General features: G+C 35.6%; 59 protein-coding genes and 1 pseudogene. 35 read left to right on the forward strand and 25 right to left on the reverse strand.

Features of this window, described 5'->3' with window-relative positions; genetic code table 11:
* The coding region (locus KA828_RS09135) for an LPXTG cell wall anchor domain-containing protein (RefSeq protein WP_210126089.1) at positions 1–253 on the forward strand (253 nt) is incomplete at its 5' end.
* Positions 254–379: 126 nt separating this feature from the next.
* On the opposite strand, the gene KA828_RS09140 is transcribed toward KA828_RS09135, so the two are convergent.
* Positions 380–760: a hypothetical protein gene (locus KA828_RS09140; RefSeq protein WP_193838817.1), complete on the reverse strand. Its 381-nt coding sequence runs from the start codon at positions 758–760 to the stop codon at positions 380–382.
* Positions 761–993: 233 nt separating this feature from the next.
* On the opposite strand from KA828_RS09140, the gene KA828_RS09145 reads away from it, so the two are divergent.
* Positions 994–1,368, forward strand: a complete 375-nt coding sequence (locus tag KA828_RS09145; RefSeq protein WP_053030010.1) for a transcriptional regulator, SarA/Rot family — start codon at positions 994–996, stop codon at positions 1,366–1,368.
* 80 nt (positions 1,369–1,448) lie between these two features.
* Here KA828_RS09145 and KA828_RS09150 read toward each other — a convergent pair whose 3' ends face one another.
* From KA828_RS09150 to KA828_RS09170, 5 genes are all read right to left on the reverse strand, one after another.
* Positions 1,449–2,099: an SDR family oxidoreductase gene (locus KA828_RS09150; RefSeq protein WP_210126090.1), complete on the reverse strand. Its 651-nt coding sequence runs from the start codon at positions 2,097–2,099 to the stop codon at positions 1,449–1,451.
* A gap of 158 nt (positions 2,100–2,257) precedes the next feature.
* Positions 2,258–3,085: a phosphonate ABC transporter, permease protein PhnE gene (gene phnE / locus KA828_RS09155; protein ID WP_210126091.1), complete on the reverse strand. Its 828-nt coding sequence runs from the start codon at positions 3,083–3,085 to the stop codon at positions 2,258–2,260.
* Positions 3,082–3,882: a phosphonate ABC transporter, permease protein PhnE gene (gene phnE, locus KA828_RS09160; RefSeq protein WP_053030013.1), complete on the reverse strand. Its 801-nt coding sequence runs from the start codon at positions 3,880–3,882 to the stop codon at positions 3,082–3,084. Before phnE (KA828_RS09160) ends, phnE (KA828_RS09155) begins: the two co-directional genes overlap by 4 nt.
* 1 nt (position 3,883) lies before the next feature.
* Positions 3,884–4,657 (reverse strand): phosphonate ABC transporter ATP-binding protein, encoded by a 774-nt coding sequence (gene phnC / locus KA828_RS09165; protein ID WP_053030014.1) that lies wholly within the window; start codon positions 4,655–4,657, stop codon positions 3,884–3,886.
* Between the two features lie 326 nt (positions 4,658–4,983).
* Positions 4,984–5,943: a phosphate/phosphite/phosphonate ABC transporter substrate-binding protein gene (locus KA828_RS09170; protein ID WP_210126092.1), complete on the reverse strand. Its 960-nt coding sequence runs from the start codon at positions 5,941–5,943 to the stop codon at positions 4,984–4,986.
* A gap of 293 nt (positions 5,944–6,236) precedes the next feature.
* On the opposite strand from KA828_RS09170, the gene KA828_RS09175 reads away from it, so the two are divergent.
* A complete protein-coding gene (locus KA828_RS09175) occupies positions 6,237–7,778 on the forward strand; it encodes a bifunctional metallophosphatase/5'-nucleotidase (protein ID WP_210126093.1) in 1,542 nt (513 codons plus the stop codon).
* A gap of 74 nt (positions 7,779–7,852) precedes the next feature.
* Positions 7,853–8,416, forward strand: a complete 564-nt coding sequence (locus KA828_RS09180; protein WP_053030017.1) for a hypothetical protein — start codon at positions 7,853–7,855, stop codon at positions 8,414–8,416.
* A gap of 70 nt (positions 8,417–8,486) precedes the next feature.
* Here KA828_RS09180 and KA828_RS09185 read toward each other — a convergent pair whose 3' ends face one another.
* Positions 8,487–9,656 carry an MFS transporter gene (locus KA828_RS09185; RefSeq protein ID WP_210126094.1) on the reverse strand — a complete coding sequence of 390 codons (1,170 nt, stop codon included), beginning with the start codon at positions 9,654–9,656 and terminating at the stop codon, positions 8,487–8,489.
* A gap of 361 nt (positions 9,657–10,017) precedes the next feature.
* Complete coding sequence (locus KA828_RS09190) at positions 10,018–10,938, reverse strand: DMT family transporter (protein ID WP_210126095.1); 921 nt, start codon at positions 10,936–10,938, stop codon at positions 10,018–10,020.
* Between the two features lie 155 nt (positions 10,939–11,093).
* Between KA828_RS09190 and KA828_RS09195 the strand changes: the two genes are divergently transcribed.
* The 7 genes from KA828_RS09195 (at position 11,094) to KA828_RS09225 (ending at position 17,453) form a co-directional block, all read left to right on the forward strand.
* Positions 11,094–11,576: an RrF2 family transcriptional regulator gene (locus KA828_RS09195; protein ID WP_210126096.1), complete on the forward strand. Its 483-nt coding sequence runs from the start codon at positions 11,094–11,096 to the stop codon at positions 11,574–11,576.
* Between the two features lie 143 nt (positions 11,577–11,719).
* Entirely contained in the window at positions 11,720–11,923 is a 204-nt protein-coding gene (locus KA828_RS09200; protein ID WP_053030021.1) for a helix-turn-helix transcriptional regulator, read from the forward strand.
* Positions 11,920–12,639 (forward strand): DUF3169 family protein, encoded by a 720-nt coding sequence (locus KA828_RS09205; RefSeq protein ID WP_210126097.1) that lies wholly within the window; start codon positions 11,920–11,922, stop codon positions 12,637–12,639. The genes KA828_RS09200 and KA828_RS09205 overlap by 4 nt, the downstream gene beginning before the upstream one ends.
* A 91-nt stretch (positions 12,640–12,730) precedes the next feature.
* Positions 12,731–13,576, forward strand: coding sequence for an ABC transporter ATP-binding protein (locus KA828_RS09210; RefSeq protein WP_210126098.1), 846 nt, complete (start codon positions 12,731–12,733; stop codon positions 13,574–13,576).
* Positions 13,576–14,211 carry an ABC-2 transporter permease gene (locus tag KA828_RS09215; protein WP_210126099.1) on the forward strand — a complete coding sequence of 212 codons (636 nt, stop codon included), beginning with the start codon at positions 13,576–13,578 and terminating at the stop codon, positions 14,209–14,211. Before KA828_RS09210 ends, KA828_RS09215 begins: the two co-directional genes overlap by 1 nt.
* Positions 14,212–14,378: 167 nt before the next feature.
* Positions 14,379–15,164 (forward strand): arylamine N-acetyltransferase family protein, encoded by a 786-nt coding sequence (locus KA828_RS09220; RefSeq protein ID WP_210126100.1) that lies wholly within the window; start codon positions 14,379–14,381, stop codon positions 15,162–15,164.
* Between the two features lie 30 nt (positions 15,165–15,194).
* Positions 15,195–17,453, forward strand: a complete 2,259-nt coding sequence (locus tag KA828_RS09225; protein ID WP_210126101.1) for an ATP-binding cassette domain-containing protein — start codon at positions 15,195–15,197, stop codon at positions 17,451–17,453.
* Between the two features lie 78 nt (positions 17,454–17,531).
* On the opposite strand, the gene KA828_RS09230 is transcribed toward KA828_RS09225, so the two are convergent.
* The gene (locus tag KA828_RS09230) at positions 17,532–19,307 is read right to left on the reverse strand and encodes an oleate hydratase (protein ID WP_210126102.1); all 1,776 of its coding nucleotides are present in this window, start codon (positions 19,305–19,307) and stop codon (positions 17,532–17,534) included.
* A gap of 196 nt (positions 19,308–19,503) precedes the next feature.
* On the opposite strand from KA828_RS09230, the gene KA828_RS09235 reads away from it, so the two are divergent.
* Positions 19,504–20,091, forward strand: coding sequence for a TetR/AcrR family transcriptional regulator (locus KA828_RS09235; protein ID WP_210126103.1), 588 nt, complete (start codon positions 19,504–19,506; stop codon positions 20,089–20,091).
* Between the two features lie 88 nt (positions 20,092–20,179).
* Here the strand turns inward: KA828_RS09235 and pbp4 are convergent, their stop codons facing one another.
* The 3 genes from pbp4 to KA828_RS09250 form a co-directional block, all read right to left on the reverse strand.
* A complete protein-coding gene (pbp4, locus tag KA828_RS09240) occupies positions 20,180–21,331 on the reverse strand; it encodes a penicillin-binding protein PBP4 (RefSeq protein ID WP_210126104.1) in 1,152 nt (383 codons plus the stop codon).
* Positions 21,332–21,741: 410 nt separating this feature from the next.
* Positions 21,742–22,881 (reverse strand): polysaccharide deacetylase family protein, encoded by a 1,140-nt coding sequence (locus KA828_RS09245; RefSeq protein WP_210126105.1) that lies wholly within the window; start codon positions 22,879–22,881, stop codon positions 21,742–21,744.
* A 135-nt stretch (positions 22,882–23,016) separates the two neighbouring features.
* Positions 23,017–23,187, reverse strand: a complete 171-nt coding sequence (locus tag KA828_RS09250; RefSeq protein WP_154392021.1) for a hypothetical protein — start codon at positions 23,185–23,187, stop codon at positions 23,017–23,019.
* A 71-nt stretch (positions 23,188–23,258) separates the two neighbouring features.
* Between KA828_RS09250 and KA828_RS09255 the strand changes: the two genes are divergently transcribed.
* Complete coding sequence (locus KA828_RS09255) at positions 23,259–24,182, forward strand: ABC transporter substrate-binding protein (protein ID WP_210126106.1); 924 nt, start codon at positions 23,259–23,261, stop codon at positions 24,180–24,182.
* A 71-nt stretch (positions 24,183–24,253) separates the two neighbouring features.
* Here the strand turns inward: KA828_RS09255 and yut are convergent, their stop codons facing one another.
* Entirely contained in the window at positions 24,254–25,156 is a 903-nt protein-coding gene (gene yut / locus KA828_RS09260) for an urea transporter (RefSeq protein ID WP_070854564.1), read from the reverse strand.
* Positions 25,157–25,373: 217 nt separating this feature from the next.
* Between yut and KA828_RS09265 the strand changes: the two genes are divergently transcribed.
* Genes KA828_RS09265 through KA828_RS09295 form a run of 7 tightly spaced genes read left to right on the forward strand, consistent with a single transcriptional unit; the run spans position 25,374 to position 30,442 of the window.
* On the forward strand, positions 25,374–25,676 hold the full coding sequence (locus KA828_RS09265) for an urease subunit gamma (RefSeq protein WP_053030032.1): 303 nt from the start codon (positions 25,374–25,376) through the stop codon (positions 25,674–25,676).
* Between the two features lie 12 nt (positions 25,677–25,688).
* Positions 25,689–26,096, forward strand: a complete 408-nt coding sequence (locus KA828_RS09270) for an urease subunit beta (protein WP_053030033.1) — start codon at positions 25,689–25,691, stop codon at positions 26,094–26,096.
* Entirely contained in the window at positions 26,096–27,811 is a 1,716-nt protein-coding gene (ureC, locus tag KA828_RS09275; protein ID WP_210126107.1) for an urease subunit alpha, read from the forward strand. The genes KA828_RS09270 and ureC overlap by 1 nt, the downstream gene beginning before the upstream one ends.
* 12 nt (positions 27,812–27,823) lie before the next feature.
* Positions 27,824–28,276: an urease accessory protein UreE gene (gene ureE / locus KA828_RS09280; RefSeq protein WP_107629269.1), complete on the forward strand. Its 453-nt coding sequence runs from the start codon at positions 27,824–27,826 to the stop codon at positions 28,274–28,276.
* Positions 28,269–28,958, forward strand: coding sequence for an urease accessory protein UreF (locus tag KA828_RS09285; RefSeq protein WP_210126108.1), 690 nt, complete (start codon positions 28,269–28,271; stop codon positions 28,956–28,958). The genes ureE and KA828_RS09285 overlap by 8 nt, the downstream gene beginning before the upstream one ends.
* Before the next feature lie 12 nt (positions 28,959–28,970).
* Positions 28,971–29,585 (forward strand): urease accessory protein UreG, encoded by a 615-nt coding sequence (gene ureG / locus KA828_RS09290; RefSeq protein ID WP_193838796.1) that lies wholly within the window; start codon positions 28,971–28,973, stop codon positions 29,583–29,585.
* Positions 29,585–30,442 carry an urease accessory protein UreD gene (locus KA828_RS09295; protein WP_210126109.1) on the forward strand — a complete coding sequence of 286 codons (858 nt, stop codon included), beginning with the start codon at positions 29,585–29,587 and terminating at the stop codon, positions 30,440–30,442. The genes ureG and KA828_RS09295 overlap by 1 nt, the downstream gene beginning before the upstream one ends.
* Before the next feature lie 224 nt (positions 30,443–30,666).
* Here the strand turns inward: KA828_RS09295 and KA828_RS09300 are convergent, their stop codons facing one another.
* The 3 genes from KA828_RS09300 to KA828_RS09310 form a co-directional block, all read right to left on the reverse strand.
* Positions 30,667–32,313: a phospho-sugar mutase gene (locus KA828_RS09300; protein ID WP_210126110.1), complete on the reverse strand. Its 1,647-nt coding sequence runs from the start codon at positions 32,311–32,313 to the stop codon at positions 30,667–30,669.
* Between the two features lie 243 nt (positions 32,314–32,556).
* Positions 32,557–32,658 carry a type I toxin-antitoxin system Fst family toxin gene (locus tag KA828_RS09305; RefSeq protein ID WP_275126180.1) on the reverse strand — a complete coding sequence of 34 codons (102 nt, stop codon included), beginning with the start codon at positions 32,656–32,658 and terminating at the stop codon, positions 32,557–32,559.
* A gap of 207 nt (positions 32,659–32,865) precedes the next feature.
* Positions 32,866–33,843, reverse strand: coding sequence for an SMP-30/gluconolactonase/LRE family protein (locus KA828_RS09310; protein ID WP_053030040.1), 978 nt, complete (start codon positions 33,841–33,843; stop codon positions 32,866–32,868).
* A gap of 278 nt (positions 33,844–34,121) precedes the next feature.
* Between KA828_RS09310 and trhO the strand changes: the two genes are divergently transcribed.
* The 9 genes from trhO (at position 34,122) to KA828_RS09360 (ending at position 42,720) form a co-directional block, all read left to right on the forward strand.
* Positions 34,122–35,084 (forward strand): oxygen-dependent tRNA uridine(34) hydroxylase TrhO, encoded by a 963-nt coding sequence (gene trhO / locus KA828_RS09315; protein WP_053030041.1) that lies wholly within the window; start codon positions 34,122–34,124, stop codon positions 35,082–35,084.
* 526 nt (positions 35,085–35,610) lie between these two features.
* Positions 35,611–36,315 (forward strand): DUF969 domain-containing protein, encoded by a 705-nt coding sequence (locus tag KA828_RS09325; RefSeq protein WP_053030049.1) that lies wholly within the window; start codon positions 35,611–35,613, stop codon positions 36,313–36,315.
* Positions 36,308–37,234, forward strand: coding sequence for a DUF979 domain-containing protein (locus KA828_RS09330; protein WP_210126111.1), 927 nt, complete (start codon positions 36,308–36,310; stop codon positions 37,232–37,234). Before KA828_RS09325 ends, KA828_RS09330 begins: the two co-directional genes overlap by 8 nt.
* Positions 37,235–37,258: 24 nt before the next feature.
* Entirely contained in the window at positions 37,259–37,897 is a 639-nt protein-coding gene (gene pcp / locus KA828_RS09335) for a pyroglutamyl-peptidase I (protein ID WP_210126112.1), read from the forward strand.
* A 192-nt stretch (positions 37,898–38,089) separates the two neighbouring features.
* On the forward strand, positions 38,090–39,652 hold the full coding sequence (locus tag KA828_RS09340; protein WP_210126113.1) for an ABC transporter substrate-binding protein: 1,563 nt from the start codon (positions 38,090–38,092) through the stop codon (positions 39,650–39,652).
* On the forward strand, positions 39,645–40,604 hold the full coding sequence (locus KA828_RS09345) for an ABC transporter permease (protein WP_193838785.1): 960 nt from the start codon (positions 39,645–39,647) through the stop codon (positions 40,602–40,604). Before KA828_RS09340 ends, KA828_RS09345 begins: the two co-directional genes overlap by 8 nt.
* Positions 40,594–41,361, forward strand: coding sequence for an ABC transporter permease (locus KA828_RS09350; protein WP_210126114.1), 768 nt, complete (start codon positions 40,594–40,596; stop codon positions 41,359–41,361). The genes KA828_RS09345 and KA828_RS09350 overlap by 11 nt, the downstream gene beginning before the upstream one ends.
* Positions 41,328–42,101, forward strand: coding sequence for an ATP-binding cassette domain-containing protein (locus KA828_RS09355; RefSeq protein ID WP_210126115.1), 774 nt, complete (start codon positions 41,328–41,330; stop codon positions 42,099–42,101). The genes KA828_RS09350 and KA828_RS09355 overlap by 34 nt, the downstream gene beginning before the upstream one ends.
* Positions 42,088–42,720 carry an ATP-binding cassette domain-containing protein gene (locus KA828_RS09360; protein WP_210126116.1) on the forward strand — a complete coding sequence of 211 codons (633 nt, stop codon included), beginning with the start codon at positions 42,088–42,090 and terminating at the stop codon, positions 42,718–42,720. The genes KA828_RS09355 and KA828_RS09360 overlap by 14 nt, the downstream gene beginning before the upstream one ends.
* 72 nt (positions 42,721–42,792) lie before the next feature.
* Here KA828_RS09360 and KA828_RS09365 read toward each other — a convergent pair whose 3' ends face one another.
* A complete protein-coding gene (locus KA828_RS09365) occupies positions 42,793–43,455 on the reverse strand; it encodes a CPBP family intramembrane glutamic endopeptidase (RefSeq protein ID WP_210126117.1) in 663 nt (220 codons plus the stop codon).
* A gap of 156 nt (positions 43,456–43,611) precedes the next feature.
* Here KA828_RS09365 and KA828_RS09370 point away from each other — a divergent pair, with 156 nt between their 5' ends.
* A complete protein-coding gene (locus KA828_RS09370; protein ID WP_210126118.1) occupies positions 43,612–44,430 on the forward strand; it encodes a CPBP family intramembrane glutamic endopeptidase in 819 nt (272 codons plus the stop codon).
* Positions 44,431–44,560: 130 nt separating this feature from the next.
* Here KA828_RS09370 and KA828_RS09375 read toward each other — a convergent pair whose 3' ends face one another.
* From KA828_RS09375 to KA828_RS09390, 4 genes are all read right to left on the reverse strand, one after another.
* On the reverse strand, positions 44,561–44,782 hold the full coding sequence (locus KA828_RS09375) for a hypothetical protein (RefSeq protein WP_228480654.1): 222 nt from the start codon (positions 44,780–44,782) through the stop codon (positions 44,561–44,563).
* A 27-nt stretch (positions 44,783–44,809) separates the two neighbouring features.
* On the reverse strand, positions 44,810–45,625 hold the full coding sequence (locus KA828_RS09380; protein WP_193838780.1) for a CPBP family intramembrane glutamic endopeptidase: 816 nt from the start codon (positions 45,623–45,625) through the stop codon (positions 44,810–44,812).
* 102 nt (positions 45,626–45,727) lie between these two features.
* Positions 45,728–47,260 (reverse strand): sodium:solute symporter family protein, encoded by a 1,533-nt coding sequence (locus tag KA828_RS09385; RefSeq protein ID WP_053030061.1) that lies wholly within the window; start codon positions 47,258–47,260, stop codon positions 45,728–45,730.
* Positions 47,261–47,311: 51 nt separating this feature from the next.
* Positions 47,312–48,193 (reverse strand): N-acetylneuraminate lyase, encoded by an 882-nt coding sequence (locus KA828_RS09390; protein ID WP_210126119.1) that lies wholly within the window; start codon positions 48,191–48,193, stop codon positions 47,312–47,314.
* Positions 48,194–48,435: 242 nt separating this feature from the next.
* On the opposite strand from KA828_RS09390, the gene KA828_RS09395 reads away from it, so the two are divergent.
* On the forward strand, positions 48,436–49,302 hold the full coding sequence (locus KA828_RS09395; RefSeq protein WP_210126120.1) for an ROK family protein: 867 nt from the start codon (positions 48,436–48,438) through the stop codon (positions 49,300–49,302).
* A 59-nt stretch (positions 49,303–49,361) separates the two neighbouring features.
* Here KA828_RS09395 and KA828_RS09400 read toward each other — a convergent pair whose 3' ends face one another.
* Positions 49,362–50,168 (reverse strand): MurR/RpiR family transcriptional regulator, encoded by an 807-nt coding sequence (locus KA828_RS09400; RefSeq protein ID WP_210126121.1) that lies wholly within the window; start codon positions 50,166–50,168, stop codon positions 49,362–49,364.
* 171 nt (positions 50,169–50,339) lie between these two features.
* On the opposite strand from KA828_RS09400, the gene KA828_RS09405 reads away from it, so the two are divergent.
* Together KA828_RS09405 and nagB are read left to right on the forward strand one after the other, a co-directional pair.
* Positions 50,340–51,011, forward strand: coding sequence for an N-acetylmannosamine-6-phosphate 2-epimerase (locus KA828_RS09405; RefSeq protein ID WP_193838775.1), 672 nt, complete (start codon positions 50,340–50,342; stop codon positions 51,009–51,011).
* A 24-nt stretch (positions 51,012–51,035) separates the two neighbouring features.
* Entirely contained in the window at positions 51,036–51,764 is a 729-nt protein-coding gene (nagB, locus tag KA828_RS09410) for a glucosamine-6-phosphate deaminase (RefSeq protein WP_193838774.1), read from the forward strand.
* Between the two features lie 58 nt (positions 51,765–51,822).
* Here nagB and KA828_RS09415 read toward each other — a convergent pair whose 3' ends face one another.
* Both KA828_RS09415 and nagA read right to left on the reverse strand, forming a co-directional pair.
* A complete protein-coding gene (locus tag KA828_RS09415; RefSeq protein ID WP_193838773.1) occupies positions 51,823–52,071 on the reverse strand; it encodes a hypothetical protein in 249 nt (82 codons plus the stop codon).
* A gap of 116 nt (positions 52,072–52,187) precedes the next feature.
* Positions 52,188–53,345 (reverse strand): N-acetylglucosamine-6-phosphate deacetylase, encoded by a 1,158-nt coding sequence (gene nagA, locus KA828_RS09420; protein WP_210126122.1) that lies wholly within the window; start codon positions 53,343–53,345, stop codon positions 52,188–52,190.
* A gap of 218 nt (positions 53,346–53,563) precedes the next feature.
* Between nagA and KA828_RS09425 the strand changes: the two genes are divergently transcribed.
* Together KA828_RS09425 and KA828_RS09430 are read left to right on the forward strand one after the other, a co-directional pair.
* Complete coding sequence (locus tag KA828_RS09425) at positions 53,564–55,186, forward strand: BCCT family transporter (RefSeq protein ID WP_210126123.1); 1,623 nt, start codon at positions 53,564–53,566, stop codon at positions 55,184–55,186.
* A 273-nt stretch (positions 55,187–55,459) separates the two neighbouring features.
* Positions 55,460–56,245, forward strand: a complete 786-nt coding sequence (locus KA828_RS09430) for a putative hydro-lyase (protein ID WP_204193863.1) — start codon at positions 55,460–55,462, stop codon at positions 56,243–56,245.
* Positions 56,246–56,303: 58 nt separating this feature from the next.
* Here the strand turns inward: KA828_RS09430 and KA828_RS09435 are convergent.
* Positions 56,304–57,503 (reverse strand): annotated as a pseudogene (locus KA828_RS09435) (DUF819 family protein).
* Positions 57,504–57,671 lie beyond the last annotated feature (168 nt).

A 57,671-nucleotide genomic window follows, 5' to 3' on the forward strand; every position in this document is an offset into this window, starting at 1 on the left:
TGACATGGGATTCAATGGTTACGCAGAAAAGCATCATTTAGTTAAACAACAAGCACAGTCACCACAATCACAAATGAATACACAACTTAGTAAACAAGCAACGCATTCTCAACAAGAAGCGAGTCAATCTTCATTACATCACGAATTACCTATGACGGGCGAACGCACTTCAACAACACCATTTGTTTACAGTATTTTAGCTTTTATATTAGGTGTAGGTGTAATTAGCCTTAGACGTCAACTTATGAAATAAACAATAACTATATTTTTCTAATTATCTGTTACTTTTATTACTAAAGCATTTCTTTTATGCATATGATAAGTAAAGAAGCTATCGCAATAGGTGGTCTCACCTAGCGATAGCTTCTTTTTTATAATTCTAAACTAATAAGAGTTTAATGCCTCTAACGATATTTTGAATGAATAAATAAACACCGACTAAACCTAGTATAACGGCAATTACCCATGAACCAAATACAACCCAACTATCCATATTTGTTGAAGCGTTGCCCATAAAGCTAGCAGATATCATCAATGCGAATGGCGCTAATGCAAAGCAAATCCAAGTTAAAATATGGTTAAACAACGCTTTACGTGCGTGGGTTGATACTGGTTGGTCAGCGATGATCCACATTACAATTGGTAATAGTACTGGTGCAAAAAATACGCTTAAATAACTAATAGACGATGCAATATTTTCATTTCTGCTACCGTAATCGTCGTCATGTCTGTAGTTATATTTGTCTTTTACATCTTCCATAATCACTCACCTCAATTATATGTAAACATATTTAACTTAAGATTTTTAGGGAGAAAGCCCAAAATTACAACTCTGTAAGTTTCGGGAGCGTTCAACTCATTTGTCTATCTAACGCTATTATGATTAACGCTACCAATGTTAAATTAATTATTTAGTTTATTATGTCGCTAGCTTATTTTATTTATTGTTATAATATTAAAAAACAGACTAAGAAATAAATGTGAGGCATAACTATGGCAAATGAATTAGTAAATGAATGGCTAGAATTTACATCCATATACAATAACGTTTCAAAGCAGTTAGAACACGATTTAATGTCTCACCATCATCTTGCATTAAAAGAATTCTATGTCTTAATGTATTTAGATTGTGCAGAACATCATCAATTACCGTTGAAAGTGTTACAAACGAAAGTTGGTTTGAGTCAAAGTGCAATGTCTAGATTAGCAACAAGAATGGAATCAAAAGATTGTGGTGTGATACGACGACAAGGTTGTAGTGAGGATAAACGTGATGTTTACGCTGCTATGACAGATAAAGGACGTCATTTCTATAACGAAGTTAAAGTCACTTTTGAAAATACCTTACGTGATGTGTTCAAATCATAACACGAAACCCATGGTAGCGAGATAACACTCATATCGCGTGCATTATCTCCCCCATGGGTTTCTCTATATTATAAACTATCTTATTTTAATTGTTCTAATGCTTCTCTAATAGTAGTATCACCTGATTGAATATAGACCACTTGTTTATCTAATTGCGTTATATCTAATGCGTTGATTAATGTTGTTGCAACATCATCTCGTGGAATTGTGTAACCATTTGGGTCTCCTTCAATTGAGAAAGAAGCATCGATTTTGCCAGTACCTTCATCATCTTGTAATGGTCCTGGACGTACGATGGTATAATTCAAGTCTGATTGTTCAATATAGTAATCAGACATATGTTTGGCAACAGCGTATGGTCTCATCACATCAGACTCATTATCTGGGTCTGGACTATCTGTTGCGCTTAATTGTACTAATTTTTTTACGCCATTTTCGCTTGCTGCATCGACCACTTTTTTAGAACCCCAAAGGTCCACAAGAAGTGTTTTATCTGCACCAGTACTACCACCAGATCCAGCTGCAAAGATAACAGCATCAACGCCATCAAAGGCATTAGAGATGTCACCTTCTAAGTCAGCAACTACGACTTTGTCTGCGCCTACACTTTCTAATTCAGATACTTGTTCGTCTTTACGTACCAAAGCTACGGATTTATGTTCAGTGTCTTTCAACTGTGCTACTACTTTACGTCCTACAGCACCGTTTGCACCTACAACTAATACATTCATTCTATATCTCCTTTCATTTTGAAAATGCACACCATATTCATGCATGTGCATGCATTTTATTAACTACTATATGTATTACCGACTCTCTATATTTTAAACATCTCTATATAAAAAGAGTCGAATAAATACGTTTTAATATTTACTCGACCCTATCCAATCTATACTATTCGTTTACGTATAGCACCTGAAATCAAATCAACAATGGCTACCATAATCACTAAACCGATTAAAATAATACCTACTCGATCCCAAGAACGTGTTTGAAGTGCAAAAATTAAAGGTGTACCGATACCGCCAGCACCAATCAAACCTAAAATGGATGCAGAACGTAAATTCAATTCAAAGCGATATAATACGAGTGATAAAAATGATGGTAATATTTGTGGTATGACTGCAAAAATAAGTGTCTTAGTCTTATTCGCACCACTCGCTTTCAGTGCTTCTACTGAAGTAAAATCTAATCTTTCAATATCTTCGACGAATAATTTTCCGAGCATCCCTACTGAATGAATACCTAAAGCTAATACACCTGAAAATGAGCCTGGACCAACTGCTTTAATGAAAATGAGCGCCATAACGATTTCTGGAAATACACGAATCACACTTAATATCAATTTAGTCATGCCTGTTACCGGGCGAACTTTGATGAAATTTCGTGCACCTAGAAAAGCAAATGGAATACATATGACCGCAGCAATAAATGTACCTATTACCGCAATTGCAAATGTTTCAAGTAATCCACGTAATAAATCCTCACCCGCAGGAATATACACATAATCCCAATCTGGATGGAATAAGCCGTTAAAGATAGATTTTAAAATTTCGATAGATTTTGATTTTAATTCTAAGGCGGGCATCCCTACAAAGCCCCACGCTATAATTCCTAAAACAACAATAGCTATAATCCAATTTTTAATTAATTTTTGTTTTTGTTGTTTTGATTTAACAGGATACTTTTGTTCTAGCTTGTTTGTACTCTGTGTCATGCGAGTTGTTCCCTCACTTTCGAACTTGCATAGTCAATAATTACAACAATAACAAGTGTAAACAGGATAATCATCGCAGTTTTAGGATATTGGAATAAGCCTAGTGTTGAATCGTAAAACAATCCGATACCACCAGCACCCACAAGGCCAAGTACAGCTGAAGCACGAATATTAATTTCAAATGCGAATAACACATATGAGAAGAAAGTTGACATAATTTGTGGCACAACGCCAAAGACAATCCACTTTATTTTATTTGCGCCGACTGCCGTCATAGCTTCCATCGGTCCTGGATCGATGGTTTCTAGTGATTCATATAGTAATTTGGCAATTACACAGATTGTTAAGATAAATAGCGCTAATACACCTGGGATTTGACCAATGCCGAAGACAGCTACAAAGATAGCAGCTAATAATAAATCAGGTATCGTACGCACAATATTTAGGATAAAGCGTGCGGGAATCGAAACCCATTTTGTTTTAATGATATTGCTTGCACAAATTAGCGCAATTGGTATAGACACAATCGCACCTAAAAATGTCCCAACAATAGCCATTCGAATGGTGTCTAACATCGGTTTCAATATTGTATGTATATATGCCCAGTCTGGTGGCACCATTTGTCCAAAGAATGAACCAATTTGAGGTAACCCTACCATTAAATCGGCAAAGCTAAAGCCCGTGTATACGAAACTCCATACAACTAAAGCAACAACGATAAGCACTGTAAAACTTGTTTTAAGTGACATTTTTTTATTTAAATATTGATCATATTTATGCGTAGTAGGCGTTGTCATTTTAATCCACCCCTAGCTTCTCGTCATCTTTAAGCTTACGGCCATATATATCATTAAAGACTGCTTCTGTTGCTTCTTCAACAGGTCCATCATAAACAAGTTCTCCAGCACGAAGACCTATGATACGCGTACCATATTCAAGCGCTAAATCTACAAAGTGTAAGTTAATTAGAATTGTAATTCCTAATTCTTCATTAATTTTCTTTAAATCATCCATAACTTGCTTTGTTGTAAGAGGATCCAATGACGCAACAGGTTCATCCGCTAAGATAATTGCAGGTTCTTGTGCTAATGCACGTGCAATTGAAATACGTTGTTGCTGACCACCAGACAATTCATCAGAACGCTGATCATATTTATCTAGAATATTTACGCGCTCTAGCGCATCCATTGCCTTCACTTTATCTTCTTTTGGGAAAAGACCTAACACCATCTTCCAAGTTGGATGATAACCAACACGGCCACTTAATACATTACGCAATACAGATGATCGTTTCACAAGATTAAAGTGTTGGAAAATCATGCCAATATTACGACGCATCATTAATAGCGATTTACCTTTCGCTTTAGTAATCGATTTACCTTCAATAAGAATATCTCCGGATGTAATATCATGCAGTCGATTGACGGATCTTAATAGCGTTGATTTACCTGCACCCGATAAGCCAACAATAACTGCAAAATCTCCCTTTTCGATATTCAAATTGATATCTTTTAATCCTACATGACCATTGGGATATACTTTATTGACATCTTTAAATTCAATTTGACTCATTTAAATAGCACCCTTTATTTTTTACAAAGAACTTCGTGAGACAGAATTCTTCACGAATTCGTCATCGACTCCCAGCTTGCTTTGCTTGTAAAATCACTTTCGCGATTTTTTATGCTGGGGCTCGTCCGCAAGAATGATTAGAACTGAGAAATGCTTGATATAAGCGATATCTCAGTTCAGTCAGCTACTGTGAATTTATTGCGTAGCTTCAAAAATATTATTTTTGACCTTGCACTTCTTTGTCCCTTGTTTATCTACAATGTTTATTAGACTAAATTTAAATACTTTTTAATCGTATTATAGCTTCTTTTAATATTATTCTACGCTTATTTCATATCTTGAACTTGTTTTTCATATTTTCTTACAATATCAAAGTCTGAATCTTTCGCGTCTGTATATCCTTCGTGAGAATATACTTCACTGATAATTTTGTGACCTTCTTTTGTTTTAGAGATATCTTTAAATGCTTTTTTAAGTTTATCTTGGAATTTCTTATCCATATCCGGACGTACTGAAATCGTGTCATTTGGAATAGGTTCTGTTAATTTAATAATCTTAGTATCTTTAAATACATTTGGTTGGTCCTTTTTAACGATGGTACGTGCGTCTTGGAATACTGCTGCCGCATCAACATCACCGTTAAGTAATGAAATGACTGCTTGGTCGTGTCCTTTAACATTAACAATCTTCATATCTTTCGTTGCATCAATCCCCGCTTCTTCTTTAAGTGTTGAGATAGGGAATGTGTATCCTGCTGTAGAAGTTACATCTTGTAATGCAATCTTTTTGCCTTTTAAGTCTTTTAAGCTATTAATACCAGAATCTTTTTTAACTAATATTTCTGATTTATAGTCATCTACTAATTTTTTCGAATTAGAACCATCTTCATTAACGCCATAACGTTGTGCTTTTAACAACAAGTCTGCTGCTTTTTGATCATGTGCTAACGTGTACGCTGTTGGTGGAAGAAATCCAACATCCACTTTTTTAGATTTCATCGCTTCAACGATTGTATTATAGTTTGTCGATACAGATACCTTTACTGGAATTCCTAATTCTTTAGATAACAATTTTTCAAGTGGCTTTGCTTTTGCTTCAAGTGTGTCTGCATTTTGTGATGGCACAAATTGTACCGTTAATTCCTTAGGTGTGTAACCATCTTTACTAGAATCTGATCCGCTGTCAGCGCTTTTATTCTTGCTGTCTAATGAGCTATTATTTCCACACGCCGCCGCAAAAATAATAACTGTTAAAGCAAGCACTAAAAGATACTTCATTTGCTTCATAACTGTAATGCCCCCGTTCGATATGTATAAAATCGTGTAATTTGTCAATTTATATGACAATATAAGATTAGCACAATATTACTTGAAATAATATTTAATTATCATGAATTTTATATAAAATATATTTATATCGTTAAATTATTGTAAATCATTTCTAAATTTTTTCTTTAAAATCTAATTTGCCTGACTTTTTTACTATAATTTCTTTATATAACATTTATTCAAGATGTGTGCTCATGCATATCATATAGTGATGACTATTATTTTATTGTTCTAATGAAAGGATGTTACATATGACGCAACTTGGTCTTTATATCGTGAGTGATGTTCACGGCTATATTTTCCCTACTGATTTTTCACATGCAAATCAACAGTTACCTATGGGGTTGTTATATGCGAATCAGTTAATTGAAACATCAAGCAAACATGACGATATTCATTTCAAAATTGATAATGGCGATTTCTTACAAGGCGCACCATTTTGTAATTATTTAGTGTCTAAATTACAGACTAGCGAACCATTAACAACTATTTACAATCGTTTAAATTTTGATTTTGGAACAATTGGAAACCATGAATTTAATTATGGCCTGACATACCTTAACGACACACTCCAAACCCTTAACTATCCAGTGTTATGCGCGAATATTTTAGATTCACAACATCAACCTTTTACAGGTGAAGGCGTGCATTATTTTGAAAAGGGAGACCTCGTCGTGGGCGTGATTGGTCTAACTACACAATATATTCCGAACTGGGAACAACCACATCATATCGAAGGCTTAACATTTAAAAGTGCGGTTGAAACACTCGCACAAGTATTACCGAATGTCCGTAATAAAGCTGACATCGTTGTCGTGTCATATCATGGTGGATTCGAGTGTGATGTAGATACAGATGTGCCGACTGAAGATTTAACTGGAGAAAATGAAGCGTCTGAAATTCTACGTCGTTTCCATAAAAGTATCGATGTCTTGATTACAGGTCATCAACACCGCGATATCGCAACAGTGAAGTATGACACCGCCGTTATACAACCTGGAACACGTGCCACACAAGTCGGTAAAGTGACGCTAACGATTGATGATCGTAACCGCATTAGTCATAAAGAAAGTACATTATTGCCTGTAATGCCTGATACAGATTTCAGCCTGTTACCCGAAGATGCTAAGCTATTAACACAATTAGAGGACTGGCTAGATACAGAAATTACGACCCTACCAGAACCTATGTTAGTAGAAGACAAGTTTAAGGCTCGAATGAAACCTCATCCACTCATTAATTTAATCAATGTTATGTTACTAGAGAACAGTGGTGCTGATATTGCAAGTACGGCGCTCTTTGACTCAGCAGCCGGATTTAATACACGTATTACAATGCGAGAAATCATCAATAATTATCCATTTCCAAATACGTTTCAAGTTTTGAAACTCACTGGTGCAGGTATTAAAGACGCTTTAGAAAAATCAGCAAGCTATTTCGCACTTAATGACGAAAACGAAATAACCATTAATGATGCTTTTTTATATCCAAAACCACAGCATTTTAACTATGACATGTATGGCGGTATCACTTATACCATTCATGTAGGAGAACCTATTGGTCAACGCGTAACTGATATTAAGGTTGGCAATGAACCACTTATCAGTGATAAAACTTATACCATTTGTGTCAACAACTATCGTGCTGTAGGTGGTGGCAATTACAACATGTTCGCCAACGCACCTGTTGTCAAAGACATTCAAAAAGAAGGCGCGCAACTTTTGATTGATTTCATTACCAATAACGATTTGTCTAACATTCCACAAGTCGTTAATTTTAAAGTTCAGCAATAATTTTTCTTCTCATACCGCCCGGATAATGTACAATATATGTGTAAATATCCACATCAGGAAGGGAGTTCATCTTTATGAGCGAATTTTTAGCAGCGATTGTCGGAGGTATCTTTGCGCTAATTGGGACATTTTGGGGCATTAAATATCAAATCACTAAAGAAAAAGAAGAAAAACGTGAAGATTATAAAAATGACATTTTGAGTATGATTGATTTAACTGCTTACAAAGCTTCTAAAATAAGTAAAATTCATTTAAGCGAAACGAATGCTTTAATCAATAAGCCGCAAACATTAGAGAAGTGTGATGATGTTAAAGAACTTTTTGTAAAATTAGACGATCAAATTCAAGAATTATTGGGTACTATGAGTCACCATGAAGAAGAATCCAATAAACCTATTCGCGATTTATTAAATTGCTATGAATCTTTGGAGAATTATATCTCTAAATTTTCTATAGCTGCAAGAATCTATGACGATAAATACGAAACAACTTCTGACGATAAACGTATTATCATCGTTAGAACGAAAGAGAAATTAGATCGTAATATCCATACATTTATCAATGATTTACGTCAATTTTCTAAACATCATTTCAACCACGAAATGTATGAACCCACATTAAAATTCGAATCGGATTAAATATAATGAAACACCTCTAATATCAGTATAATGACCAACTGAGCTTAGAGGTGTTACTTCGACTAAAGCATTATGTTTCAAATTCGATATGTTTCTTTTCATAGAAATAATTAACTGTATTAATTAAAATACCTAGAATAATAATGCCGCCTGACACGAAGGTAATCATTAAATAAGGTAAACCAACCGATAATAAAATAGACCCGATAATTGCGCCTAAGAAGTTCGCAACATTAAAGATAGATGCTGCTAATGTGCTTGCAAGTAGTGGTGCTTCCTTGGCACTTAATATAATCTTACTATTTAATAAGGGTGTCGTACCAAATGTACCAAATCCGAATAAGAAGCAAATTATAATTGCTAAAATCGTATGATGCACGAAAGTGACAAATAATACGATAGTTAAAAATAGTAATAAAAACGTATAGAATAAATATTTCGTCAATTTAGGTTCTGGCACATTCCCTGTAATTAAGTTCCCTAACACACCACCTAAACCAAACATAAATAAACAGATCGTTAGGCCGATGATTTTAAAAGGTGCGAAGTTATGAATCATTGGCTCCATAAAGGTATACGTTGTGAAGACACCTGAATAACCAAAGACGATAATAGACATCACAATTAAAATATGTGGATTTTTGAATACTTTCAATTCATTTTTCACATTAGATTCTGTGCTAAGTGATACATCTGGTACAAATTTCAACATACCTATCATTGTAATAATCGCTAAACCAATCATAACGCCAAAGACGACTCTCCAGTTTGCAAATCCACCTAAGAATGAACCAAATGGTACACCAATCATAACCGCGATAGTTAATCCTGCTTGCACAAGTGCAATCGCTTGTGGTTGTTTACCACGAGGTGCAACGGCTGCAGCGACACTCATACACACGCCAAAGAAGGGTGCATGCATTGACGCTGACAACAATCGTGATAACAGTAATATTTGAAAATTAGGTGCCAACATCCCTACCACGTTACTTCCGATAAATATGGCCACTAAAATCGGTAATAAGCGTTTGGCACGCACATTCATTGTGAATATACGCATGAACGGCCCAATTAGCGCAACACTTACGGCATATACACTAATTAATAATCCTGCACTTGAAATAGACACTTTCATATCACTTGCGATTTGAGTTAGTAATCCCGTTACAACATATTCTTCCATACCAACTGTAAATGTACCTAACATGAATAAGAAGAACATCATTCTGTTACCTTTCATCATTGCTACCTCCTTTTATATCGCGCTCAAAAATAATACGAGTGCTATCTTACAAAAAAATAGGTACCATGTGAAGAGGTTTATTCAGATTTTTTGATTTTCTTAAGTCTGTATTCGCAAGTTTTCATATATTTTCATTGTATTAATATTAAGACAATTTTAAGTATGTAGTATTTCGAAAACCTTCCATATATGCAACATTTTCAATCAAAATGTCGCTATGTTAATCTAACTAGCATAGGAGTGATATGATGTCTGAATCTAAAAAAGATAAATCCAAACAACCACTTTGGGAACTCATAATTAATATTATCCTAGAACTATTTAGTGCGATCATTCGATTTTTCAAACATTTATTATCTTAAATTCTTAGGTGATGTGGTGAATAATTAATCGCAATCAATGCGATTACAACACACAATCCGCCTAACATAATGTGTAATGTGAAAGGTTCACCTAACCCTATAATTGAAAAAATGGTTGAAAATAAGGGCACTAAAAATAAAAAGCTACTCGAAATCGTAGCGCCACGTAAATTCAAACTACTAAACCATAATCCAAATGATCCAATAGACGCTGGAAACACAAGCCACCAAAACCATAACCATCCCCAACCATTCAATTGTTCAATGTGATAACGTTCCCCTAACAATTGGCTAATCAAGAACATGATGATGCCGCCAAATAATAATTGCCATCCCGTTAATACCCATGCCCCTTTATCAAACTTAAATCGCTTAGTCACAACAGTATTACATGACCAACATAGTGAACCAAGTAATGCGACACACGCACCCCACCCTAACAATGTACGATCTAACCCTAGACATATCGTAACCCCAATCACGCCAATCACGAGTGCAACCATTTTAATCATTGTTAACCGCTCTTTCAGTATGAAATGCGCAAGAACAGCTAACCACAATGGATTAGTAAAGAGTAAAACGGCAGACATTGAAGAGGATACGCCTAATGACATTGCTATATTTAATAATCCCATTGTTCCAGCCGTTTGTAATAAACCGATTGTAGCGACAAATATAAAGCCCTTGTAACTATTATGATCAATTGTTGGTACTACGTTTTTGACTCCCCTTTTCAAAAATAAAACCAATAAGATAATGCATCCTGCGATGGTAAAACGCCATCCGCCTAATAACATAGGTGGCACGTGTTCAATTGAGATGAGATACTTCCCAGTTGGAAAAGAAGAGCCCATACATAGGGTCGTTAAAATAATACATATATAGAAATATAAGTACGAACGTTGATGTAAATTCATAGATGTCATCTCCTAGTCATTGATTAAAGATAATTAAGATATTCGTTGTCTTTAAATAGTATTATAATGCACGCTTTCTATTTTTCAATCATAATATATAAAATTTTTATAATATATTTTATAATGAAACAAATATCTATTACTGGAGGACTGTTATGAGATTATCTAAAGGATGGGAACAAGCTGTCTATGTTCTATTAATGCTGAACCTACTACCCAAACATAGCGTGATGACCTCTACCGCGTTAAGTGATCGTTTAAATGTTTCTGATTCTTATTTAAAGAAGATTATTAAAGCTCTTGTTAAAGAAGATCTCGTTAATTCTTCTACAGGCAAAAATGGCGGCTTTTCTTTAAATAAGCCTTTAAATCAAATCACATTTTATGATGTTTTTCTAGCAATAGAAGGTCGAGACGCGATCTTTTCTAGTCAGCAATTATTGAAACCCTTCTTAGGTGAAAAGGAAGGCCAAAAAGCAGAAATGTGTGTAGTTAGTCATGCTTTAAATACAATTGAACATACACTTATCTCCACTTTATCTTCGATTACATTGGATGAAGTAAATCAAACCATCGTCACAAAATATCATCTTAACGATTTAAATCAATGGGTTCTATCGAATCGTAAATTACGCTAAAACAAGCCTTCTGGGTGTCTAACTTCAGACAACTCGAAGGCTACCTTTTAGAATTTTATGACAAAAATATAGGTCTTTTTGACTAATATACTTGTCAAAATGACAAAGATAATGTAACGTTATAGACAAGGAGCTGATGAATATTGCGAAATCGTCTTAAAGAATTGCGTGCTCGCGATGGCTTCAATCAAACACAACTCGCTAAGAAAGCTGGTATCTCACGCCAAACAGTTTCTTTGATTGAACGGAATGATTTTATGCCGTCCATTTTAACAGCCGTTAAAATTGCACGTATATTCAATGAACCAGTTGAAAATGTCTTTATATTTGAGGAGGGAGATTTATGAAAGTAGGCAGGTATTTACTCTATTTATTGATAGGAGGTATTATTGGTGGAATGATAGGGGCCTCAATAGGAATGCTAAGTGATGGGAACATCTTTGGTATCTTACATTTCGCTTCATACAATTTCACGATTATCGTTACCATTATCGCTTCATCAATTAATATTGGACTTATCTTAGCGATTTGGAAGACCTCTCAGACATCTTTAAAATACAAACATAAAACTGAAAATGCCAGTGATGTCAACCTCGATCAATATGAACAAAAAGCTAATTTAACTTTCATGAAAACTGGCACATTATATTACATTACAGTATTAGTCGCTTTATTAAACATATTTATTATTGCCTTAGGTAATGGCCCATCATCTATTTTATTTTTAGTCATTGTGCCATTTATATTGACATTAATTCCGTCAACCTTACTTGGTTTCTTTTATAGAAAATTTGACACGCGTATGCCTAAACAAGGCGAAGCCAATTATACAGAACGTATTTTACAAAATATGGATGAAGGTGAGCGTCATATTACACTTGAATCAATGTTTAAAGTATATCACGTTAATATTTCCTTAATCATGGTAGGCGCTATTTTCTTAGGTATCTTTTCAATCGTTACAGGTATTAACCAAGCAGTTGGCGTTGGCATCTTAATCATTTTATTCGCTTACAACACATTTGGTTATATGTTAAAAGTACGTAAATTTTACAAATCCTAGTTATTTATTAATTAATCTATATTATGATAAACGTAACTAATCTTTAATTAAATTAAATCCAAAACCTAATCAACAGAAAGAGAGGATTATTATGGAACATCTACTACAAGTGCAACATCTCAACAAGTCGTATAGGAAATCGCAATTCCATTTGAAAGATATTTCTTTAACACTTCGACCTGGTGAAGTGATTGGTTTAATTGGTAAGAATGGTTCAGGTAAATCAACATTGATTAATACATTAGTTGGTAACCGTTTTAAAGATTCTGGAGAGATTTCATTTTTTGATCAAGTTGTCTCAGATAAGGATTATGCATACAAAGAGCATATTGGCGTTGTATTTGATGACTTACGTGTGCCTGATAAACTCGAAATTAAAGATATGGATAAGGTTTTTGCGAATATTTTCAAAATATGGAACAGTGATCGTTTCTTTGAAGTCATTCAGCGTTTCGAATTACCAACTAACGCGCAAATTAAGACGTTCTCAAGAGGGATGCGTATGAAAGCAGCCTTAGCTATGGCTTTAGCGCATGATACAAAGTTACTCATTCTGGATGAGGCTACTGCGGGTATGGACGTATCAGGACGTGAAGAAGTCATTGAAATGTTGGAAGACTATATTTCAGAAGGCAATGGTATTCTCATTTCATCTCATATTTCTGAAGATATTGAGCATCTCGCTACACAATTAGTGTTTATGCGTGATGGTGAAGTTGTCCTTCAAGAAAATAAGGAAGCATTGTTAAAACAATACGGTATTGTAGAAATTGAGGAACAAAATGATATAGACATTCCACAAGACATCATCATTGCATCAAGAGTGAGACAAGGTAAGCGTCAAATCTTAATTAATGATTGGTCACGCGTTACAAATGCGCACCCACTTAACACTATTGATGACGCAACAAAATTAATTATGAGAGGTGATAAATAATGAAAGGTCTAATATTAAGTAGTTTCTATGCATCTAAAAAGTCACTTATCACATATTTCATTGTAGCCGTTGTAGCAAGTTTCCTATTTGCCTTTATAAATCCAGCAATGGCATGTTTCTTACCAATGCTTTTCTTATTGTCACCAGTGACGGATAACTTGAAACGTGAAAAAGATTCTAAGTGGATGTATTATATCTCAACATTGCCATCACATCGTAGCGCTTATATTAAAAGCTACTTTGCATTTTACGGCATACTCATTTTCATCGGATTAATCATTGGTTTAATCGCAGTATTGGCAATACATCAAAATTTAATGTTAACACTTATTTCAGGTTTAGTCGGTATAGGTGCTGCAGGCACATACGCTATTATGTTCCCGTTAACATTTAAATTTGGTCCAGAGAATTCAAATGTCATCATGATTTCAACATCTGTTATCGTTCTCATTTTATTCTTTATTACTTACTTTGGTGTCATTATATCAGCTGTGGTACGTTCAGGATCATTCTCTGATTTAGGAACAAATCCTACAGATTTCCTTTTCATAGGATTATATGCACTACTTGGCATCATTTGCTTGGTGGCTTCTTATTTCCTTTCAATAGCCATTTTCAATAAACAAGAATTATAACCTTTAAGTTATTTACAATTTTAATTTAAACTCAAAGTGGTTCTAAGCACGCTACATTAGTGGCACTCAAGTGTTTAGAACCACTTTCTATTCATTGCTTATATGCGTCATTCAACTTTTTATAGGGTATGGATGACTAAACGCACTTAAAAAGGAGTCCTCATCTAATGAACATTCAAACTATCGAACGCTATTTAAATATTGATTCTTCAAAATATCATGAACCTACACTTGAAGCGCTCAATTATTACATTAAACGCTACATGCTTACGGTTCCTTTTGAAAATATTAATGTCCAAAATGGCATACCTATCTCCGTAGAAATTAATGATTTATATGATAAATTCATTATTCAACACCGTGGCGGTTTCTGTTACGAAATGAATCATTTCTTTGGGACTTACCTTGAAGCCAAAGGGTTTACCGTATATCGCATGTCTGCGACAGTCGAACAGCCGAATGGCAATCGTAGTCCAGAAGGTTCACATATGTCACTTGTAGTCCCAATTGATGGTGTCAGTTATGTTGCAGACGTAGGTTTTGGAGATTTACCTTTACAAGCTTTACCTATTACCAATATCGACCCTACTCATCCTGTGACAGATATTACAGGCGAATTTCGTGCGATTTCAGAACATGACGGTACCTATTGTATTCAAAAGCTTGAAAATGGCACATGGGTCACGCGTTACGAAGCGCGTTTCCAACCCAAACAAGTCGAAGATTTTGCGGATATGATTCAATATAATTCAGAACACCCAGATTCTATATTTGTGCAACAACTGATCGTTACGCAACCTCAGTCATTTGGTCGTGCTACGATGTCATTACAACATCTCACACTAAGTAAACAAGATCATAAAGATAAGTACGACGTAAATTCTGACAACTATCGCGCTTTGCTAAATGAATACTTTAATATAGATGTCAAAATTAAGCCTTTAGAACCTTAAAATATACATTGCTCATTAAGAGGTGAAATTATGTCTAACATAGAGATTGTTGGTGCTAAACAAAACAACTTAAAAAATATAAATGTAACCATTCCAAAGCATAAATTAACAGTATTTACAGGTCGTTCAGGTTCAGGGAAGTCTTCCCTCGTCTTCAATACTGTAGCTGCAGAATCCGAAAGATTGTTAAATGAAACGTATTCAAGTTATGTGCAACATCAACTCACACAATATGAGAAACCTGATGTTGACCAAATTAAACATCTTCCGGTTGCTATGATTATCAATCAAAAACGTCTTGGCGGTAACTCTCGTTCAACTGTAGGTACGATTTCTGATATTTACGCGTCCGTACGTCTTCTATGGTCACGTATTGGCGAACCCTTTGTAGGTTACTCTGATATCTTTTCTTTTAATAATCCTAAAGGAATGTGCGAAACATGTTCGGGCTTAGGCTACGTTGAAGATATAGATTTAAATGAACTGCTTGATTATGATAAATCACTGAATGAAGATGCAATTAAATTCCCTTCATTTAGACCAGACAGTTGGCGTGGTAAACGTTATTTATATACAGGTTTATTTGATAATGATAAGAAACTAAAGGATTACACGAAAGAAGAAATGGATACCTTTCTGTATACTGAACCAACCAAATTAAAGAACCCGCCCTCAAATTGGCCAAGGACTGCGAAATTTGAAGGATTAATCCATCGTTTTCGTCGTTCATTTCTACTCAATGATAATTTTGAAAAGAAACGTTTTAAAGAAGACATCGACCGTGTCGTATCGAAACATGACTGTCCTAGTTGCCATGGTCAACGTCTTAATGACACTGTGCTAAGTTGTAAAATTAATGGTTTAAATATTGCAGAATTCACAAACCTACAAATTGATGAGGCGTTAGCCTTTTTAAGGAAAATAAAATCCGACAAGGCACGTGTGATCATAGAGCCACTCAAAAAACAACTAGAAGCGTTAAGTTATATCGGATTGAACTATTTAACACTTGCACGGGAAACGACTTCCCTATCTGGCGGTGAATCACAACGTATCAAACTCATTCGTCATTTAAATAGTCCTCTAAGCGATCTTGTATATATTATTGACGAGCCAAGTGTTGGACTACATCCAGAAGACATTCAACGCATTAATGACATCATTCAATCCTTAAAAGATAAAGGTAATACGGTGCTTGTTGTGGAACATGACCCAGATGTGATTAAGACAGCTGACCACATTATTGATTTAGGTCCTTTAGCCGGTAAAAACGGCGGTGACATTACATTTACTGGCTCGTATAAAGCACTACTCGCTTCGGACACGAGTACTGGTCGCGCATTAAATCGTGAACATCAACTCAAAACGACACCACGTACGGCAAAAGACATGCTTCAAATTTCAAATATTAGTCGAAATAACTTACAAAATGTCTCAACTGAACTACCTAAACATGCGATGACTGTCGTTACAGGTGTTGCGGGTTCAGGTAAAAGTTCACTCATTTCTGCAGGATTTGAACGTAACTCAAATGCTATTTTTATTGATCAGAAACCTGTTCATGCATCTAATCGTTCTAATTTACTCACTTATCTAGGTATCTTTGACGATGTGCGCAGTTTCTTCAGCCAACACACTGGTCTTAAAAAAAGTATGTTTAGCTATAATTCAGAAGGTGCATGTCCAGAATGTCATGGCAAAGGCGTCTTAAAAACTGAACTTGCGTTTATGCCAGACTTTTCACAAATCTGCGAGTTATGTGGTGGAACAAGATATCGTCCAGAAGTGTTAGAAGCTAAAGTTGAAGGTTATTCTATTGCGGATATTTTAGCATTAACTGTGGATGAGGCCATTGAGAAATTTAGTGATAGTCCAAGTATCACGCGACCGCTTCAAGCATTAGCGGATACAGGGCTCAATTATATGACTTTAGGACAATCATTAGATACACTTTCAGGTGGTGAAATTCAACGTGTGAAACTGAGTCGTTACCTTACTCAAGACGTGACGAACAAGCTCTTTATCTTTGATGAGCCAACAACTGGATTACATGAAGATGATTTGCCAATCCTTATTGATTGTTTTAATCATCTTATTGACGAAGGTAATACAGTTATCTTGATTGAACATAATTTAACGATGATGACTCAGGCGGATTGGTTAATTGATATCGGCCCTTACGCTGGTGATAAAGGTGGTCAATTACTTTATGCGGGTGAACCCGATGGTATTTTCAATATCGACAATTCAGTAACCGCTAAACATTTAAAACGATATATAAATAATTAACATAACAATATAAACACCCCCACAAGCGTAACCGTCATGTGGGGGTTGAGTTCTGCCATTAAGCATTTGAATCTACACTTATAGTAACTTGTGTTGTTGCAACAATGCTTCGATATATGTGCCTTTAATCTTCTTCAAGAAAGTGTTGAGTGCGAGTTGCTGTATTTTGTTATGTTCGGTGAGTTCTAATAAATTTTTACGGTCGGTGAGTTCATATAAGGCATCCATCAATATCCGAAGGTCAAATTCTGTTGCAACCACTTCAGGGACACCTCTATCTATGCCCAACAATTGGTAGACTGCTTCCATAGCAGTTCTTACCGAATATTCAGTGGTAAAGACAGTATCTCTTTCTGTTTCTGCAAAATTACCAATAAAGGCTATGTTGCGAGCATTTTTAGGCACAACAAGTGGTCTGTCTCCAACAGCTCTAGGCATAAAATAAGAACAGATATATGGCATATAGACTGGTATCGTATTACATTGATTTTTAGCGAGGTCTTCAATTTGATTGATAGGTACGCCCATATGATATAACCATTCTTGGCAAATTTCATTTCCACTGCACTCGGTGATTGGTTTATTGATAAAGTCACCATTCACGTTTGAATATAACGCGTAAATCCAAACGCTCACCTCATCGTCGGGTTGGCTTTTAAATTGTTGTTGACGATTTACAGTAAAATTCAATTGCCATTTAGAATCATTCACAGTAACAATCCCACCTGTCACTGTCTTGCCGGCTAAAGGATCTCGTTTACAAATGTGCTCGATAGTATTAATAATTGTCTTGTTATTCGTCGTCGCAGTTGCTGATACAAACCAACTTTTGTCCGGTAAATGATGATAGAACTTTTCGGGACAACCAAACTCAGGACTCTGTTTGGCAAGATTACGCCACAATGTCCAACTACCGCCGATATCTTTTGTAGGGGGTGCGGGGGTGTTGTTATCTCCATATGTTGAACTTTCAGTAATACTACCATTCGTAACAAATACTAAATCATTTGGCGTTAGAGGAATAACTTCATCTTTACCTGAACGTTTAAGTTGTATTTCATGAGCAACTTTTTCTGTTGTTGTGATATCGACTTTAATATTCATGACTTGGACATCATATTGAAATTGCACACCGTGGGACTCTAAGTAAGCAATCATAGGAAGAACAAGTGATTCATATTGATTATATTTGGTGAATTTAAGGGCACTGAAATCCGCTAATCCTCCAATATGATGTACAAAGCGCATTAAATATCGACGCATCTCCATCGCAGAGTGCCATGGTTCAAATGCGAACATTGTTTTCCAATAAATCCAGAAATTCGAATGCATGAAATCATTTGAGAAAACATCCGTAATCGTCACATCATTTAATGCTTCTTCTTTCATTAAACATAAATGTATGATTTCTTTAATCGCTTGTGGCGTCAAAGTAAAATCACCATCAGTAGGTAACTGATGTCCCCTTTTCTCAATAACACGACAACGTGAGTAATTAGGATCTTCTTTATTTAACCAATAAAACTCATCTAATACGGAAGCATTGTCCATTTCAAGCGATGGGATGGAGCGAAATAAATCCCATAAACATTCGAAATGATTTTCCATTTCTCTTCCGCCTCTAACAACATAGCCTTTTAAAGGAAGCTGATCGCCATCTAAACTTCCACCAGGTTTAGACAATTCTTCTAAAACATGGATTTTTGACCCATCCATTTGTCCATCTCTAATCAAGAAACATGCAGCAGCTAACGAGGCTAATCCAGAACCAATAAGATAAGCGGATTTATGCGCGACATTTTCTGGTTTTTTAGGACGGGCAAATGCTTCATAATTCCCGTTACTATAGTACATACATATCACTTCCCAAATGTTCATTATTTTTAATTTTTAGATTGAAAAGTAGTAAACTATTAGTAATCTTAAAGAAATTAATCTACCCTTCGACTGTATTATAAAATGAGGAAGCCCAAGAATTGTGCGTCACTTATGTGGGTTTGTAACATAAGCGACATTTTAATTAAACTGTCCTATATGAGGAGTGATGATGTTGAACAAACAAGATTTACGCGTCCAAAAGACACATCAAGCGCTAATTACTTCATTTTCTGAACTATTGCAATCAAAATCATTTGAACAGATTACTGTTCAGGACTTATGTACCAAAGCTAACGTACGACGATCTACGTTTTATCGTCATTTTAGTGATAAATATGATTTGTTAAATCATGTCGTCGGCACATTAATTGATCATTTTAGAGCGTTATATTTACCAGACATTAATCCTGATAATCCAAGACAATTTTTCGAGAAATTGATGAAAGATGTTTTAACATTTATTCATAACAATAAAGCGATTGTCCGTAGTGTCATTACACTTAATTTCTACGGCGAAGTTTATACGATTTTTTATGAACAAATTTACAAAGCGGTTCAAAAGCAAATTGCCTTTGATAAACAAAGTGGTCAATTTTATGTAGATGTAACCATATATGGAGAATTTCTAACTGGAGGTATTTTAAGCGTCATCACGAATTGGATTCAACATGGACAACAACAATCGATTGATAAAGTAACGAATGAAATTGTGAATATGATATGTGGTGCTAGAGAAATCCATTTGAAGAAACTGAGATAAAACGCCCTTTATTTAAGGTATTTCATAATTTGAAAAATGTCGCCAAGTTGAAAGCTTAGCGACATTTTTTCTAATTTAATTTATCGATTTAGAACCATTTCCATTTTTTATCTGCAGCAACGCGTGGGTAGTCACTACCTGGTAAGAAATCCCTATGATAATGAACATAGGCTTTGCCATCTTTATTGATGGCTATATGCCACTGAGCGTTATCCTTTGGCACGATATCATATAAATCTTTCTTAACATGATATTTCTTGCCATCAATTTCATGGTCACCTTCAGTTAATACTTTCTTGTATTCATATTTTTGGCGATATTGTTTAATAATGTTGTTCCCTATTCGATTTCTATTATATTTTGCATTTTCATCGCCATAAGGTTGAACGTTCATGACCGTTTCGTTTAAACGCAAGTGATTTTGCTTATTGGTTAATGCGATGTTATAGCCTTTATTACTTGTACCTGTCTTTAATCCATCCGTACCAGGTAAATAAAGCGGTTGCCCTTTTAATGATAAATTTGTACTCTTAAACGTATTGCCTTGTTGTGTATCTTGTGTCAACTTAGATATTTGCAATACTTCAGGATGCTTTGAAATAAGCTGTTGCATTAAAATGTTCATATCTTTCGCTGTACTTTTAGGATATTCTTGGTTTTTAAATTTAGATGGTGCGTATTGACCTAACAAGCTATTCTGCGCGCCAGCAGGATTGACAAAATTTGTATTTGTCATATGAAATGATTGCGCTTGTTGATTCATTTTGTTAGTAAATGCATCATTATTACCACTAATCTTCTCACCTAATATCATCGCAGCAGCATTGCTTGATGCTAATGTTGTTTGTTTGATTAATGCTTCGATCGTATATACTTGACCTTGTTGCAATGATACTGATGATAAATTTGGTAAATTAGACAGAGTTGCATAATGATTGGTAATTTTTACTTTATCGTTAAGCTTTAATCTTCCATTGTCAATGGCTTCATATGTTAAATATAAGGTCATCATTTTAGACATAGATGCCGGATCAACATGTTGATTTCCCTGGTAATGATATAAAATTTGCCCTTGATCTGTAGTCAACATGACACCACTCGGCTGATATTTCGTGCTTATGCTACTATGTTTTTCTTTATTAGCAATCGTTACTGGCGATTCACTCGCGTAACTTATCGACGTATGTAATAGCGCTATCGTAATGATGGCGCCTATCCCCTTTACAAATTTACTAAACAATATATCCCCTCTTTTTAAATATTTATAATATTGCACAATATCTTTTATAACAATATTATATGGATAATACAACTATATATAAACGCATAATCTTAGAATGCTGTTTCTTATTAAGATGATCAACTCTCATTTTTAATGATTTAACCAAATTAAAGGGAGTGGAACAGAATTCTTTTTAAATTCGTCGTCCGCTCCCAGCTTGCTTTGCTTGTAGAATTTCTTAGTGAAATTCTCTTTGTTGGGGCCCCGCCCGCAAGGATGACTAGAACTGAGAAAAGCTTGATTTAAGCTTATTTTTAGTTCAGTCAGCTACTGCGAATTTGCAAAATAGCATCATCATATTATTAATGTCCCATGCTCATTTCGCTGTCATTTGTCATAGCGATGAGTTATGTGCCTGTGACTTCTGATTATTTATACGCTTTGTCACCTTTAAAATAACTACGATCTTCCTTGCTATAAACCTTGTCAGGGTCTACAAATGGTTTCAACTTGTATTTAAAGTCATAAAGATTCAAACCATCGATGGCAACACGATCTTGATATACACTATACTCACCGATATCAGTAAAGTTATTAGGACCTACGCCCGCTAAATATTTGAAACCAGCTTTATGCTCTAGATATTGATAACCTGCAGAGCCCCTATCTTGCGCGCCATGAGGGAAAATAAATAAATCTGTTTGTCCAATGATTGGTGTGACTTCTTTCTTCCAACGTTCGGTATCTTTCACAATACGATCATATGAACTATTGGCAAAATCAATGTGCCCCCAAGAATGACTTGCAAATGTCCAACCGTCACGTTTCATTGCGTTTGCAACTTTGATTGCTTGTTCTTTTCGCTCATGATAGTCTTTGCTGTCTAACTCATTGGTACGATATCCAAGTACACCGTTATATCCTGTCAAACCAACGACACCCTTTTGTCCATTCAGTGAGAAATCAGGATGATCTTTCACAAAGCGATTTAGAATCGGAACGATATCATTCGTTTCACTTTGTGTTACTTTCCCATCTTTACCTTTTGTTTCAGATACAACGTGATTAGATTTGTCTAAGACTAAGCGGTCTGCATAGCCGTTTCCTCTCATATAATCATAGTAATTCATATCATCAATGGATAAAATTAATGGTTTCTTTCCTTTAGGCAGCTTTAATGTTTTCTTCTTAATAGGTTTAGAATTAAAATCGTAGGCATCATGTGGATCAATTAATATGTAATGATGCTGATATAACTCATCAAGTGAACGTTTAAATTCATTAACAGTAATCATCCAATCATTATTACCTTTTGCTTGATTTGCTTCACCAGTGAATGCGATCTTAGGATCTGTAATTAACGGATGAAAAAAGACATGCGCCACATCACCTTTATATTCAACCCAATCTTCTTGTCCAGAACTTTTCTTTTTCGCATACATGTTTGCTTCTTTATTTTGCGATGCTTGTTGCGCTTTTTTATCTTGCGTGTGTGATGTCGATTGACATGCACATAAAACAATGGCTAGAACAACTGTGAATACACTCAACAAATATTTCTTAGTCATGCATTTACTCCTTTATATAACAAAGTGATTTTATGCCGATCACTGAATATTATATAACATTTTTATACTATGCATAACATATCATTTATAACTTAACGTAATTTTTACATGACATTAATTTTATTTAATATTAAATTATTTGTTTTTACGCTTTTCAATGAATTTCATAACTAAATTAACTACAATGGCTAGAACAATAATGCTCTTTAATATTAATTCATAAATTTCCGGCATTGAAAATGTACTAATGAATACAAATACTATGATGAGCACTATCGCAATTTTATCGTGACTATCTAATGTCATTCTATTTCACCTTTTGCTTCATTTTAATTTCCTATATAATTGCATTATACATATAAAAGGAGATGGATGTTTTGAGAAAATTATTTGCTGTGGCGTTAGTATTTATTTTAGCCTTAGCTGCTTGTGGTAATAATAGCGATAATAATCGTTCTAATGATGCTAAAGAAGATACTAAATCTTATACAACTGACGATGGGGATAAAATTAAAATTCCTAAGGAACCTAAACGAATCGTTGTTTTAGGTACAACGTATGCCGGTGGTTTAAAAGAACTTGATGCTAACATTCAAGCTGTAGCTAAAAATGTTGATGATAGTTCAGTATTAAAAGATAAATTTAAAGATGTTAAGAAAATTAATCCTGAAAACGTTGAAGCTGTAGCTAAAGCGAAACCAGATTTAATCATTACTTATAATACTGACAAAAACTTGAAAAAATTGAAAAAAATCGCACCTACTGTCGCATTTGATTATATGAAGCATGATTATAAAGAACAACATTTAGAATTAGGTAAAATTATCGGTAAAGAAGATAAAGCGCAAAAATGGGTAGATCAATGGGAAGATAAAACGAAAGATGATGGTAAAGAAATTAAGGATGCCATTGGTGAAGACGCTACTATCTCAATCATCAAAGATTTCGATAAAAAAATCTATGTTCTAGGTAAAACTTATGGTCACGGTAGCGAAGTACTTTACGATTCATTCGGCCTAAAAATGCCAAGTAAAGTTGAAAGTGCAACTAAAAAAGAAGATTTAGCTGATATTTCTGCAGAACAAATTCCAGAAATGGCTGGTGATTATGTCGTAACACCTGTTGCTAAAGGGGCTGACCTTTCATTCGAAAATAAAGATGTTTGGAAAAATACAGACGCAGTTAAAAAAGGACAAACATTTAAAGTTGACGAGGGTGTGTATTGGTTAAACGATCCCTATTCTCTTGACTTTGAACGTAAAGATTTAAAGAAAAAATTATTAGATTCTGCAAATAAATAGTACCTTACTTGCATAACAACCATCAACCGACCAGAATACCTGGTCGGTTGATGGTTTTTTTATTATAACATTTAATTTGTTTCTTCAACTGATGCCTTGCCAGCGAACATCACAATCCATGTGGCAAATATGAAAGGTGCCGTAAATACAGGCAATCCTACTGGTGCAAGTAACGTTGCGAGTGCACCATGCATTACTACAGTTAATAACAACCCTGTAATGACTGCGATATACGTATTTAATTTCGTCGTAAATATCGCACCCAACGCAATACCTGTAAGTATAGCGTTATAGCCGTATAAACCATTCGTAATAGATGGATAGTCACCACCAAGTGCCACAATAAAGATAACAGCTAAGATACTGGAAATGATGGCATATATACCACCTTTGATTGATCCTACAAAGATGCCTATTATAATTAACACACTTCCCAGTATAGACGTCACTAGAAAGATTTCACTGAAGTTAGTAGTAATACCACTAAGCCAACTGATATGATTATGACTAATATCTGGATGTTTTACTTGTTGTGGCAATATATCAATTGTCACTTTTAATTTCGAAAATTGTGTCGTCATTGCTAACACTAACCACGTCATCAATACAAATGGAAATGTTAGCATAGGTACACCAAATGGCTTTAACCATTCTCTAATAGCCGCCCCCATAGGCAACGTTAAAATGGTCGCAATCAGCAATACAACCCAAGCTACCATTGTAGACTGAAGGAACAATGCTAAACCAATAGCCGTTAACACAGCATTATACCCTGCTAAGCCATCTTGAATTTCCGCTTCACTATAATTGAAAAAGGGTGCCAATAAGAGCGCTAATACGCTACCTATCATAGCCGCTATACCGATTTCCCATCGAGCCACAAACAAACCAATTAAAATCAGTACTCCTGACCATTTATTATTCATAAACACAACTTGCGCTATATTTTTGAAAAAAACATCAATATACTTCACAAACTCACCTTACTCTTCTGTTATTACACTTCATTCTTTTAAATTCTAGCACTATTACTACAACTTACAAAATACTTTTACAAAATTTAATCATGTAGAAATACAATTAGAGTTTGGATTTAAAATAATTGTATGACTATATTGCTTGTACAATATTCTTAACAGTTCTAACATTAAGACTACGAACGTTATTTTCAAATGGAAAGAAGGAATAGATATGCATTTTACTCAGCGTGAACAAGATAAGTTGATGATTGTTGTAGCTGCAGAAGTTGCAAGACGTCGTAAAGCACGTGGTTTAAAGTTAAATCATCCTGAAGCACTCGCTTTAATCAGTGATGAATTACTTGAAGGTGCAAGAGACGGTAAAACCGTAGCCGAATTAATGAGCTATGGCAAAACAATACTAAATGAAGAAGATGTCATGGAAGGTGTTGCAAGCATGATCAAAGAAATTGAAATCGAAGCAACATTTCCAGATGGAACGAAACTCATTACAGTCCATCATCCAATCGTCTAAGGAGGCAATAGTATGATTCCTGGAGAAATTATAGTTAAAAATACTGAAATCGAAATTAATCAAGGACGCGCGGAAACGGTACTTGTTGTTAAAAATACTGGTGACCGTCCCGTACAAGTTGGTTCTCACTTCCACTTCTTTGAAGCTAATAAAGCATTAAATTTTGAACGTGAAAAAGCTTATGGCAAACACTTAGATATTCCCGCTGGTGCAGCCGTACGTTTCGAACCAGGAGATGAGAAAAAAGTTCAACTTGTTGAATATGTAGGCCATCGTAATATATATGGTTTCCGTGGTTTAGTGAATGGCAAAATTGATGAAAGTCGCGTTTACCGTCCTACAGACGAGAATGATGACTACGCCGGTGTATTTCATGACGAAGGCGAAGAAAACGTCAATAAAAAAGGAGGACAAGATTAATGAGTTTTAAAATGACGCAATCTCAATATACCAGTCTTTATGGTCCGACTACAGGCGATTCAATTCGTCTAGGTGATACAAATTTATTTGCTCAAGTTGAACACGATTATACAAGTTACGGAGATGAAGTCACTTTCGGTGGCGGTAAATCAATTCGTGACGGTATGGGGCAAAATCCTAACGTGACACGTGACGACCGTTATGTTGCAGATTTAGTTATAACAAATGCAGTTATTATTGATTACGATAAAGTAGTTAAAGCAGATATTGGTATTAAAAATGGCTACATCTTTGCAATTGGCCAAGCAGGTAATCCAGATATTATGGATAATATTGATATCATTATTGGTGCGACAACAGATATTATTTCAGCTGAAGGTAAAATTGTGACAGCTGGTGGTATTGATACACACGTTCACTTTATTAATCCAGAACAAGCTGAAGTAGCACTTGAAAGTGGTATCACTACACACATTGGTGGCGGAACTGGTGCATCTGAAGGTACTAAAGCTACGACAGTAACCCCTGGCCCTTGGCATATACATCGCATGCTTGAAGCAGCTGAGCAACTCCCTATTAACGTTGGTTTCACTGGTAAAGGTCAAGCTGTTAATCACACTGCGCTCATTGAACAAATTCATGCAGGTGTTATTGGATTGAAAGTTCATGAAGACTGGGGTGCAACACCATCAGCACTTGATCACGCATTAGCCGTTGCAGATGAATTCGATGTTCAAATTGCCCTTCACGCTGATACATTAAATGAAGCTGGATTTATGGAAGATACAATGGCAGCAGTTAAAGGGCGTGTTTTACACATGTATCATACTGAAGGTGCAGGTGGTGGACATGCGCCCGACTTAATTAAATCCGCATCATATCCTAATATCTTACCTTCATCTACCAACCCAACATTACCTTACACACAAAATACTGTCGACGAACATTTAGATATGGTAATGATTACACATCACTTAAACGCATCTATTCCTGAAGATATCGCCTTTGCAGATTCTCGTATTAGAAAAGAAACTATCGCAGCTGAAGATGTACTCCAAGATATGGGCGTCTTTAGTATGGTAAGTTCTGACTCACAAGCGATGGGACGTGTAGGCGAAGTGATAACACGTACTTGGCAAGTCGCTCATCGTATGAAAGAACAACGCGGTTTCTTAGATGGTGATACAGAATACAATGATAACAACCGTATTAAACGTTATATCGCTAAATATACAATTAACCCTGCAATTACACATGGTATTTCAGACTATGTGGGTTCAATCGAAGGTGGTAAATTAGCAGATTTAGTGATGTGGGAACCAGCCTTCTTCGGTGTTAAACCTGAATTAATTGTAAAAGGCGGTTTAATTAATGCAGCGGTTAATGGCGATGCCAACGGTTCAATTCCAACATCAGAGCCACAAAAATATCGTAAAATGTATGGCCAATATGGTGGCAATTTACAGCATACTGCCATTACATTTGTGTCTAAAACTGCATTCGAAAGTGGTATCTACCGTAGCTTAAACCTACAACGTATGGTTCGACCTGTTCATGGCATTCGTAATTTAACGAAAAAAGACATGAAGAATAACGATGCTACACCTAAACTTGATGTAGACCCACAAACTTATGAAGTATTTGTTGATGGCGAAAAAGTGACTAGTGAACCTGCTACTGAATTACCGTTAACTCAAAGATACTTCTTATTCTAGGAGGTACGTTTAATGATTATAGAAGAAATTCAAGGAAACATTGCCAATTTACCAGCTGAAGATAAACAAAAGCACGTTGAAAAAGTCTATTTAGAAAACTCTGATTTAGTTAAACGTATTCAACGTGTAACAACAGATCATGGCACAGAAATTGGTATCCGTTTAAAACAACCTATTGATTTACAATATGGTGATATTTTATATCAAGACGAAACAAATATGATTGTGGTTGATGTGAATTCTGAAGACTTACTCGTTATCAAACCACGTACGTTACAAGAAATGGGCGATATCGCACATCAACTTGGCAATCGTCATTTACCTGCACAATTTACAGAAACTGAAATGCTCGTACAATATGATTATTTGGTCGAAGATTTATTAAAATCATTAGGCATTCCTTATAGTCATGAAGACCGTAAAGTTAATAAAGCCTTCAGACATATAGGACATTCACATGATTGATCATTCACATCTTCGATTATTTCAGTTCTGTGATTCACAATTTCCTACAGGTGCATTTAGTCATTCATTTGGTTTAGAAACATACATTCAACGCGATGTAGTGAAAGATGCTAAGACGTTTAAAGCATGGTTACAGCTATTTTTAAATGAGCAATTAACCTACTCAGACGGTTTGGCTATGCGTTTTGTCTATCAAGCGTTAGAAAACGAAGATACAGAAGAAATATTAAGATTAGACCGCTTAATCTATGTTCAAAGTTTGCCTCGCGAAACACGTGTCGGTACGAAACAAATGGGCACACGTATGGCAAAACTGGCAATGGAACTTTATGATAGCGAATGGATGACGTGGTACCATACGCGAATGACTGAGAAGCGCGCTAAGTTACATCCAGCGATTTGCTTTACAATGTTAGGCCATCATTTAGGTATTGATATCGAAACGATTATTGATTATTACTTGTATCAAAATGTTTCAAGTTTAACTCAGAATGCGGTACGTGCAATCCCTCTTGGTCAAACAACGGGGCAACAAGTTGTGTCAGATATGATTCCGCATATCGAACGTACGCGTCAACATATCTTCACATTGAACGAATCAGACTTTGGTGTGACAGCACCAGGATTAGAACTTAATCAAATGGAACATGAGAACGTTAATGTGAGAATCTTTATTTCATAGGAGGTAATATTTATGGCAAATCCAATTAAAATTGGTATTGGTGGTCCTGTTGGTGCAGGTAAAACACAATTAGTAGAAAAATTAGTCCGCCGTCTGTCTAAAGAATTAAGTATCGGTGTTATCACAAATGATATTTATACTAAAGAAGACCAAAAAATCTTGGTCAATACAGGCGTGTTAGCTGAAGATAGAATCATTGGTGTCGAAACAGGTGGCTGTCCACATACAGCTATCCGTGAAGACGCTTCAATGAATTTTGCTGCGATTGATGAATTATTAGAACGTAATGACGACATTGAGTTAATATTTATTGAATCTGGTGGCGATAACTTAGCCGCTACATTCAGTCCAGAATTAGTAGATTTCTCAATTTATATTATCGATGTAGCCCAAGGTGAGAAAATTCCTCGTAAAGGTGGTCAAGGTATGATTAAATCTGACTACTTCGTCATTAATAAAACAGACTTAGCGGAATTTGTCGGTGCGTCATTAGACCAAATGGCTGAAGATACGAAGACATTTAGAGGAAATCGTCCATTCACATTCACTAACCTTAAGACTGATGATGGCTTAGATAATGTAATTGAATGGATTGAACGTGATGTATTGCTTAAAGGGCTATCTTAATGACTGAAGACAAGAAACAAGCTATTGAACAACCTTGGACTGGACAGTTAGACTTAACTGTATTCAATAATGGTAAACGCTCTGTTGCACGCGACATCTTCTTTGAAAAAGCACTCAAAGTCATTCGCCCAGTCTATTTAAACCATTCAACGATTCCTACGTTCTATATTGTGAACGTGGGCGGTGGTTACTTAGATGGCGATCGATATCGAATGAATATCAATGTAGATCAAGGCGCAGCAGTGACGCTCACATCACAAGGTGCTACGAAGATTTATAAGACGTTGAATGATCGCGTGGAACAATATCAAACATTTCATATAGCGAAAGATGGATATATGGAATATGTTGGTGACCCGATTATTGCTTACGAACATGCGAAATTCTATCAGCACAATATATTCAAGTTAGATGAAACGGCATCTATGTATTATACAGATATTTTGACGCCTGGCTATTCTATGCGTGATGAACATTTCACGTATGATTATATGCATTTATTAAATGAAATTTACGTCGGTGATGAACTCGTCACTTACGATAATTTACGTATGCATCCAAGTGAAACAGAGATTAGTTCGATTGGCTATATGGAGCATTATACACATTTAGGTTCAGCGTATTTTATTCATCCTGACGTGACGCAAAAGTTAATCGATGAAGTATATGACGAAATTAAAGATTATATGAAGCAATATGATTGTCGTCTTGGTATAACACAATTGCCAACACATGGCTTTACCGTGCGTGTATTATCAAATATGACACAGGAAATTGAAGAGATTCTGAATACGGTGCAATCTTATATTGCGAATAAATTATACGATCGACAAATCAATTTTTTAAGAAAGTATTAATAAAGCAGAACAGGGAGCGGGACAGATTTTTTAAAAATCGTTGTCCCGCTCCCTGCTTGCTTTGATTGAAAAGCGATGACGCACTTGACCAGCCTTTTACAAAAGTTAAATAGTCGTGATTCATCGCTTTTTGTTTTCCTTTTTGTCTCAAGACGTATCCGAATCCTAGTGGCGTCTTGCCATCAAAATAACGTCTTTATACTAGGAAAGACATTTGAGAAAGGCTATTCAGTATCGCCAAATATATAATTATAGATGTCTTGTGATACTTGTTCGAAGTTATCGACGTTGAGTGAGAGATAGAACTTCAGTTTAGGTTCTGTACCTGATGGTCTCAATGCAATAAAGCCTTCTTTAAAGATGATTCGTATCACATTCGCTTGAGGTAATCGTATTATTTCTTCAGTATGATCTTCTTTATTTACACGTTTTAATGTCTTATAATCTTCCACTGCAACAACGTTTAGTCCTGCTATGATTTCAGGAATATTTTGTCTTAATTGATTCATTAATTCATTAATCTGTTGTTGTCCTTCTTTACCTTCAAAGACTTTAGACATCGGTTTATCACGATATTGCCCTACTTCGTTATGAATCTCTTTTAAAGCGTCGTATAGTGTTTTGCCCTGACTTTTCAAAATAGATGCATACTTAATCATCAATGGCACGATTTGAATGGCATCTTTGTCTCGCACGAAATCATCGGCCAAATAGCCATAGCTTTCTTCATAGGCGAATAGGAAAGATTCTGTATCATCTAATTCACGAATAGTTTTAGCAATATGCTTAAAGCCGATTAAGACTTCCTTCACAGTGACCCCATGTTGTTGCGCAAGACGTTTACCTAACTCACCACTTACAATAGATTGAATAACAACTGAATGCTTCGGTACATTCGTGTGTTCGAGAAGATATTTAATGAGTAATGCGCCGATTTCACTACCACCAAAGTAATATGTTTGTCCATCTGTATAACGTTCAACAAACCCCATGCGATCGACATCTGGATCTGTTGCAATAATTAAATTCGCATCGCTATCATGTGCTTGTTGAATCGCTAAATCAAAGGCTTCGCGTTCTTCGGGGTTCGCACTTTTCACGGAACTGAAATTCGGATCAAGTTCACATTGTGATTGCACTAAGCTGACTTGTTTAAAATTCAGATGCTTTAACACGTCTGGAATAATCGGTACTCCGGTACCATGTAAACTCGTATAAACAACCTTTAATTCAGATTGTGGAATATCTCGTACTAACCGTGTTATTTCATTGATATAACTATCATCAACCGCTTCTGGTAAATCACTAGTATACTGCTCAATGCGTTCTTGGTTTAATTTAATATTTAACTCAAGCGGATCACCTAAGTTATTGATATAGTTAGCAACTTCTAATGACGTAGCCTCATCTAATTGTGCACCATCTGCACCATAAACTTTGATGCCATTATAATCTTTAGGGTTATGGCTTGCTGTAATCATAATACCTGCAGATGTTTGCAAATATCGCACAGCATAAGAGAGTTGTGGCGTTGTTTTATACACATCTGACAGATAAACTTTAATATCATTCGAAGTCAAAATTTGCGTAATAATTTGCGCGAATTCTGATGATAAATGACGAATATCATAGTGAATGACAATTGAAGGATTATCTTCTTTATCGTTTAAGTAATTAGCAATTCCTAATGCCAGACGTTGTATGGTATAGCGATTTAATCGACCTGGACCAAGTCCAAACTGGCCACGAATACCGGCAGTACCAAATGCTAATTCAGTTTCAAATCCTTGTTCTTGAAACGTTGCGGTCTGGCTATCATAGAATGATGCTACAAGACTGTCATCTTTATATTTCATCCAATTGTCTTTCATCACATACTCCTTTCATACTTATGCGGATGTCTTATTATTCTATTTCAGTATACTGGATATTTAAAAAAGTTTCATTTGATTAGTAAATAAGCTCTATTTAGTAATCTTTTATGCTGGCCGAATTAAACTTGCAATAAGTTACTCATAGTGATATAATACATTCATAAATTAATTCCATTGGCAACACCAAACCCCTCACTAGGTCGATAGTGAGGGGTTTTATGGTGTGTTAGACGGTGTCGCTTATTTTCTATTACGGTTGTCTAACCAATATTTAAAAGCCGTAACAATACATCCTGTAATAACAGGACCAATGATGGTTAAAAAAATTAACTCCATTGGCATCACACCTACTTCCGTCGAAATTACCGCCGGAAGAGCTAGCGACGCCTTGATTATAGCACCAAAGTGTAAAATCACTCTACGTTGCAAATCTTTGATTATTAGCTACTACATTAGCATTAAAATTAATAAATTCTCGATTATTTATAGAAAACTGTTCTAATTAATCTAGAATAATTTATATTTACTATCTTTCTGAGTTTTTATTACTTACTGAAATTGATAGCTTTCATGACCTTTCGCAAAGGCTTCAACGGTATAAATCATAGAACCACCTTCTGAGCCATTCTCAATATCATTAGTACAAATAAGCAATTGATTTGTTCCAGGAATAAATTGTGGATGTGTTGAACGTAACATTTTACCTTCATCACGCCCTGGCATTAAGATTTGACCAATAGGATAACCACGTTTATTAAAGACTAAGACACGTCCTTGGCCATACATCGCTACATATAAATTATCATCACTATCGATACATACTGAGTCTGGCCCTTCATGACCAGTAAAGTAATATGGAATCGTTGCGCCAAATGGTGCAATTGTCACACCATCGTCTTCTAATTGAATACGATGAAGTCGATTTGTCGTTGTTTCTGTCACCCATAGTACTTTTTCATCCGTACTTAACGCTACTCCGTTTGCTACTGAAATATTCTGAATGACTGGTGTCACCGTCTTGAAGTCAGGCGAAACGTAGTAGACACCACCTTTAGGGTTAGTAGAGTACCCTCTGAAATCAGTGAAATAGAAACCACCTTTACTATCAAAGACCATGTCATCGATACAATATTCCGTATTAAGTTCCGAAATAATTTCTTCAAATTGTTCACCATGTTCATCAGTAGCGAAGATGCCGCCTGTTGACTCAAAGTCACCTAAATAACATGTAAATAAACGTCCATCTTTATGTATTTTGACTGCAGCTGGATTTTGTTTTGTTGATTGAAATGCTGTTGAAACTTCTTTTGTATTTATATCAACTTTAAAAATTTTACCGCCAAATACTTCACATAAGAACAAATTATGATCTCTATCAAAGATGAGACCTTCTAATTGCAATCCTTCATCTGAAATTTTCAACCATGGTTCTGCCGTTACCGTTTGTAATTCACTTTCAGAAATAATTGGTACTGCGCTTTTAGATGCTCCAGTATATGTTAATTTTGGTAAAGATTGATTTGTCATTATTAACATTTCCTCCCTTTGTGAAAAGTATCGTTTACATTCATTATAATCCTTTAATACACTTTCTACTTATCGTACTACATGTAAACGTTTTCAAAAAGTAATTATACTTCTAACATAGGTCTATTGCCCTATTTTAAAAACTGAAATATTGAAAGTTATTGTAAATTTGATAAAATAATATAATGTTGATTTTTATAAAAAGATAAATAAATGAATCATTAAATGATATGGCTTGCCTTTACGATAAATAATAATTTTTAGAGGAGAATCAGAAAATGGATTATAGAGTGTTATTATATTACAAATACACAACGATTGATGACCCAGAAACATTTGCTGCTGAGCATTTAGAATTCTGTAAAGCAAACAACTTAAAAGGTCGAATTCTAGTGTCTACAGAAGGTATCAATGGTACGTTATCAGGTACGAAAGAAGATACAGATCAATATATCGAACATATGCATGCAGATGAACGTTTCGCAGATATGACGTTCAAAATTGACGAAGCTGAAGGTCATGCTTTCAAAAAAATGCACGTTCGCCCAAGAAATGAAATTGTTGCACTTGGTTTAGAGGACGATGTTGATCCACGTGTCACAACTGGTAAATACTATTCACCTAGTGAATTTAAAGAAGCATTGGAAGATGAAGATACTGTTATCTTAGATGCACGTAATGACTATGAATTTGATTTAGGTCACTTCCGCGGTGCAATCCGTCCAGATATTACACGTTTCAGAGATTTACCAGATTGGATTCGTGAGAATAAAGACCAATTAGATGGTAAAAATATCGTAACGTATTGTACAGGTGGTATCCGTTGTGAAAAATTCTCAGGCTGGTTAGTAAAAGAGGGCTTCGAGAATGTTGGTCAATTGCATGGCGGTATTGCAACGTATGGTAAAGATCCTGAGACTAAAGGTGAATATTGGGACGGTAAAATGTACGTCTTCGATGAGCGTATTAGCGTAGACGTCAACCAAGTTGAGAAAACAGTGATTGGTAAAGAACACTTCGACGGCACACCATGTGAGCGTTACATTAACTGTGCTAATCCAGAATGTAACAAACAAATTCTTGTTTCAGAAGAAAATGAAGCTAAATATCTTGGCGCATGTTCATATGATTGCGCGAAACATGAACGTAACCGTTATGTAGCTAAAAATAATATAAGTGATGAAGAATGGAATCGTCGTTTAGACAATTTTAAAGACGTACCAGAACACGCACACGCATAGAGGTCTGAACAAAAGCGTTAGGAGACAGTTAAACACTGCCTCCTAGCGCTTATTTTTTAGGCTTAATCTTATTAGGGAGCGGGACAGAAATCATATTTTTCAAAATGTATTTCTTTGTCCCGCTCCCAGTTTGCTTAACTTGTATATTTGCTTGATAAAATGCTCTTTGCTAGGGCCCACCGTCAAGGATGACAAGGTTTGAAAAAACCTAATTCAAGTGCATTTTTTATTCAGTCAACTACTACCAATATATCTTTATAGCCTGAGACACCAATTGATATCCCGTTTTTTTTATAACTACCCAATGCTATAATAGTGTAAAAAATCCCTTCTGAAATGTGGTGATTCTATGACAAAGCATAGCAAAGATTTTTACCATTTACTTTATAGTCAGTTATTCGCTAATACTGGTGATATTTTAACGATAGTGGGTTTAATTGCAGTTGTTTATAACATGACATCACAGACGACAGCCGCTTCTTTAATTCCGATTATATTTACTATAGGTATTTTTGTAAGTAGTTTTATGGAATGGATTAAATTGATTGGTATTTTAATCATTATCATCGGCTTCATTCTTAAGTTTGATACAATCGCAATTATTTTAATTGCTGCTGTGGTCACTGGTTTAGTTGCCGGTATGGATATCGTTGAAGTACTTTCAACACTTGGAAAAGCCTTTGTAGATCAACGTCTTGTAACTTTATTTATGCTTACACTTCCTATGGTCGGTTTAATTGAGCGTTTTGGTTTGAAGCAACAAGCTTCTAAACTCATTAGTAACGTTAAGAAAATAACAACCGGTCGCCTTCTCACTTTATATTTAATTATTCGTGAAATCGCCGGCGTAGCTTCTATACGTATCGGTGGACACCCTCAATTTGTTCGACCTTTAATTAATCCAATGGTTCAAGGTGCACTTCGAACACGCTTTAATCTTACTGATAAAGACATCGATGAAAAAGATATTGAAAAATTAAAAGCTGAAGCATCTGCCATGGAAAACTATGGTAATTTCTTCGGTCAAAACTTATTTGTTGGTGCTGCAGGCGTCTTGTTAATGGTTGGGACTTTCCAATCTCTAGATATCAAAGTAAATGCAATGAGTTTAGTACTTGCTTCAATTCCTATCGCCATCATCACACTTATCTTAGTTTGGATTAAGAATATTTTACTTGATCGTTACTTTAATAAAAAATATGGACATAATGAGGTGAAAAATCATGAGTGAGACAACGTTAAACCATATTTTAGAAATATTTTACATACTTATTGGCCTTCAGTTCCTATATACAGCCTTTCGCGCTTTACGTTCACAAGATAAATCAAAACGTTTAGGTACGGCAGCGTTTTGGACAATTCTAGCTATTTTATTCATAGGCGGCCCTTACATTCCTGACGCAATAAATGGTCTCCTTGTTTTAGCTATGGGTGCCTTAACACTTTTCAGACAAGTCACAATTAAAAATATTATCGATGTCAATGATAAACAAGTTGAAAAAGGTTCTGCTAAATATGGGAATAAGCTCTTCATTCCAGCAATTGTCCTAGCTGTCGTAGCTGTTGTTGTATCAAACTGGACACCACTTGGTGGTGCAATTGGTTTAGGTATTTCATCAGTTATCGGCTTAATTGCAGCATTACTCATTATCAAACCGAAATTATCTTACACATTATATGATAGTGACCGATTAACACAACAAGTTGGGACAACAGGTATATTGCCACAGTTCTTAGCAGCACTAGGCGTACTCTTTACTGCAAGTGGCGTAGGTCAAGTCATTTCTAAAGGCATTTCATCATTTTTACCTGAGGGTAACCATTTAATTGGTGTCATTGCATATGTGCTAGGTATGGTGCTCTTCACAATGCTTATGGGAAATGCTTTCGCTGCATTTACAGTTATCACAGCGAGTATCGGTATTCCTTTCGTCATTGCTCAAGGCGGAGATCCAATCATAGCAGGTGCACTTGCCATGACTGGTGGTTTCTGTGGAACATTGTTAACACCTATGGCAGCCAATTTCAACACATTACCTGTCGCACTACTTGAGATGAAACAAGAATTTGGTGTCATTAAGGCTCAAGCACCTATAGCCTTAGCACTTATAGTGATTCACATAGCGCTCATGTATTTCTGGGCATTTTAAACAATTCAAAGGAGGAAATGAATAATGAAGATTTTAGTTACAGCATTTGATCCATTTGGCGGGGAAAAGATTAATCCTGCATTAGAGGCAGTAAAGCAATTAGAGGACACAATTGGCGAACATACCATTTCAAAGTTAGAAATTCCAACCGTCTTTCATGAATCTAAAGACGTCATTGATAAAGAGTTAGCAAATGGCAATTACGATGTGGTCTTGTCTATTGGTCAAGCTGGAGGTCGTTATGACCTTACTCCTGAGCGTGTAGGCATCAATATCGACGACGCGCGTATTCCTGACAACAAAGGTAACCAGCCTATTGATGTGGCTATTCAAGAAGATGGGGCACCTGCCTACTTCTCAAACTTACCGGTTAAAACGATGACTGAAGCGATTAAATCAGCAGGAGTCCCTGCAAGCTTATCGAATACAGCGGGCACTTTTGTTTGTAATCATGTCTTATATCAATTAGGTTATCTCGTTGATAAATCATACCCTGGCTTATTATTTGGATTTATTCATGTGCCGTTTATCCCAGAACAAGTGACAAATAAACCTGGGAAACCATCGATGTCTATTGAGACGATAGCGAAAGGTTTAACCGCTGCTATTAAAGCAATTTCCAAAGAAGATGATACTAAAGTTGCATTAGGTGAAACACATTAAAAGAGGGTCCCTGCCCTCTTTTTTTATTTTCAAAATTGGAAAACTTCTACGTATCTATTCACAAATTTATCATTTCAAAGAATTTGTATAGGGTGTATCATATAATAATGTCTATTGATGGAAAAATATTTTTTCATAACTAAACTCTATTATAAAAAATAATAATGAATACAATTGAAGGAAGGTATACTATTGAAAAAGCGCATATGCTATTCACTCTCTATGTGCGCGATGCTTATGTTAAGTGGTTGTGCTCAACATCATAATGATGACAGTGAGGTAAAAGTCTCGCTCCCCCGTGAATTTAATACAAAACAACTTGATGCACAAGGTTTTGATGCCCCTATGCCTGTATACAATGCCATCTATCAACCGCTTGTGACTTATGGTGAAAATGGCAAGATTGAACCTGGACTTGCTACATCATGGGACGTTTCAGAAGATGGTAAACACTACCTTTTTCACTTGAAGCACAATGTAAAATTCAATGACGGTTCTGAATTTGATGCATCGGCTGTTAAATTTTCGATTGAACGTGCGAAGGCAACAGATACAACAGATCCTATGGAAACGTTAGATAAATTAAAATCTGTCACAATAAAGGACAAACATACCGTTGAGATTGAATTAAAATCGCCATCAAACCAAGTGCTAAATGAGTTGTCTCAAGTTAGACCGCTCCGCATTATGAGTCCACATGCAGTTAAAGATGGCAAGACAACTGGTAAATTTGAGAAAGCAATCGGCACAGGTCCATTTAAAGTTGCAGATTCAACCAATGAAACTGTGAGCTTCAAACCAAATACATATTACCGTAATGGCCATCCCCTTAACTACAATCTAACATTTCAATCGATTGAGGATAGCGATTCAAGACATTTAGCGATTGAGAGTCATTCTATTGATATTACGGGTGGTTCCTTAGGTCAAATGACGCCACAACAAGTAAAAGAGTCGCATAGAAACAAAGCGCTATCTGTACATACGTCGCCAAGTACAGAAACGCAATTTATGGGATTTAACCCACAACATAAACGTTTGCAAAGCAAGACGATGCGCGAGGCAATTAGCAAAGCAATTAACACAGATGACTTATCACCGAACAATAAATTGAAAGGTCTATTTCAACAACATGTTCAATACGTCAATTCAAATAATCAGTCTGACCATGATTACGACCCTTCAACATCTCAGTCACTCATCCGTTCTTTAGGTTACAAGATGAACGATGATGGTTATTTTGAAAAGGACGGCCGTGTACTGTCATTTAAACTCGCTCTACAAACCGATGAATTTCCAGAATGGAAGACGAAAGCGGAAATTATGCAACAAGACCTTAAAAAAGTAGGTATTAAACTCGATATTAATATTTTAGATTCACAAACATATTATGAAACATTAACGGTGCGTAAAGATTTTGACCTCATTTATTATCGAACATATACGAATGCATTAATGCCATACAATTTCTTGAATGCACGATTTAAACAAGATGGTACGCGTCCCGGTGTGTTTGCAGACGATGCCACTTTAACATCTATGATTCATCAATTCCCGACGATCATCAATATGCGTGACCGACAACATGCGTTTGATAAGCTATCATCTTATATTGACCGACAATATCTCATTGTCCCAATTTCCTATCCTAATGAGACATTTGTAACCAGTCCTAAAATCAAGCATTTCGAGTTCTCAGGTCAAACAGATGCACCGCTAAATTATGATAAGTTGAAGGTGTCAAATAATGACTAACATCGTAAAACATTTCATCCGACTACTCATTTATTTAATCATTATTTCTTTTGTGCTCTTTCTTCTTTTGGAGAACACAACTGGCAATCCTGCCGTTCAATACTTACAAGAACATGGTGTCGCTCAAATTACACCTGAACGTATCAAAATGGCTCAAGATAAACTCGGCTTAAGCCAGGCAATGCCTGTTCGCTATGTACAATGGTTAGGTAATGTCTTCACAGGCGATCTTGGTATGAGTTTTAGCAATGGTGAACCTGTAACAGATCGTATTTCCCAGGCAATTACACCAACGATTAAACTAATTATTGGTTCAGCTATCATACTGTTTCCTATTAGTTACGTCATCGGTTATCTATGTGGCAATCATCCACGACAAAATTGGTCAGTCGTATTAACTCGTATTGCTCAAGTGATAACATCATTACCAGAATATTGGCTAGCTATTATTTTCATTTATTACTTTGGTGTGAAATGGCATCTGTTCCCCTTTGTAGGAAGTAATAGTTGGGAATACTTTGTTCTTCCAATTGTTATACTCGTTCTTGTAGAAGGTAGTCATATGTTGCTATTAAGCAGTCACCTTTTTGAGAGCACCTTACAAAGTCAACCTTTCCAATTAGCCCAATTGCGTCGGTACAAATTAAAGGATCGTATTTACGTACAGGTAAAAGAAATATTAGCGCCACTCATGACGATTACCATTAATAATTTTATTCATTTATTTAGTCGTGTGATCATTTTAGAAGTCATATTTAGTATTTCTGGATTAGGTAAGTTACTCATCAACAGTATTAATTTGCGTGACTATCCTGTGATTTTAGGCATTTTAATGATGATTATTACTTTTATAATGGTGCTTAATTTCTTCGGCGATGTTTTACTTGAGAAGAGTGATCCACGTCTAAGATTGTCAAGAAAGTCAGGAGGCCGAATTACATATGAAGATTAAATATTGGATATGGCCTATCGTGGCAGTTATTTTAGTCATACTTGCTACACTACTCTATGATAAAGCAAATATGATTCATCAATCTGAGGCACTATTGCCGCCGAGTCTGCACCACCTGTTAGGTACTGATCATTTAGGTCGTGATTTCTTCACACGCTTATTTGTAGGCAGTATGGTTACACTCGGTTTAACAACGCTTATTATTTTTGGCACCGTGGTATTAGGCCTTGTATTAGGACTAGCAGCTGCACTGATTGGTCGGTGGCTAGATGCGTTATTAATGGCACTTGCCGATATGTTGATTGCCTTACCATCTATTATTATCGCCCTTGTGGTATTAGGTTTTATCAATAACTCAATTATCGGTTTATGCCTAGCCTTGATGATTGGCTGGTTAGGACGCTACTTACGTTACTTTAGAAATTTGGCACGTGATGTACAAACGCAACCATTTGTTAAATTCGCATCTTTGAGTGGCCTTACGAAGACACAAACAACGATACACCACATTGTTCCACACCTTATACGTAACGTAACTGCATTAATCACTGCAGATTTTGGTAAATTAATGCTTAGTATTTCTGGATTAGCTTTTATTGGATTAGGCGTAAAACCGCCGTTGCCCGAATTAGGTGCAATACTCTATGACGGTAAGAGTTACTTTTACTCAGCGCCTTGGTTATTCTTCTTTCCAGGACTATTGTTAGGAGGTTTCGCGCTTATATGTCAAATACTCAATCGTCGATACACACGTTAAACACGTTATTAAAGTTGAACAATGTCTCCGTTTATGATGGACATCAAGTATTATTGAAAGATATCGATTTTAATGTCACAGAAGGTAGCTTTCATTGTTTAGTTGGGGAGAGTGGCAGTGGGAAATCTTTACTAGCAAGGACGGCTTTGAACATGTGCCCTCCGCATTTAAAATATCAAGGTCAAATCGATATTGATTTAAATAATACGGATGCCATGTTCCAAGATACCAATAGTAATTTCTTCCAAAACGTACGTATCCAAAAGCATTTTGATGCCCTATTTGATGCATTGCATACGCAATGGTCCCGACAACAACAACATGAATTTGTATGCCGCCAATTTAGACATTTAGGTTTAGAGCATCCAGAAGCTTTACTTCATGACTATCCTTTTCAATTGAGTGGTGGTATGGCACAACGTATTGCGTTAGTGATGTCAATTGTAAGAGAAGCCAAATTCTTGATTGTAGATGAACCAACTAGCGCATTAGATTTTGACAATCGCAATCACTTAATGAAGTTATTACATCATGTTGTCGAAGCACATCATATGACACTCTTATTTATCACGCATGACTTAAGTTTAGTGATGAATTACGCAACACATATTAGTGTGATGCGTAACGGACAAATAATTGAAAGTGGCAAGGCTGAAGAGATTTTAGCGAACCCTAAACACCCATACACTCAACAATTAATTGAATTGGCACATAGGAGATATCGATATGTTGCAGATTAAATCTTTGAATAAAACATTTTCTGAAAAGCAAATTTTTAAAAACTTTAATTTCGAACTTAAAAATGATGATCATTTAATTATTAGTGGTACAAGTGGGAGCGGTAAATCGACACTCGCACAAATCATTGCTGGTTTGGATGATCATTATGAAGGTATCATAAGCTATAAAGAGATGACACTCGGACACGTGTCACGTCACGACTGGATGAAACATATTCAATACGTTCCGCAATATAATGCCAATACATTAGATCCTAAAAAAACTGTTTCATGGGTTTTGAAACAACCTTTAAAGCACTTTAATATTCCTAAACGTCTACATGACGATAAGATTTTAAGTGTCATCGAACAATGTCAACTCGACAAACGTTTATTATCTAAAAAAGTGTGCACTTTGAGTGGCGGACAATTTCAACGCTTGTGGATTGCGAAAGCCCTACTCGTTGAACCTGAGATATTAATTTTGGATGAAGCTACAACGAATCTTGATGTGATCAATGAAGACATCATTATTCAAATGTTACGAAATTTGAATACGTTACAGCTTATTATGATCACACATGATCCTTATTTATTAGACAGCCTTCCCGGTAAACATTTAAAAATTGAGCATATTTAAGTTAAAAAACAATGCCTATCAAAACTTAGGCATTGCTTTTTATTGCGTATATACTATGTAATTAAAGTATTTCTACCAAAAATAATTTTGAAATGTAGCTAATATATTACCAAGCATGTGTATGATAATAGGTATTTCGAGCCGTTTTGTTGTTAAATAGGCAATAACGAAAATGAAACCTGAAAAGCCGTAAATAAACCATTCACCTATGTTGCTTGGGCCATGAGCGCCAGCGAATAAAATAACAGATACTATGCCACCAACTATAGGCGCACCTCTAAAGATACCTTTAATTAACAATCCTCTAAATATAATTTCTTCTAAGATAGGACCTAAAATACCTATCGCAATGAGTTGTAAATACAGTGGTACATTGCGGTAACTTTCCTCTAACCCCTTTTCATTCCCTGTTGTAGGCATGAATTCAAAATAAATATAATCTGCACCATTGGCAAGAATGAATCCAATGATAATGATTAGCCATTGCTTTTTAGTAATTCGACTAAATTGAAATAGCTTCAACTTACTTAATTTTAAAATTAGAAATGCAATAATGACCCCTACAATAGCAATCCAAAAATATTTTGGCTTCTCTACTAAAAATATAACCATTGATTCGGCAACAAATAAAATACAAATTAAAAATAGAGATTGTAATAGCAACTTCCAATAAGGTTTTTGAGAAATTTGGAAATCTCCTGTTATATGGTCATGTGACATTTCATCTTTAGACATAGTTAGCCTCCTAAACATATAATTCGAAATGTTAATTTTTAGTTAAGATAACGCATTTTTATGAAGTGACCTACAATAGATGTCAAATATATGTTACATTTAAATAGAAGTATTCATTTTCAAGATTTTATATTTCTAGACAAAGGTGGGCTTATTATGACGAATCAACAGAATCTGAATACAAATGCTAATGTAACCACTTCCTCAAATGAAGCTTTGACATCTAAGGAGCATATACATATTGAAGAACATCGTCCAAAGGGTAATAAGTTTGTGCGTGCCCTCATTTTCATAGGCTGGATGTTACTGATTCAAATTCCGATAGCTAGTATCATGTTTATCTATAGCTTTTCTATTTATATAGATACATTGACTGGTACATTAGTAACCATCATTTATTTATTAATCGCTGCTATAGTGATATGGCTTGTTAGAGGCTATTATAAACGTCATACGTATGAAGAACCTAAAAAACTCACAGGCAAAGCGATTGCGATTAACATTGGTTGGGCCGTACTTCTTAGAATCATCGTTATAGGTATGTCATATTTAATGTTATTTGCTACAGGTTCTATGCAAACACAAAATGACAAAATGTTATTAGGTGATATGAATGCGGCTAAACCAACACCTGATCAATTAGGGCAAGTCTTTCCGCTCATTATCTTCGTACTTACGATTACATTTGTAGCACCTTATTTAGAAGAACTTGTTTATCGTGGCATCTTCAAAGAAACATTATTTAAACGTACACGATTCTGGTTACCATTGATTTTATCATCCCTTATCTTTGCTTCTCAGCATGGTATTTCAAATTGGGTAGCTGTTCTAATGTATACGATGATGGGCATGATATTCTATCTTGCTTACCATCGTCGTGGTAACGTTAGAGATAGTATGATGGTTCACATGATTCATAACGGTGTGAGTGGCATCATGATTTTAGTAAGTTATTTCATGGTACTTTTTAGTTAAACATAAGTGTCTGAAGCTAGTTCTACCATAACAAATAATGTCGCTCTTTAATCTTAAATCTTTCTTAATTTAGAAATGATTCTTTACACAGAAAAAGCAGGACTTCATTCCATTGAAGTCCTGCTTTTTCTTATTTATCAAATGCAATGGTTTTAATGTTTTTCTCTTTCAAGAATTTCTCAATTTCGGCTTGTTCTCGACCATTCGCAATCACCTTATCTTTATTGACATCAAGAATATTTTTTAACGATGCATCTTCATCTAAATTTAACGCACGTTGATTTGTTTGATATGTTGCTATCATATAATTACTTATCTTTTTAGTGTATTGTTCATATGCTTTATTAGGCATTTGATTATTTTTTTATGTCCCACTCCCTTATGCTTGCTTTCGCTTAATTGTTAGTAAAATTAGAATAACGCATACATATCCAGCGATGGATATCACTGATGCTTCATAACCAAATTGATTGCCTGTTATAGCTATGTTCTTAGTATGTACGACATACTGCCATATGCTATACTGGCTTTCCTTTTCAGTGATGAATACAATTTGAGATAAATTCCAGCAAAAATGTAATGTAATGCTTGCCCAAATGGTATTGAATGTATAAGTTGCTAAACCAAACATAATACCTACTAATGAACCACTAATTAATAATAAGAAGAAACTAGTTACATTTAGTCCACCGTTTAACAAATGAATGGCACCAAAAAAGATTGCCGTGGAAATAATGGCAACGTTGATATTCGTCTTCTTCTCAACATACCCCATCAAGAAACCTCTACATACCATTTCTTCAACGATTGCGCCACCAATGGCTGTTACAAAGATAGACCAGAAAAACGTGTGCAATGTATCATTCAAAGTACTAAAATGATGTACGATGAAATCACCTGGTACAAAGATGAAATATACCGCATAAACTGCTACTGGTAAGCCTATACCTAATACCACATAGATGATATTAAATTTAGGTTTCGTAATACGATACGCTTTTAAATGATCTTTAAATACACGCATTATGAATAATCGAATAACGAGAAATGCAAAGATAACATATAATAATCCTTGTAGAATAGCGCCTATACCTAAAAATGGAATTAAGTCACTAAAGATGGATGCAATGCCTTGCGTAATGCTCATGATTAGTAGTGCTAGAATAAACATACCTATAATCTTTAATAATTTCATGATGATACCTCTATTTTCTTATAATCATCTTTATATTAGCACAATGTTAATGGCATAAAATACGAGTCGAACAAACCTGTTGTCCAACTCGCATGCAAAATATTATTTTTTCTCTACTACTTTAGAGATATATGTTGATGGTTTATCTTTATCGAAGATTGTTAATCCAGTAATATCTTTCGCATTTTTAGCTGGTACAACCAGACTTACTAAGTAGCCAAAGACGAAGGCCACGACGAAAGAAATAATTGATACATAGAATGGTGAGTTTCCGCCTCCAACACCATTGAGTAAGTATGCGATCACTACGCCTGTAACTAAACCTACTAAGACGCCAAATGTGTTGGCACGCTTCGTAAAGATACCTACTGCAAAGATACCAGCCAGTGGTACACCAAATAATCCAGTGATTAATAAGAATAAATCCCATAAGTTATTCGAATCAGCAGCAATTAAGTATATTGAAATACCATAACTTAATAAGCCTGCCACAACAATGACTAATCGTGCGAAGTTAACTTCTGCTTTGTCTGCCCCTTTTCCAAAGAAGCGGTGTTTAATATCTTCCGAAATACATGCTGAAATTGAGTTCAAGCTTGATGAAATCGTTGATTGTGCAGCTGCAAATATAGCAGCAATCAATAACCCACCTACAAATGGTGGCATTTCAGTTAGAATAAAGTACGGCACGATTGATGATGTATTGAATCCTTTAGGTAAGACTTGTTCATGTTGATAGAATGAATACATCATTGTTCCCATACCATAGAAGATAGGTGCAGAGATTAACGCTAATACACCATTGGTCCATAATGATTTCTTCGTTTCGTCCATTGAATCTGATGCTTGATAACGTTGAACAACATCCTGACTCGCAGTATATTGGTGTAAGTTGTTAAAGATATTTCCAAGGAAAATGATTGGAATCGCAGCCGCTGCTGAATTCAATTTCCAGTTATCTGCACTAATAATTTTCTTGTTGGCGATTGCGTCACTAACAATGGTGCCGAAACCACCTTTAATTTCAAAAGCACCGATGATAATAATCAATAATGCACCGCCAAGTAAGATAACGCCTTGAATAAAGTCACTCCATACAACGCCCTCGAATCCACCTAAAAACGTATAAAGAATACATAAAATCCCTACTAAACTAGCTACGATATATGGATTCATATCAGATACTGCTGTAATGGCTAGTGTCGGTAAATAAATTACGATAGCGATGCGTCCCAAATGAAAGATGACAAATAATAATGATCCAATGACACGAATACTTGGACCAAATCGTGCTTCTAAATATTCGTACGCTGATGTTACACGTAACTTTTTAAAGAATGGTACATAAAAAGCAATTAAAATTGGAATAATTGCGACAATCGCAATATTACCAGCTATGTATGCCCAATCCGTTAAAAATGCTTTTTCTGGTGTAGACATAAAGGTAATGGCACTTAATGTTGTCGCATAAATCGAGAAACCAATGGCCCATGAAGGTAAGCGACCACTTGCCGTGAAGAAACTATCCGTATCTTTACCAGCTCTTTTAGTAAAATACGCTCCAATTAATAACATAATGACTAGATAACCAATAACAGCTACCCAATTCCATGCCCCAAAACCTACTTGATGCATAATCAACACCCCTTGTGCTTCATATTCTGTTGTTAAATCGTCTCAGTTTGCTTATAAATCATATTGCTTAATTAAAGTGTCTAATGCGTCACGATGTGTTTCATCAAATGGTTTGAATGGACGTTTAGGTAAGCCGACATCGATACCACGAGACTTTAATATTTCTTTTAATGTTGGATAAATGCCCATACCTAATACTGTTTCAATGATGTCATTTGAATCGTGTTGTATTTGATAGGCTTCAGCAATTTTACCTTCACGTGCTAAATCAAAAATTTGTCGTGCACGGCGACCATTCACATTGTATGTAGAACCAATCGCCCCATCGACACCTGAGATTGTGGCTTGAACTAACATTTCATCAAATCCTGATAATATGAGCTTATTAGGGAATGCTTTACGAATTCGTTCTAATAAGAAGAAATTAGGTGCAGTGTATTTCACGCCAACAACTTTCTCATGGTTAAATAGCTCGCCAAATTGTTCAATACTGATATTGACACCTGTTAAGTCAGGGATTGCATAAATAATCATATTGTTTTGCGTTGCTTCGATAATATCGAAATAGTATTGCTTAATTTCTTCAAATGAGAATGGATAATAGAATGGTGTAACTGCTGATAATGCATCGTAACCTAATTCAGTTGCATATTTCCCTAGTTCAATCGCTTCATTTAAATCTAATGAGCCAATTTGTGCAATTAAGTTCACATCATCTCCAACAGTTTCTTTCACAACTTTAAAGATTTGTTTCTTTTGTTCTTTACTAATTAAGAAATTTTCTCCAGAACTACCATTCACATATAAGCCATCGAGTTTTTCAGTTTCAATCGCATTTTTGGCGATTTGTTTGAGTCCTTCTTCTTTGACTTGGCCATGTTCATCAAATGGTACAAGTAATGCGGCATATAAACCTTTTAATTTATCTTCCATGTCACGTTCCTCCAAACCAATTTTTATTCAAATTCATTTTTATAAACTTTGAGATAAATTCAATTACAATAAATTTCTATTTACACTTCGAATTGTAAACGCTATCATTTTCTTAAACAACTACTTTTGAAAAGATTTAACAAAATATTCTAAAATTAGTGAAAATATTTTTCAAAAGGAGGGATGACGCTTACTTCGATTTGAAGTGTCGTTATAATAAAGACGAATAAGGAGGTACCTCAATGTATAAAATAGCTGTAGATATAGGTGGAACAAATATTAAAGTAGCAGTCATTAATGATGATTTAGAAATGATTGATTATCAAAAGATTAAAACGCCAGACAATATAAATGTACGTATAGTAGATAAAGCGTATGAATTGGTAGAAGGGTTTATTAGCCAATATCAACTTAACAATCCATTTATTGGCATTTCAAGTGCTGGCGTCGTTGATTCGGATTTAGGACAAATTATTTATACCGGTCCGACCATTCCAAATTACGACGGTACGCAATTCTTCGAGGTCTTTAAAGATTTATCGTCTGATATCGCTGTCTATAATGATGTGGATGCTGCATTATTAGGGGAACTCAAACTCCACCATTATGAAGAGGATAATATTTTTTGTTTAACTTTAGGCACTGGTATTGGGGGTGCATTTTATAATTCAACACTTGGTATATATCAAGGGTCACGTCATCGCGCCAATGAAATTGGTTATTTATTGTATCGACAAGAAGATGGTAAAACATTCGAGCAACGTGCCTCAACTTCCGCACTTAAAGCCCTAATGACGGTACATCAGTTTGAACACGGCACCGACGTACCTAAGTTATTTGATTTAGCTGAAAAGGATCATCAAGATGCCATTCACATTCTTAATCAATGGAGTCATTATGTTGCTGAAGGTATCGCACAAATTCAAATTATGTATGATCCAAGTCTCATTCTGATAGGTGGTGGTATTTCATCTCAAGGCGACACATTACTTAAATACATCGAACCTAAAATCCACCACTATCTACCTTCTGATTACGGCATTGCTAAGTTACAAACCACTCAAACAGAAAACCATGCCGCATTATTTGGTGCAATCACTCATCTATAAGGCTATAGCGTTAGACGTGGGATAGCATTCACATTGAATACTATCCCACGCCCCCTTTTTCATTCTTTCTCATCACCTAAAATAACATCCCGCGTTTGTTGATACACGTGATGCATATGCGTGTCATTAAGTAGTATGTAGCTGACTAAATCTAATAAAAAATGTGTTGCGATTTGTGAGTTAATAAATTTCGAATCATTGTTGCTGGATTGCGCAGTCGTAATTAATACTAAATCTGCATTCTTAGTGAGCGTACTACCTTCAAAGTTGGTTATCACAACCACATAGGCACCTTGTTTTTGCGCAATCTTCGCAGCTTCAATTAACTCTAACGTTTCACCACTATTTGAAATAGCGACAAACATATCTCGCGATGACAATAGCGATGCAGAAATCTTCATTTGATGTGCATCTGTCGACACAGATCCTTTAATGCCCATGCGCATCGTTCGATAATAAAATTCACTTGCCGTTAACCCTGAACTTCCTAATCCCGCGAAATTGACTTGGCGACATGTCTTCAAATTATGTGCTAAACGCTTAATCTTTTCCTCGGAAATAAATTCACCCGTTTGTTGAATAATATTTTGATGATAACGATGAATCAGTTGAACAAGTGGCGCATTTTCAACTACTTTTTCTGATTTTTCATGTTGCAAATTAAATTTCATATCTTGAAAGTTGGCATAATTCAATTTCCCACTAAATCTTGTGATTGTAGCTGGTGATGTCCCTATGGCATAGGCTAAAGAATTAATCGTTGAGAAATTTTCATCTAGTTCATGTGTTTGTATGTAGTCGATGATTTTTTTATCCATTTTCGTTAACAAATGACGGCTTCGCTGAATACGATTTTCAAATTTCATTACATCACCTCGTAATTAAGTTAGTTAAACTGTAGTATATTTGAAAATATTTTTCAAATGCGATTTATAAATTGATAAATATTTTCTTAATGTTATGATATGAATGAATAAACGAATCAATTACAATGCTATTTCTATTTACAATTTTGAAAAGACGGAGCGTGTTTAAAAATGTTACCAAACGGATTAATCGTGTCATGTCAGGCGTTACCTGACGAACCATTGCACTCATCATTTATCATGTCAAAAATGGCGCTTGCCGCTTATCAAGGTGGTGCGGTTGGTATTCGTGCTAATACGAAAGAAGATATTTTAGCGATTAGAGAAGAAGTATCATTACCGGTTATCGGAATTGTAAAACGAGATTATGAAGGTTCAAATGTATTTATTACCGCAACTTCTAAAGAGGTTGACGAATTAATCGAAAGTGGTTGCGAGGTCATTGCTTTAGATGCCACTACCCAATCGCGTCCTAAGGAGTCACTTGAGGCATTAGTTCAATACATTCGAGAGAAAGCACCTCATGTTGAAATTATGGCCGATATTTCAACAGTTGAAGAAGCCGTTAATGCAGATCAGTTAAACTTTGATTACATTGGCACAACATTACGAGGGTATACGTCTTATACAAAGGGACACATTCTCTTTGAAAATGATTTTGAATTCTTGAAAGAAGTATTGCAAAAGGTTAATGCCAAAGTGATTGCTGAAGGAAATGTCATTACCCCTGAAATGTATAAAAAGGTAAGCGATTTAGGCGTACATTGCACGGTTGTTGGCGGTGCAATCACACGTCCTAAACAAATCACTGAACGTTTTATAGAAGCTGTCCAACAGAAATAACATCTTTATTTGGAGGCATAAATCATGAAAATAACAAACTTAGTAGACAAAAAACTGGCGAGTGATTATGTTGCCATTGAACTATTGAAACTGACTAAAGACAAACCTGATGCGATATTGGGCCTTGCTACTGGTGGCACGATGACGGATGTCTATCCCCGCTTTTCAGAATTGCTATCAGCCAATCACGTTGATTTAGCAAATGTTCAAACGTTCAATTTAGATGAATATGTAGGTTTAGAACCTTCGCATGCTCAAAGTTATCATACGTATATGCATGAATTATTATTTGATCACAATGATAGTTGGAATGAAGATCACATTCATATCCCTCAAGGGCATGTTGATCATTTAGAGGAGGAAGCACGACGTTACGAAGCACGCTTGAAGCAAATAGGTCAACCAGACATTCAATTATTAGGTATTGGTGAAAATGGCCATATCGGTTTTAATGAGCCAGGCACATCCTTTGAAAGTGAAACACGTGTCGTTGATTTAACCGAATCAACGATTAATGCCAACAGTGTACATTTTGATCATATTGATGATGTACCTAAACAAGCTGTATCAATGGGATTAAATTCCATCATGCGTGCGAAACGAATTATACTCTTAGCATTTGGTGAGCGTAAACGTGATGCGATTCATCAATTATTAAACAGTGAACCAACTGAGTCATTACCTGCATCGATCTTACATCAACATCCTAATGTAGAAATCATTGTTGATGACACGATTTTCAAACAGTTATAGTATCTTATCCTAAATAACACAAAAAAAGAAAGTGGAGATTACAATCCACTTTCTTTTTTTATGAATGCTTAAATAATTTTAAAATTAAATACATAATAATGCTGATAATCGCAATAATTGAGAAAGTAATTAAGAATATTAACTCTGTTTGATGGAATTCAAACGCTAAAGTAAAATGATTAAAACTTTTGAATGTGCTATATACAATAAAATTAAGTACGATTACTGCAAGTAACGCAATAATTGATAGCCATGCTAACCAACTAAAGAAATGTTTAGCATTTGGAAATCTAAAGTCATTATTCATGTATGGACACCTCTTTTCCGTCGCTTGTGTTTCGTATCAAAACATTTACTACATATATACACTTGTATGCATATTTTTAAACGCGGAAAAGAGATAATCACAATTGAATACATTTTTTAATATTGATGTACAACGCCCGATTTGATTGTTTTGTCAATACGAATCGTATCATCTACCACTACGATATCCGCATCTTTGCCGATTGCTAAGCTACCTTTATGCGCATCGATGTTCAATGCAATCGCTTGATTCAAGCTTGTCACACGCCATAAGTTTTCTAATGAATCGTGTGTATAATGAATTAAATTATGCAAACCGTCATTCATTTTAAGAATACTACCTGCTAAGGCACCACTTGCTAGGCGGGCTTCTTTACCTTTAACGATAACGTTCTGTCCACCCAAATCATATTCCCCGTCTTCCATGCCTTTCGCACGCATAGCATCAGTAATGAGATACATATGTTCATTCCCTTTTTGCTTATATGCAATATGCACAGCAGCCGGATGTGAATGAATACCATCCACGATAATTTCAGTATTTAATTGATTATTCGTCCACGCTGCACCAAAGACACCAGGATTGCGATGTTCGAATGGTGTAGCTGCATTATATAGATGTGTGACGTGCTTAGCACCATGTTCCACCGCTTCATTCGCTTCATCAAAAGTGGCTACCGTATGCCCCATTGAGAAGATAATATCATCATGTAACTGATTAAGCGTATCATGGGCACCTTCAACTTCTGGTGCAAATGTAATAATTTTGATTTGATGATTAGCCACATCTTGAAAATGCTGAATTTTCGACGCTGATGGACGTTGCACATATTTAGGATTTTGAGCCCCAACTTTATGTTCTGAAATAAATGGTCCTTCTAAATGAATGCCACCTACTTCCGCTGCTTCTCCTTGTTGTTGATCTGCTTGATATGCCACGATATTTTTCAATGCCTTTTCAATATTGGCATCCGATTGTGTCATCGTTGTTGCTAAGAATGTAGTTGTGCCCTCTGATAACAATTGTTCCGCCAAATGTTTCAAACCATCGTAAGACGCATCCATAGCATCCTCACCATAGCCACCATGAATATGAATATCAATGAACCCAGGCAATACATTTTGACCTTTCACATCTATTTGTTCTAATTCGCCAGTATACGTTCCTTGCTGAATATCACTGATTTTGCCATCTTCTACTACAAGATATCCATTTTCAATAACTTGTTGTTCTGTGTAAATTTTACCGTTCGTAATGACATAGTTTGTCGACATGATATACCTTCTTTTCTATTGAATTCTTCAAATTTTCATCTCAATTATAGCATTTCATTAGATAGTATTTAGCCAAATTTCTCTTTTGGAAAAAGTTTTCAAAATAGCGCAGTATGACTTATGAATCGTTATATTTCATAAAATTTGAATTTTGAAAATATTTACTATTATCGGTATACTCAAAATAAATAAAATATAAAGGATGACTTAATTGAACAATGAATGACAAGCGACAGAAAAACAATTATTTAGTATACACGGTATCCGTGGCCATCATTATACTTATAACTGCAATGGCTGGCTTCTTTCCTAAAGCTTTCGGAAATCATGCACAACATATTTATGACTTTATTTCTAATTCATTTGGTTGGTTATTTTTACTTATCATATTCATTTTAGACATCTTTTTAATCTCTTTAGCAATTTCTCGTTATGGCCGTTTCAAATTAGGGCGTGATGATGAAGAACCAGAATTTTCATTCTTATCATGGTTAGGTATGTTATTTTCGGCTGGACTTGGTGTTGGTATCGTATTCTGGGGGGTTGCTGAACCACTCACACATTATCTCCATTCACCTTTTCCAAAAGACGTGCCGAATGCATCGGCAGAATCTGCTCGTGTAGCTATGGGTTATACTTTCTTCCATTGGGGCATTTCACAATGGTCTATATTCGCCATGGCGGGACTGATCGTGGCGTATTTTCAATTTCGTAAAAAGCGAGACGGATTAATTTCTACAGCAATGGAACCTGTCTTCGGACAAGCTTATAAACGTCCATTTCGAAATATCATTGATATCTTAGCAATTATAGCTACAGTCATGGGTATCGCCACTTCTATCGGTCTTGGAATTATGCAAATTAGTGGTGGTCTTAACCATGTCTTTCATGTACCCAACAATAACGTTACAAAAATAGCTATCACAGTACTCATGGTGTGTATATTCTTAGGTTCTGCGGTAACTGGATTAAATCGTGGCGTGAAATGGCTAAGCAACATCAATATTATTTTAGGTGCAATCTTATTATTATTTATGCTGATTGTTGGGGATTTAAAATTCATCTTTGAATCCTACACGCTAGCCATTGGCGATTATATCAGACATTTTGTTGAATATAGTTTGCGTATCAATCCCTATTCTGGTGATAATGCATGGATTCAACAATGGACCGTCTTTTACTGGGCATGGGTCATCTCATGGTCACCATTTATCGGTGGTTTCGTTGCTCGTGTATCTCGTGGACGTACCATTCGTGAATTTATTATGTGTGTCTTAATCGTACCGCCACTCATTTCATTTGTATGGATTGCTGGCTTTGGTGGTATGGCAGTGAAAGTTGCAATGGGTGGCGATAATATTGCGCAATTAGTTGATAAAGATTACACCATTGCATTATTTGAATTATTATCGAAATTCCCATTGGCTGATATAACGAGCATACTTGCCGTCGTCTTAATATTCTTACTCATAGTGACAAGCGCCGACTCAACGACACATATTGTTGCTGGCATGGCAACGGGAGGTAGTGAGAATCCTAAGGTTAAGCACAAAGTGATTTGGGGATTACTCATTGGTGCAATCTCGGTAGCAATGACGATTGCAGGTGGGTTAACAAGCTTACAAACTGCCTCTGTTGTAACAGGATTACCGTTCTCTATCATTCTATTATTAATGACGCTCTCAATTATGCGCGCACTCCGCAGAGAACATACGAAGCACTTCCAAATGTCTTATATCAATGATGACAAAGACTATTCTATCCCATTGGAACAACGTGAACAGCTTAATCAGTCTAATGAAAAGGAACAAGATAAGGAACAGAACAATGAAGAAGAATAACAATATGAATCTGTACTTTAATTTACTGCCTTTAATTGGACTAATCATAAGTATATTTTTATTCATACTATATTTTGTTATTTATCATGTAGATGATAATTGGGTTATTGTAAGTTTATATTGTTTATTACCACTATTTGTGAATAGTTCGATCACTTTAGCATACAAGCTTTTTAATAAATAGCGCATATACCACTCTTGTCATATGTGTAATTTTAAAATATTGTAGTAATAAGGACTTTTATCATTAAGGGGAAACAAGGGGGATTTATAATGAATTACAAACAAGCATCACCTGACGTCTTGCGCCAATTAATTCGAGATGGAGAACTTGTCGGTCACACAAGTGGTATGGCTGAGGGCTACATTCAAGCAAATGTAGTCATATTGCCATCGAAATACGCTTATGATTTTTTAAAATTTTGTTTTCGAAATCCTAAGACGTGTCCACTATTAGATGTCTCGGAAGTTGGTGCACATTCGTTTCCATATTATGGACGTAATGCAGATATACGCTCTGAAGTTCCGAAGTATCGTATTTATGAACATGGCCAGTTGATTAAAGAAGTCGATGATATCACTGACCTTTATACCGAAGATATGGTTAGCTTTCTAATTGGGTGTAGTTTCACCTTCGAACATGCCATGTTGGAAGCTGGCTTACCTGTTCGACACATTGAAGAAGGTCATAACGTCCCAATGTATCGTACTAACATCCCTGCCGAATCAAGTGGCTATTTTAAAGGTAACATTACAGTTAGTATGCGTCCGATGACTATGACTCAAGCGATTAAGGCAACAGAAATTACTTCACATTTTAAGAATGTCCATGGCACGCCAATCCATATTGGCACACCAGAAGAACTGGGTATCACGGATATTAATAAGCCTGATTATGGAGAGGCTGTCACGATCAAACCAAATGAAGTCCCTGTCTTCTGGGGGTGTGGCGTGACACCACAGTCCGTTGCGCTTGATGCCAAACCAGAGTTAATGATTACACACTCACCCGGACACATGTTTATTACAGATATTAAAGATAGCGAATTAAATGATTAAATTTAAAAAGGAGATATTCAGCTAAACGTTTTGCTGAGATATCTCCTTTTATGTATGCTTATCCAATGTGTATTAACAGTTGATACATAAGTGTCCCGGCATAGTTCCCAATGACATAACCTAATGTGCCTATAATTAATATTGGACCAACAAGCCCTTGCCATCCTTTACTAATTGCTAATGCTGCTGCCGTCGTTGGACCACCTGCTGTCGCATTACTCGCTAACAATATTTCTTCAATCTTGAAATTAAATAATTTCCCTACAATTAAACTTAAACCTAAATTGAAAATTAAAATAATCATCACAAAGACAAATAACAATGGCGCCGTCTATATAATCGTCATAAATGAAGCCGGCGTTCCGATAACGACAAAGAATATATAAATAATGAACGTCCCAATTTCTGAAGAACCGGCTAATTTATCAAAGAAATCTCCCCAAATAGCCACCGCTAATAACGTCAGTGTCGTCAATAACAAATACTGATCGCCAAAGAAAGAAACTAGTATCGTTAGTATGACATTAGACTGCGGTATCACATGTTGAATGACCTCAGATAATTTAAAACTGATTGCCACTAATGCCACAGCAATCGCTATCGAAAGTGCAATATCTAACAGTTGAATTTGCTTCGGTTTCCAATAAGATTGTTGCGTTTCTGGTGTTGACGCCGTTTGGTAATCCGTCTTGAACCATTTCTTTATAATAGGCAATGACGGTATGGCAATTAATAACATAAAGTACAGCGCCATCACACTATTATCCGCTACAACTGTAGATGAAATCATATCACTCGGTGTTTTAAATTTGGTACTTAAAGCCGCAAAGTTTACACCACCACCGATATAGCTACCTGTCATCATCGCGCCAATCTTAGCTAAGTATGGAATCCATTGATGCAGTACAATAAATCCTACTGTGGTTCCCATTAATGTCCCAACAGACGCAATTAAGAAAATATATAATAATCGACGACTTTCTTTCCAAATCTTTAAAATGTTCGAACTGAACAATAATAAAGGAATTGAAATAGGTACGGCATAATCCCACACCGTATCATACACCAGTGATTCAGTTGGAATCACTTTAAAATTAGATAATACCATCGCACCTACCAAGGCTATAATGGCTCCTGAAATCGTGCTCGCCCATTGATATTTTTGTTCTAAGACAATACTGACTGTCGCCCAAACAATAATAATTGCCCACAATATCCATGTATCATCTTTCGCGATCAACGTCCCTATAGTTAACATGATGTCATCCCCTTTCTTTGAATAACATTTTATCCCATACACATCTAAAATTCGATAGCCTATACGTTTTTTTAACTTAATATTTAATTGATAATTATTATCAATTAAATACAAAAACACTCTGTACATTACTTAAAAATAAGTCTATTCTATGTATGAAAATGTTCG

The organism is Staphylococcus sp. GDY8P85P (assembly GCF_017892405.1).
Taxonomy (GTDB): Bacteria; Bacillota; Bacilli; order Staphylococcales; family Staphylococcaceae; genus Staphylococcus; species Staphylococcus borealis.

Excerpts from the sequence above, each read along its gene's own strand:
- KA828_RS09190 (WP_210126095.1), bottom strand. The coding sequence starts at position 10,938 with ATGAATTTACATCAACGTTCGTACTTATATTTCTATATATGTATTATT.
- KA828_RS09330 (WP_210126111.1), top strand. The coding sequence starts at position 36,308 with ATGAGTGAGACAACGTTAAACCATATTTTAGAAATATTTTACATACTT.
- KA828_RS09250 (WP_154392021.1), bottom strand. The coding sequence starts at position 23,187 with ATGACATTAGATAGTCACGATAAAATTGCGATAGTGCTCATCATAGTA.
- nagA (WP_210126122.1), bottom strand. The coding sequence starts at position 53,345 with ATGTCGACAAACTATGTCATTACGAACGGTAAAATTTACACAGAACAA.
- KA828_RS09400 (WP_210126121.1), bottom strand. The coding sequence starts at position 50,168 with ATGAAATTTGAAAATCGTATTCAGCGAAGCCGTCATTTGTTAACGAAA.
- KA828_RS09145 (WP_053030010.1), top strand. The coding sequence starts at position 994 with ATGGCAAATGAATTAGTAAATGAATGGCTAGAATTTACATCCATATAC.
- KA828_RS09350 (WP_210126114.1), top strand. The coding sequence starts at position 40,594 with ATGAAGATTAAATATTGGATATGGCCTATCGTGGCAGTTATTTTAGTC.
- KA828_RS09415 (WP_193838773.1), bottom strand. The coding sequence starts at position 52,071 with ATGAATAATGACTTTAGATTTCCAAATGCTAAACATTTCTTTAGTTGG.
- KA828_RS09195 (WP_210126096.1), top strand. The coding sequence starts at position 11,094 with ATGAGATTATCTAAAGGATGGGAACAAGCTGTCTATGTTCTATTAATG.
- phnE (WP_210126091.1), bottom strand. The coding sequence starts at position 3,085 with ATGACACAGAGTACAAACAAGCTAGAACAAAAGTATCCTGTTAAATCA.
- KA828_RS09205 (WP_210126097.1), top strand. The coding sequence starts at position 11,920 with ATGAAAGTAGGCAGGTATTTACTCTATTTATTGATAGGAGGTATTATT.
- KA828_RS09370 (WP_210126118.1), top strand. The coding sequence starts at position 43,612 with ATGACGAATCAACAGAATCTGAATACAAATGCTAATGTAACCACTTCC.
- KA828_RS09355 (WP_210126115.1), top strand. The coding sequence starts at position 41,328 with ATGTCAAATACTCAATCGTCGATACACACGTTAAACACGTTATTAAAG.
- KA828_RS09310 (WP_053030040.1), bottom strand. The coding sequence starts at position 33,843 with ATGACAAATCAATCTTTACCAAAATTAACATATACTGGAGCATCTAAA.
- KA828_RS09285 (WP_210126108.1), top strand. The coding sequence starts at position 28,269 with ATGATTGATCATTCACATCTTCGATTATTTCAGTTCTGTGATTCACAA.
- trhO (WP_053030041.1), top strand. The coding sequence starts at position 34,122 with ATGGATTATAGAGTGTTATTATATTACAAATACACAACGATTGATGAC.
- KA828_RS09390 (WP_210126119.1), bottom strand. The coding sequence starts at position 48,193 with ATGGAAGATAAATTAAAAGGTTTATATGCCGCATTACTTGTACCATTT.
- KA828_RS09245 (WP_210126105.1), bottom strand. The coding sequence starts at position 22,881 with ATGACTAAGAAATATTTGTTGAGTGTATTCACAGTTGTTCTAGCCATT.
- KA828_RS09430 (WP_204193863.1), top strand. The coding sequence starts at position 55,460 with ATGAATTACAAACAAGCATCACCTGACGTCTTGCGCCAATTAATTCGA.
- KA828_RS09345 (WP_193838785.1), top strand. The coding sequence starts at position 39,645 with ATGACTAACATCGTAAAACATTTCATCCGACTACTCATTTATTTAATC.
- KA828_RS09150 (WP_210126090.1), bottom strand. The coding sequence starts at position 2,099 with ATGAATGTATTAGTTGTAGGTGCAAACGGTGCTGTAGGACGTAAAGTA.
- phnE (WP_053030013.1), bottom strand. The coding sequence starts at position 3,882 with ATGACAACGCCTACTACGCATAAATATGATCAATATTTAAATAAAAAA.
- KA828_RS09295 (WP_210126109.1), top strand. The coding sequence starts at position 29,585 with ATGACTGAAGACAAGAAACAAGCTATTGAACAACCTTGGACTGGACAG.
- phnC (WP_053030014.1), bottom strand. The coding sequence starts at position 4,657 with ATGAGTCAAATTGAATTTAAAGATGTCAATAAAGTATATCCCAATGGT.
- KA828_RS09225 (WP_210126101.1), top strand. The coding sequence starts at position 15,195 with ATGTCTAACATAGAGATTGTTGGTGCTAAACAAAACAACTTAAAAAAT.
- KA828_RS09230 (WP_210126102.1), bottom strand. The coding sequence starts at position 19,307 with ATGTACTATAGTAACGGGAATTATGAAGCATTTGCCCGTCCTAAAAAA.
- KA828_RS09175 (WP_210126093.1), top strand. The coding sequence starts at position 6,237 with ATGACGCAACTTGGTCTTTATATCGTGAGTGATGTTCACGGCTATATT.
- KA828_RS09425 (WP_210126123.1), top strand. The coding sequence starts at position 53,564 with ATGAATGACAAGCGACAGAAAAACAATTATTTAGTATACACGGTATCC.
- KA828_RS09380 (WP_193838780.1), bottom strand. The coding sequence starts at position 45,625 with ATGAAATTATTAAAGATTATAGGTATGTTTATTCTAGCACTACTAATC.
- ureG (WP_193838796.1), top strand. The coding sequence starts at position 28,971 with ATGGCAAATCCAATTAAAATTGGTATTGGTGGTCCTGTTGGTGCAGGT.
- KA828_RS09180 (WP_053030017.1), top strand. The coding sequence starts at position 7,853 with ATGAGCGAATTTTTAGCAGCGATTGTCGGAGGTATCTTTGCGCTAATT.
- nagB (WP_193838774.1), top strand. The coding sequence starts at position 51,036 with ATGAAAATAACAAACTTAGTAGACAAAAAACTGGCGAGTGATTATGTT.
- KA828_RS09300 (WP_210126110.1), bottom strand. The coding sequence starts at position 32,313 with ATGAAAGACAATTGGATGAAATATAAAGATGACAGTCTTGTAGCATCA.
- KA828_RS09365 (WP_210126117.1), bottom strand. The coding sequence starts at position 43,455 with ATGTCTAAAGATGAAATGTCACATGACCATATAACAGGAGATTTCCAA.
- KA828_RS09270 (WP_053030033.1), top strand. The coding sequence starts at position 25,689 with ATGATTCCTGGAGAAATTATAGTTAAAAATACTGAAATCGAAATTAAT.
- KA828_RS09385 (WP_053030061.1), bottom strand. The coding sequence starts at position 47,260 with ATGCATCAAGTAGGTTTTGGGGCATGGAATTGGGTAGCTGTTATTGGT.
- KA828_RS09220 (WP_210126100.1), top strand. The coding sequence starts at position 14,379 with ATGAACATTCAAACTATCGAACGCTATTTAAATATTGATTCTTCAAAA.
- KA828_RS09170 (WP_210126092.1), bottom strand. The coding sequence starts at position 5,943 with ATGAAGCAAATGAAGTATCTTTTAGTGCTTGCTTTAACAGTTATTATT.
- ureE (WP_107629269.1), top strand. The coding sequence starts at position 27,824 with ATGATTATAGAAGAAATTCAAGGAAACATTGCCAATTTACCAGCTGAA.
- KA828_RS09185 (WP_210126094.1), bottom strand. The coding sequence starts at position 9,656 with ATGAAAGGTAACAGAATGATGTTCTTCTTATTCATGTTAGGTACATTT.
- KA828_RS09405 (WP_193838775.1), top strand. The coding sequence starts at position 50,340 with ATGTTACCAAACGGATTAATCGTGTCATGTCAGGCGTTACCTGACGAA.
- pcp (WP_210126112.1), top strand. The coding sequence starts at position 37,259 with ATGAAGATTTTAGTTACAGCATTTGATCCATTTGGCGGGGAAAAGATT.
- KA828_RS09140 (WP_193838817.1), bottom strand. The coding sequence starts at position 760 with ATGGAAGATGTAAAAGACAAATATAACTACAGACATGACGACGATTAC.
- KA828_RS09395 (WP_210126120.1), top strand. The coding sequence starts at position 48,436 with ATGTATAAAATAGCTGTAGATATAGGTGGAACAAATATTAAAGTAGCA.
- KA828_RS09375 (WP_228480654.1), bottom strand. The coding sequence starts at position 44,782 with ATGCCTAATAAAGCATATGAACAATACACTAAAAAGATAAGTAATTAT.
- KA828_RS09210 (WP_210126098.1), top strand. The coding sequence starts at position 12,731 with ATGGAACATCTACTACAAGTGCAACATCTCAACAAGTCGTATAGGAAA.
- KA828_RS09325 (WP_053030049.1), top strand. The coding sequence starts at position 35,611 with ATGGAATGGATTAAATTGATTGGTATTTTAATCATTATCATCGGCTTC.
- KA828_RS09360 (WP_210126116.1), top strand. The coding sequence starts at position 42,088 with ATGTTGCAGATTAAATCTTTGAATAAAACATTTTCTGAAAAGCAAATT.
- KA828_RS09215 (WP_210126099.1), top strand. The coding sequence starts at position 13,576 with ATGAAAGGTCTAATATTAAGTAGTTTCTATGCATCTAAAAAGTCACTT.
- ureC (WP_210126107.1), top strand. The coding sequence starts at position 26,096 with ATGAGTTTTAAAATGACGCAATCTCAATATACCAGTCTTTATGGTCCG.
- KA828_RS09265 (WP_053030032.1), top strand. The coding sequence starts at position 25,374 with ATGCATTTTACTCAGCGTGAACAAGATAAGTTGATGATTGTTGTAGCT.
- KA828_RS09305 (WP_275126180.1), bottom strand. The coding sequence starts at position 32,658 with ATGCCAATGGAGTTAATTTTTTTAACCATCATTGGTCCTGTTATTACA.